A 57671-nucleotide genomic window follows, 5' to 3' on the forward strand; every position below is an offset into this window, starting at 1 on the left:
GCCACCTGGCCGAAGTCGGCTTGAGCGTGGACCGCAAGGCCCAGCGCCTGACCCTGATCGATATCGACGAAGTCGACCAGGGGCAGTACGACGGACGCAGCGACTACTTCGCAGTCTCCTCGGCTGGCATGTTCATCCGCCGTGAAGTTTTTGAACACCTGGGCGGATTCGACCCGGCAATCCCAGGCCGCGGCGACGACGTTGACCTCTGCTGGCGCAACCGCTTGGCCGGACACCGCGTTGTTGTGGTTCCGAGCGCCAAGATGTACCACCAGGTCGAGGTAGTCGACTCGCTGGCCGGTCCTCGCGAAGCCAAGCGCGCTGAAGTCTTCCAGCGCTTGAAGTTCGCATCCCCGCTGGCTTTGCCATTTTTGTGGATCGGGTTGCTGCTCGGCGGCATCGGCCACTTCCTTGTAGCTCTATTGGCCAAGGACCCAGGCCATGGGTTCAGCCATTTGGGCTCGGTACTTCGTGGCCTGTTCACCCCGGGCAAGCTGGCCGCTTCACGCCGCAATGTTGCTCAAATCCGTGAAATTCCCCGCCGCCAGGTTCGAAAGCTCATGGCCACCGGCGCGCAGGTGCGCGAATACCGGCGCAATGTGACCACCGGTCGCGGCGACGGCGAAGTCTATGGCGACGGCAGCGGTGCCGACGCGATGGTTGAACCCAGCGGTGACAACTTCTCAGATTTCGTACGGATCGCCCGCCCTCCACGCACCACCGCGGTGCTTTCGCTGATTCTGGCGCTGTTGTTCTCCGGGGCAGCCTCGATGATCGCTTGGCGCAGCCTGCTCGGGTCCAGCGCATTATCCGGCGGTGCCCTGCGCCCGTTCTCGAACACCAACCAGGAAATCGGCGCTAACGCCCTGTCCTGGTGGCAGAACACCACCACCGGTTTGAGCGCACCACCAGATAACTCGGACCTCTTGTTCTGGCTGTTCTCGCTGCTGACTTTCGACCATGCCAACGAAGCATCGGTCTACCTCTTCTTCGCCGCGATGCCGCTGGCAGCCTTGAGCGCCTGGTGGGGCATTGGCGCGGTGAGCCGCTCCCGCGCCGTACGTTTCTTTGCCGCCTTGATCTGGGCACTGCTGCCTTCATTGGTCTCGTCGCTGGCTTCGGGACGTGTCGGCTCGGTATTGATCCATATCCTGCTGCCGCTGTTCTTCCTGGCGATCATTCGCGCCATGAATGCCCATGTGGCTATTGACGGTGCCAAGCCCAAGACCGCCAAGCAGCAGTCCGTCTCCGCGTGGACTGCTTCGGCAAGCGCCGCACTGCTGCTCTGGGTGATTTCCGCTGGCTCCGTCTCCTTCTTCCTGACCGCCAGCATCCTGATCTACGTCTTGGCCATCTTCTCGGTGCGCCGGGCACGAAGCCTATGGTGGATCCCGCTGCCTGCCCTGGTATGGAACCTTCCACTGCTGTTCGCCGGTCTGGGAGATCTGCGACTGCTGTTCACCGAGCCCGGTGCCGCGCAGGCGTTCTCGCCAGCTGCTCCATGGCAGATGCTGCTGGGCTTCCCTGAATACTTCAACGCGAACGCGTCGTTGGTGGGCTGGGACTTCTTGCCTACTGGACCATGGGCCCTGGTTGCCGCGCTGCTAGTTGGCGCGCCGATTATCGGCCTGGCCGTTTTTGGAACCCTGAGTTCTTCGTTCAGCCACAATGCGAGCATGCGCCGCAACTCCCGCCGCCTGCTGTGGGGTGCTGTACTTTCGTTGGCTGCCGGTTGGGCTGTCGGGTTTGTCCCGTACACCCTGGACTCGCATACGGGCGTGAGCGCCTACACCGGTCCGTTCGTTTCCTTCGCAATGTTCGCGATGCTGGCCGCGGCCGCCAACGCTTTGGCTGCCTTGCGCCATGAAGACCAGTTGCGTTCGGTGCGCAAGCAGGCAGCTCGTCCAGTTATGGGCCTGATGGCTGTTTTCAGCGTGCTCACCATTCTCGCTTCGGGCTCTTTCTTGCTTGGTGCCCAGCTGAATCCAGCAGCTGAATCCGAGACGCTTAGCGCCATGAACTCTGCCCAGCAGGTGCGTAGCTCCCAGCCTCGCACGTTGCCGGCCACGGCTGCTGATGCCGGCCGCTCTGAATTCCAGAAGCGCACCTTGGTGCTCAGTCCACGATCCTCCGGTGAAATCGACAGCCACTTGGTTGTCGGCTCAGGCGAAACCCTGGACGGAATCAGCCGCTACTCGCTAGTCAAGCAGCTGAGCGGATCGCTGCTGGATCCTGAACGCAATGAAGCATCAGCCACTGCGCAGGTCCAGAGCAAGGCAGTGGCCATGCTGCTTTCCGGATCCGCGTTGGATTCACGCGAGTCCTTGCGTGATTTGGGCGTGGGCTACATCGTGCTCAACGAGACTGGCGAATCCGTCCCAGCGACCGTTCGCACCTTGGATGCGGCAACGGGCCTGGCCTCGGTCGGCCAGACCGACAGCGGCTGGCTCTGGCGTGTGGACTACGAATCCACCGAAGACTCGCAGAGCGCAGGCTTTGCCCGCATTGTCTCGGAAAATGGCGACGTGACCATCTTGCCGACCCAGCGCGGCAAGATCACTAACATTGAGATCCCGGCCGCTGATTCGCAGCGCACCTTGGTTCTGGCTACCGCGTCAGATCCGCAGCTGCGCGCCAGCCTCAATGGCGAATCCTTGCGTTCGGTCGCTTACCCGCAAGACTCGGAAACACGTTGGGCCCAGGCCTATGAGCTTCCTGCCGAAGGTGGAAAGCTGGCTTTGACCCATAAGGATTCCATGGCCATTCCTGTTCTGGTGCTCAGCGCGATAGTGCTGCTGATTACCGTTCTCTTGGCCATCCCAGTACCAAGTTCGCGACGTTTCGCCAACTACCGGAATACCGAGTACCGCTTCCGTGAACCACGCGGCGAAACTGAAGAAGTCGCTGATGGATCACAGGTTCTGGCCGCAGCTGAAGTACAAAGCCCAGCAACCGGAACCATGCCGCAAAGCCGCCGAGAGGCACGCGAACGCGCCAGCGAGATTCGTGAGAACTTGACCCCGAAGCTCAGCGACCGTATTTCGGACGCTGAAGCCGAGCAGGAGAAAAAGTAGTGAGCGACGAGAAGAACGTGAACTCAGCGGATTCTGCTGACCAGCCCGCTGAACAGACTCCGGTTCCTCAACCAGCAGCCGCGCAGCCCGAACCCAAGGACTCCGCTCCGGTTTCGGCTGCGCTCTCACGCGCTGAGGAAAAGGCAGCCAAGGCGAAGGCCAAGGTCGATGCCAAACTGGATAAGATCCGTGCCAAGGAAGCTCAAGCCCGGGCCAAGGCAGAAGCTAAGAACTCAGCGAAAGCTGCAAAATCCGAGGCCAAGGCCTCCAAGCAGCAAGAAGCCAAGGATCAGCCCAAGCCTGTAGCGCAACCGGCAGCCAAAGACGCTTCTAGCCCTGCAGCGGATTCCAGCTCCGCAGCAAAACCTGACGCCAAAAAGACTGAAGACCAAAGTGCGCCAAAGCCAGAGGCGGCTGGCTCGGTGACTGCGAAGTCCTCGGAAGCACAGGAAAAAACTGCAGCGGGGCTCCCAGCCGCCGCTAGCAAAGATGACGCGGTCGCCAAGCCGGTAGCCAAGAGCGCTGAGCCTGCCAAGGACCCCGATAGCGCGAAGGCGAAGAGCCTGCCCGAATCCGCGATTGGCAAAGCCCCGGAACAGGCTGCAGATGATCCGGTGACGAAACCGGTTGCCGGTGATTCAGCGGGCTCTGCAACGAAGCCGTCCGATGCCAAGGATTCCTCGGCACGGCACAGCACCGTTGCGCCGGTTGCCGCTACGGCTGCTCCGAGCGCCGCTATGAGCTCTGCGGAGGCAGAGACCGAACCGAAGCCGTCTGCAGAATCCAAGTCGGAGGACGCCCCAAAGGCAGCCGAGGCCGAGGATCCCAAGGCCGCGAAGCGGCGCCAAAAGCTGGAGAAGGTCCGCGCCCGCAACGCGGCCAAGGAAGAAGCAGCCAAAACCAGCGCCGTCGCTGCGCCAGCAGCCGCTGCTGAACCAAGTGCTGCAGAACCTGCCGATGGGAAGGTCTCCCAGCGTCGTCTCAAGCTAGACAAAGCTCGCGCCGCCGCGTCCAAGGACGCAGCTTCTGCCACCACCCGCAAGAAGACCGGCGCGGTTCTGCTCAGCTTGGCTGCAGTACTCGCTGCCGGCGCTGTTGTGGGCGCAGGATCGATCTTTGCTCCGGCGCCGGCTGAAAAGTCGCTGCCAGCTGCGGTGACCAACCTGCCTGCAGGTGACTCCAGCAGCGTGTGCTCGGCAACCCCGAAATTGCTCAGGGGCGTGGAAGGCACGGACGCGCAGTTCGCTCCGGGAGCCAAGGAAATTTCCAGCAACCTGCGCAGCGTTGTCGTATCGGATCTCGCTAAGCGTATTCCAGGTTCTTCCTTGTCCAAGCTTGATGGCAGTGACGTGCACGAGCTGACGGAACGAATCGATGACGCCGAAGCTGCTGAAGCTCGGGGCGCCGATGATGAAGGCCTGACCGGATTCATCAGCAAGATTTCAACGCTCAAGGACATTGATGATGCACAGGTCTATTCCTTGCAGCCACTGGGCGAACTAGCTTCCAAGGGCAGCACCTTGCGCAGCTACCAGGCCAAGGACGGCGATTTGGCCGGCTTGGCAGCAGGAACGTGCCAGGCTCCGGCCTCGAATTGGCGTTTCACTGGCCTGCAGACCAGCACTGGGTCCACGAGCGTCATGCATTTGTCGAACCCAACTCACACCACCGCCCAGGTATCCCTGCGGCTTCGTGGTCCAGAAGGCTTGATTGATACTTCGACGTTGCAGAACATCGTGCTGGCAGCGGGGGAAAGCCGGGCTATCGTGTTGGGCGGCTATGCCCAGGACCTGAATTCCATTTCAGCTGAAGTCACTAGCATTGGTGGAAAGATCACCGCTTCAGTTCAGCAGGCTGCATTGCGCGGGTTGACTCCTTCTGGTGTTGAACTGGTAGGCGCTAACGCGTCAGCTTCCAACAGCCAGGTGATTCCTGGGGTGTGGATTGAGAGCAAAGAGAATCTTTCGAAACTGAGCAAGGACAACAAGTCCTTGGTGCCGCAGCTGCATGTCTCCGCAACCGGCGCCTCAGGTGCCGGGTTCAAGGTGAAGGTCTTGGGCGAAGACGGAGAAGTTGCCGCCAGCTTCGAGGATAACCTCGCCGTTGAATCGGACGCCACGAAGAGCATTGACCTGTCGCAGCTAGCCGGCGGTTACTACACGGTGGTTGTTGAATCGGATGCTCCGGTCACCGCAGCGGTGAAGATGGTTCGCGGTTCCGATCCGAAGGATTCCTCCGATACTGCGTGGGCCGCAAGCTCCAACGTGCTGTCCGGGACTCAGGCCATGCCGCTGTCTGCTAACGGCACCGGCAAATTCGCCATCGCCGCCGTGGCATCAGACTCCGAGGTGGAAGCCGTGGTGGTCAACAAGGACGGCAAGCTTGAAAAGCCGAAGAACCTTCAGATTGACGCCGGGCAGAGCATCGTCTTTGATCCGAAGTCCGTCTCTGAAGATGCCCAAGCGGTCATCTTCTCAACGGATGCCAACGCATATCTGGCACAGCTGGTTCTCGGTTCCGAGCGTTCCATTGCCTGGGCGGCCATGCCACAGGCGAATGCCGGACGCGACGGCATGGTGGTGAACATCGGCGGCTAAATTACCGCTATTAAGGAATTGGACTTTTGGTAACCCCATTTGCGTGGCTTGCTCAGCGAGTTGCGTTGGAACGAAAATCGCTCAAGGCCGCTTCGCTTTCGGCAATGATCGCAGCAATTCTGATCATTGTCGGAGGCGGTGTCGTTAGAGTGACCGGTTCCGGCCTAGGCTGTCCAGACTGGCCGACCTGCACTGGTGCTTCCATCGCGCCAACGGCAGAAATGGGAATCCACGCGACCATTGAGTTCGTTAATCGGTTGCTCACCTTTGTCCTTTGCGCGGCCGTTGGCTGGGTCATTATTGCCGCCCGCCTGCAACGCGAAGCAGTTCCCCAGATCACCCGCTGGGCGTGGTTCCAGTTCTGGCTGGTCGTGCTCAATGCGGTGATCGGCGGGGTAACTGTCTGGGTGAAACTGAACCCGTATGTTGTTGCCGCGCACTTCCTCGCCGCTACGTTGCTGCTCACCGCTGCGGCAGCGACCTGGGACAAGGTCCAGAATCTGGGAAGGACCGAGCCGCAGTTCAGCACGGAATCGGTTAGGAAACTGGGAAGCGCGCTGGTGGTTCTCAGTGCTGTCCTGGTAATTCTCGGTACCGGTGTGACCGGTTCAGGCCCGCACGCGGGTGATTCGGCCGAGGTCCCGCGAATGGGCTTTGACTGGTTGCTGATCACCGTGGTGCACGCATCGGTGGCTTTCGGGGCCTTGAGCGTTGCCTCGGTGTTGTGGAACCGTGCACGACGAGATCAGATCACTGAGGTGGAGCGCAAAGCCAAGCTCTACGTTTACGTATTTGCCGCACAGGGCCTGATCGGCGTGATCCAGTCGGTGACCAGCCTTCCAGAGTTGCTGGTGGTCGCGCACTTGGTTGGCTCAGCGTTAGTTTGGATCGGCGCTGTGCGTGTGGGCATCGCGACTCATGCGCCGTGCCGTGAAGTTCAAAGCCCAGCCAGATAGCAATGCCTTGAATCAGAAGTCCGGATCCTCGGGAAAATACGACGGGTCCACTTCTGAGATGGGTTTCATCCATAGCTGCGCTACCTCGTGCACCACGCACTGGTGGACCAGATCCAAGAGCTCACCGGTGTTCTCTGCAATCTGCTCAATGGGCAACCGGTAGATGATGATGCGTGCCGGGCTGCGAGCACCAGCAGGTACCGAAGAAGCAAGCGGAACCCGTTCGCCGAGTGCCGAGGCCTGATCCAGCAGTTTGTCACTGGGGACTGGATCAATCAGGAATTCGATCTTTTCGATCTTGCCGGGCCAGCGCTGCGCCAGTCTTTGCGCGCTGGCCATCACGGCATCATCGAATCGCTCCGGCCGAGAACGGTACGCAGGAAGATGCATCGGAATCAGCGGCCCCCGCCGTCCCCTCCCATGGCGATTACGCCGCGGGCCGCTGGGACGATCAGGCAACTTGGAGTTCATTAACTCAGCCTAACCCTTGCGACACTGTGCTGATGGTCATCAGCCCGCAAAAGGCACAAGATCCCAAGGAAGTGCGGGCCAGCCGAGTAGAATGGCAGACGTGGAAGGTCTTCGTCTTTGTTCTCGCCCAGCTTGCCGTGAAACGGCTCGTGCAACTCTTACCTACGTATACGCTGATTCAACAGCAGTTCTTGGGCCCTTGGCGACTTACCCGGAGCCGCACTGCTATGACCTGTGTGCCCGTCATGCCAATCGCTTGACCGTTCCCAGCGGATGGAACCTGATCCGCGGTGCCATCCCGGAGGTACTGGAACCAGAAGATGAGTTGAACGCGTTGGTCAATGCCGTCCGCGACCGTGAACCGAAGGTTCGCGAACCTCGCCACGCATCAGAATCGCCGACAGATTCGGTCCGCGCCCGCGATAATCGGACCCAGCGATTCGACTCGCGAGTACGCCTGGCGGTCCTGCCTGCCGGCGACGACGAAACCTAGGCAGTCTTCGCCAACGAATTTTTGAACCTGCAACTGCGCTTCTGCCAGGTCCTTCGCTCCTTTTTGTGTCCTAGCTGAAATCCAATTTTGGTGTGGTAATCCGTCAGAAGACTCGACTCGCTGGATATGCTAAAGGCGCATGGGCCGTATGCGGCCTGAAAAGTAACCCCAAAACAGCACACCATCGCGCGAATTGCAGGAGGACTCCTCATGGCTGAGGCGGCGAAGAACCCTACTGGAGGGCAAGGACCTACGGGCCAGCCGGCAGCGGCTGCCACTGGCAATGCGCCGCGCTCACAGGCCAGCCTGAGCCAAAAAGCTGAAGAGCTTGCTGCGCGTTTGGAAGAGCATAAGAACCAGGCCCAGGCGAATGCCGCAGCCGAACGGGAAGCCGCGCGTAAAGAGGCGATCCGCCGAGCGATGTCCGGCAAGACCGAAGCCGAAGCCCAAGCAGCCGCCGCGAGCAAAACGTCTCCAGCTGCTGCCAAGCCTGCTGAAGCCACCAAACCAGCGGCCGCCGCTGCTAAACCAGCGGCCGCCGCTGCTAAACCAGCGGCCGCCGCTGCTAAACCTGCTGCTGCCAAAACCCCGGCCGCTAAAGCGCCGGCCGTCAAGCAACCGGTCAAACCAGCAGCTGCTAAGCCCGCGGCTGCAAAGCCTGCGGCTGCAAAGCCTGCTGCGGCAGCCAAACCAGCCACGGCAAAACCAGCGGCAGCCAAGCCAGGAACCGCCAAGCCAGCTGCTGCCGCGAAACCTGCTGCGAAGGCTTCCGCTGCGAAGCCAACGGCTAAAGAGCCTGTAGAAGACGTCATCCGTGCGATCAAGCTACCGCACGAAATTGAAGCTGAGAAGCAAGCCCAAAGCAAAGGCAAGGAAGCTGGCGCCAAGAGCGCTCAACCAGCAGCGAAGGCTGACACCACAAGCACTGCTGAACAAAGCGTTCCGCCGGTGTCTGTGGCACCGAAGACCGGATCGCTGCCAACGACCAAGGCGGCCGTGGCCCAGGCCCGAAATCGTGTGTTCGGCAGCTATGAACCAGAGCCAGAACGTTCCGAAGCTGCGGTAAAGCGCCGGGTCGCACGCGAGCGTGCCTTGAATTCCAAGCCGGCCCTGGGCCGTACCGCTCAGGTGATCGTAGCTTTGGTCTTCCCGTTGCTGACCCTGATTGCCGCGATTCGGTTGATTGCTACGCCAGCGTTCTTGGCGCTGTCCTATGGCCGTCCTGGTTTCCCAAGCGACTCCTTCGGCTTCACCGATCCTGAACGCCTGACCTACGGCAGCTACGGGGTGGACTACCTGAACAACTTCGCCGGTCCGGAGTACTTGTCGGGTCTGAAGCTCCCGACCGGTTCGAGCATGTTTACCGACGGGGAAGTCCAGCACATGGTGGACGTCAAGAATCTGATCGGATTCGCCTACATCCTCGGCGTTGTTCTTGCCATCATCTTGGTCATCGGAGTTTGGTACCTTGCCAAGCGATATGCCGGTGGCGTGCGCCGGGCACTATTCGCCGGGGCAATCCTGACCTTGGCGGGGATAGCTGCGCTCGTGGTCTTAGCCATCATGGGCTGGGACGCCTTCTTCACCCAGTTCCACGCATTGTTCTTCTCCGAAGGCACATGGACCTTCAGCGTCAGCGACACTTTGATCCGGTTGTACCCAGAGCAGTTCTGGCTCGATAGCGCCATCGGTATCGCAGTGCTCGTACTGGCTGCCATCATCGCCGTGCTGATCAGTTGCTGGCCTACTGGCCGCCGCCGCGAAGCTGCCAGGCTACGCCAGGAAGCCCGCGCCTTCGGCATCGGGAACTAGGGCATAACAAAGCACAAAGCACTGGGGAGCAGTTCAATGAACTGCTCCCCAGTGCTTTTGCGTTGAGTACTACTTGCGGTAAAACGCCTCGATGCGATCCTCGAATTGATCAAGAACGCTCTGGCGCTTGAGCTTCAGCGAGTTGGTCAGATGCCCGGAAGCTTCGGTGAATTCATCTTCCAAGACAACGAACTTGCGGATGGACTCGGCCTTGGAGACGGTCAGGTTAGCGGTATCGACGTAGCTTTGGATCTCGGCGATAACAGCCGGGTTGATGGCCGCTTCAGCCAGAGTCATGGTTCCAAGCCCGTTGGCCTTGGCCCACAGCACCAGCTCTTCGCGATCCAAGGTCACGATGGCGGAAATGAATGGCCGCTGTTCGCCAACCAGCACGCACTGGGCGGCAATGCGTCCGGCACGGACCATTTCTTCCAGGGGACCGGGGGAGACGTTCTTCCCGCCTGCGGTGACAATCAGTTCCTTCTTGCGCCCGGTGACCTGCAAGAAGCCCCCGTCATCCAGGACACCGGTGTCACCGGTCTTGAAGTAGCCATCTTGATCGAAGACGGCCGCGGTGGCTTCCGGGCTGTTGTGGTAGCTGGCAAAAACTCCGATGCCCTTGACCAGGATTTCTCCATCTTCAGCGATCTTGATGGAGGTGCCGGGGAGGGGGCGGCCCACGGTGCCCACACGATTGCGTGATGCCTGGTTCACGGTGGCCGGCGCGGTGGTCTCGGTCAGTCCGTAGCCTTCGAGCAAGTCAATGCCTGCACCGCGGAAGAAGTGCGCCAAATCCTGGCTCAAGGCGCTGGCTCCAGAGATCGCGTAAGCGCATTGGCCGCCGAAAACCGAGCGCAGCTTCGGATAGAGCACCTTGTTGAATAAGGCATGGCGAGCACGCAGGCCCAAAGGCATCCGCGCTTTGATCCCGCGCGAACGAGCGTCGCGGATCTTGGACACCTCGATGGCGGTCTGTTCTGCCTTGAGGAATAGCTCAGCCTTGCCACCGCGTTCGGCTGTGGCCAAGGCGGTGGTGCGGATCTTTTCAAAGACGCGCGGCACAGCCAGCAGGAAGCCAGGCTTGACCGCTGCCAGATCCTCGACCAGGTTGGCCATGGAGCTGGAATGCGCAATTACCGAACCGCCGTGGATGCAGGTCTGCTGGACGGCACGGGCCAAGACGTGGGCCAGCGGCAAGAACATCAACGTGCGGCGCTCTTCGCCCAGGACTTCGAGCATGTGCTCGGCCAGGTTGTGTGCCACCATGGCGAAGTTCGAGTGGGTCATGTTGCAGCCCTTGGGACGGCCAGTGGTCCCTGAGGTGTAAACCATCGTGGCCACGTCTTCCAGGGCCATGGAAGCGCGACGGGACTCGATGAGCTGCTCATCGACCTGCGAGGCTGGAACCATCAGCTGATGCAGGCCGGCGGAGGGGATCAGCGACTTGTCGGCAGTATCTGAACCTTCAAAGATATGGGTGCGGACCGATTCGCCGAGCTGGGCTGCTGCCTGGCGGACATTCGCGCGCAGCTCATGGTTCTCAGCGAACACCACACGGGCACCGGAATCGCGCAGGATCCATTCGATTTGGAATGCGCTGGAGGTTTCATAGATGGGCACGGTCACGCCGCCGGCGAACCAGATCGCTTCTTCTGCCAGAGCCCACTCATAGCGGGTGCGTGAAATAATCGCGACCTTGTCCCCGGGCTGCAAGCCGTCATTGATCAGCGTCATTGCAAGTCGCTTGACATCGGTGAGGAAAGCGCAGGCGCTTAGCTCGTGCCAAACACCGTCGCGCTGCACGCTGAACAGCGGGCGCTGCGCACCGCGTGCCACGCGGTCAAGGAGCAGGTTCGTCGTGTTGACCTCTGGTGCTAAAGCGGTGAGAAGTTCGACGGTGACTTCTTGCATGGAAGAGTTGTCCTTTGAAAATCGGTGATCAGCTAAGTGGCCTATTTCATGTAAATAGGTGGCTAAGCCGCAGGTGGCCTAGCCCCAGCTAGGCAGCCACACGTGCAAGCGCCAATAGTCATCCGCGATCATTTCTCCACTCCAGATTGGCCAGAAGAAGGCCGACGTGACTAGTAATAACGCCATAAATATGGTCACTATGATGACGCGTGAGCGGTACACGGCACCGGAATGGGGGTCGCGCGGAATGAACCTGCCAATCATATACGTCAACGCGAGCACCATGAACGGAACCAGTGGCAGAGTGTAGAAGAAGAACATCGTGCGTTCTGGGTACATGAGCCATGGCAGGAAGCCTGCAGCTACCGAAGAAAGGATTGCTCCGGCGCGCCAGTCGCGGGCACCAATCCACCACAAGATCAGCAAGAACATGCTGATGGTGCAGGCCCACCACATCAAGGGGTTAGGCAAGTCCGTGATGACCTCGGTGCAACGCTGCAGTTCGCAGCCGTTGACGCCCTTGTCGTAGCCTTCGAAATAGAACAGCACCGGACGCCCGGCAAAGGGCCACGTCCATGGCGAGGACTGCCAACCGTGCTCGGAGTTCAACCCGGTATGGAATTCATATCCGGCTTGGTGATAGTTCCACAAGGAGCGCAGCGGCCCGGGCAGCCAGCTGATGCCTTCGCCTGGATTTTCCTGAGCCCAATTACGGTAGCGTCCGCCCTGGGTGATGAGCCATCCGGTCCAAGTGGACAAGTAGGTCAGCAGGACCAGCGGCATCATGGTGATAAATGAGTACAGGCCGTCACGGGTGAAGGCCGCAGACTGCCATTTGTGGATGCCTGCGGTGCGCCGAGCGGCAAAGTCCCACAGCACCGCCATGAGGCAGAAAACAGCGACAAAGGACAACGCCGACCACTTGATGCCAACCGCTCCACCAAGCATGATGGCTGCGACCAGACGCCACGGGCGCCACCAGAGCATCGGACCGTGGATTAGCAAGAATTCATCGGGGCGGTTGCCTTCAGGAACTGCAAGCTTCCGCGCTAGTGCGGTTCTGCCTTGGGCCCGGTCTTTGAGCAATGCATAGAACGCGGCAATGACGAAGAACATCAAGAAGATGTCCAGCAGTGCCGTGCGTGACATGACGATGGAATGGCCATCGACGGCCATGAGCAGGCCTGCGATCGCGGCAAGGATGTGGGAACCGAAGAGCAAACGCGCGCACAGGGTCACGAGCAGAACCGACAGGGTGCCAAGAAGCGCCGTGGAAAAACGCCAGCCGAAGCCATTGAAATCGCCGAAGAGCAGCATGCCCACGCCGATCATCCACTTGCCCAGTGGCGGATGGACCACAAAGGATGACTCGTCCTGCAACTGCGGGTCACCGGCAATGAATTGCTCGTCGCTCTCGTCAGCCCACTCACGCTCATAGCCGCTTTGCAGCATCGCAAAGGCATCTTTGACGTAATAGGTTTCGTCGAAGATCAGCAAGTGCGGGTGGGCCAAATTGATGAAACGCAGGAGTCCGGCGATAAGGGTGACGAGCAGCGGGACGATCCATATCAGCGGGCCGCGAGGAGCAACCACGGGTAGGAGCCGTTGTTTCAAGCTCTCAAAAGTGAAGGCCTGTCGCGCCGAGCGTACATGGCCGGTGTCCGGAGTGTTCAATACCGAGGTGCCCATCACCAAATCATGCTACCGGTGGATAGTCCAGAAAGTAGGATTTTCCTGCGTCGCGTAGGCTTAAGAATGTGCAGAACTCAGATAATGAGGGCGTAATCGTCCTGGGCGCCACCCCGATAGGCAATTTGTCCGACGCTTCGCCTCGGTTGCGGGAGATCATGGCCACCGCCGATATCATCGCCGCGGAGGACACCAGAAACTTCCACCACCTGGCTCATGCCTTGGGCATTAAGATCAATGCCAAGGTGATGAGCCTGCATGAGCACAACGAGGCTCATAAGCTCACCGAGGTGCTTGAGCTGGCTACCGAGGGTGCCACGGTTCTGGTGGTTTCCGACGCTGGAATGCCAGCGGTTTCGGATCCCGGATACCCATTGGTGGCTGCTGCCATGAGCGCAGGCATCCGAGTCACTGCAGTACCTGGCCCCTCCGCGGTGCTGACCGCGCTGGCCCTGTCCGGTTTGCCAACTGGCCGTTTCACTTTTGAAGGTTTCTTGCCGCGCAAGACCGGGGAGCGCCGGAAGCGTCTTGATTCCTTGCTCAACGAAGATCGCACCATGGTGTTCTTCGAAGCCCCGCACAGGCTCAATGATTTCCTGGACGCCGCGATTGAGGCTTTCGGTCCGGAACGCGAGGCGGCCGTGGCCCGCGAGCTGACCAAGAAATTCGAGGAAGTGCGCCGTGATTCGCTGAGCGGACTGCGTGCGTGGGCTGAAGACGGCGTGCGCGGTGAAATCGTGGTGGTGGTCCACGGTGCGCCAGAAGCCGATGCCGCTTCCATTGAGGATTTGTTACCCAAGGTTGCGTCGTTGGTTGATGAAGGCGTGCGGATGAAGCAAGCAGTGGCTGACGTCGCCGAAAAATTCGGAGCCAAGAAACGTGAGCTTTACGAGGCTGTTCTCGCCTCACGTCACGAAGCGGAAAAATAGCCGCGTTCGCATAGGCTAAATGCACAATGAATGCTCGCTTTCATCGTGCAGACGGCAATTTACATTCGTGGCCTGCCGGGAATAGCGTAGACATCAAAGACGATCAGTTTTCATTACTTATTATCAGGAGACGCACGTATGTCGATTACGGCCCAGCGCGAAGCAGAGTTGCTTGCCAAGGTACCAACCGGCCTTTTGATTAATGGCGAATGGCGAGATGCCTCGGATGGCGGCACCTTCGACGTGCTTGATCCGGCGACCGGAGAAAAGCTGCTGACCCTGGCCAGCGCGACCAGCGAAGACGCCATGGCGGCCCTGGATGCCGCTGACGCAGTTCAGGCCGAATGGGCGCTGACCGCGCCACGCGAACGCGCCGAGATCCTGCGCCGCGCCTTTGACCTGGTGACCGCGCGCAAAGACGACTTCGCGCTGCTGATGAGCCTTGAAATGGGCAAGCCGCTGGCCGAGGCTTACGGCGAAGTGACCTACGGTGCTGAATTCCTGCGCTGGTTCTCCGAAGAGACCGTGCGCCACTACGGCCGCTACGTCACCACCCCAGAGGGCAAGAACAAGGTGCTGGTGCACCACAAGCCAGTTGGCCCATGCCTGCTGATTACCCCGTGGAACTTCCCACTGGCCATGGCCACCCGCAAGGTCGGCCCGGCCATTGCCGCCGGTTGCACCATGGTGCTCAAGCCTGCCAAGCTGACCCCGCTGACCTCGCAGCTGTTTGCGGCCACCATGATGGAAGCCGGCCTGCCAGCTGGCGTGCTGAACGTGGTCTCCGGTTCTTCGGCTTCGAAGATCTCCGGCCCGCTGATGGCCGATGACCGCCTGCGCAAGGTTTCCTTCACCGGCTCCACCCCAGTGGGCAAGCAGCTCATGAAGGATGCCGCGGACAAGGTTCTGCGTACCTCGATGGAACTGGGCGGCAACGCACCATTCCTCGTGTTCGAGGATGCTGACCTGGATGCAGCTGTTGAAGGCGCCATGGCTGCCAAGATGCGCAACATGGGCGAGGCCTGCACTGCAGCGAACCGCTTCCTGGTCCACGAGGACGTAGCCGAAGAATTCACCGCGAAGTTCGCATCGGCCATGAAGGCCCTGAAGCCAGGACGCGGTACCGACCCGGATACCACCGTTGGCCCATTGGTCGAGGAAAAGGCCCGCGACGAAGTCCACGCACTGGTCGAGGCCGCTGTCGCAGCCGGCGCAACTGCCGTCACCGGTGGTGCGCCAGTAGACGGACCAGGCTACTTCTACCAGCCAACCGTGCTGGCCAACGTGGCCAACGACGCGACGATCCTGACCCAGGAAATCTTCGGCCCAGTGGCACCGGTGACCACCTTCAAGAACGAGGCCGAAGCCATCAAGCTGGCTAACGCCAGCGAATACGGCCTGGCGTCCTACATCTACTCGCAGGACTTCAACCGCATGTTCCGCGTTTCGGAGCAGATCGAATTCGGTCTGGTCGGCTTCAACGCTGGCGTCATCTCCAACGCCGCGGCACCATTCGGTGGCGTGAAGCAGTCGGGTCTGGGCCGTGAAGGCGGCGCAGAAGGCCTGGCAGAGTACACCACGGTGCAGTACATCGGCATCGCCGATCCATACGCAGCCAAGAAGTAAATTCTTCAGCTACAGCCAAGGCCCACCCGGAACGTTCCGGGTGGGCCTTGGCTTTTTAAATTCAACTGCTAGGCATTGATTCGCGGACGCTTGCCTGGGCGGGCAGGGCGCACCGAATTAGGGAACAGGAACGCTGAGCAGCGCTGGATGAAGCTCAGTTCGCTGCGCAAGTTTTCTTGAACCGCACGCAAGGCATCAAGCAAGATCGTGCTGTCTTCGGCACCCAGATGCCTGTTGGCGTAGAAGCTCTCTTGAACCACGGTTTTCAACGTCTGCAGTTCATCGGCCACCTGCGGATGATTTTCGCTCAATCGCGTAGTGTAGTCGCCAGCTGACTCGTGATGGCCTGCTGGTTCCCGATAATCCGCGCCAATGGCCTGCAGCTCGGCCAATAGCGCGCGGGCAGCCGAATCCCCGCCCCTGCGCACCCGCTCCAGCCGTTCTTGGCGTTGCCGATGGCGGATCCACGGAGAAACGCTCAACGCGAAGCAAGCGGCCACGAGCAGAACCGGAACCAGCCAGGCAACGAACGAATCTTGAGCTTCATTGCCAACGGCATCAGCCTGGGCCGTTGGCGTGGCACTGGCTGAAGCGCTCGGGACGCTGCGTTCGGTGGGGACCTCGGGCGCAGTACTTTCTTGCGGGGTAGAGGTAGGCGTTGGTTCCGGAGCATAGCTTGGTGAGTAGCCACGCCCCGGGGTCGGTTCGAAGGAAACCCATCCCATGCCGTTCAGGTACAGTTCCGGCCACGCATGGGACTGCTTTCCACTGACCGAGTAGCCGGTGAGCTCTGTGCCGTCTTCAATGCTCCGGTCCAGCATGCCCCGGGACATGTCGTCGTTGAAGTTGATGCTCTCTCCGGTAGCTTCACCTGGCGCGTAGCCCACTACGATGCGCGAGGGGATGCCTGCCTTGCGCGCAAGCAGCGCCATGGCGGAGGCAAAATGCACACAGTATCCTTGGCGCCGGGACAAGAAGGCTTCGACGACACGGGAATTGGCGCCGTCATAGCCTTCGCGCAGGGGCGTGCGTTCGGAGTAGACGAAGTCGCCGGAACGGAAGAAATGCTGCAGCGCTATGGCGGCATCGATATCATTGGCAGGAATCCCGCCCTGGCCGAAGACTTCGTTCAAAGTTTGCTGCAATAGCGGTTCCAGCCCATTATCTGGATCTTGGGGAAGCTTCAGATATTCGGGCAGCTGCGCAGCTGCACTGATTCCCAACTGGCCGATGTTGCGGACCATTTCGGTATTGATGAATAAGTCCGCATAGGTCACGGAAATATCGTTGGTGGATGCCCGGGCCTCGGAGGAGAGACCGGCGACGGAAGTCTCATAAGTCCAATTCCAGTCCCCAGCGATGCCCTGCACGAAGTGGGCTCGGTTGGGCAGGGGGAGCACGGAAGTGCTGATTCCACCGGGCCAGTTCATTTGAAGCAGTTCATTGGTGCTGTTGAGCTCGTTGAAATTCTTCGGAACTGCTGTGGTGCCGTTAAGCGTGGATGTCAGCATGTCTTCGCTTGGTTCCCAGCGGTCAGCGGAGAGGTCCTTGATGACCTGGGTGCGCAGATACGGCGCCTTTTCTGCGGTCGTGTAGTAGGTCAAAATAGGGACGCCGCTGTTTGAACGCAGGTCTCGCCCCAGATTGATCAACGGGTCGACATTGCTTGCCAGCAAGTCTCCCGACGGCCGTTGCCCTTCGGAGAACATACCATTGCGGAACCCTGGCATCCAGGAGCTGGCGGCCAAGAGGACACTGATGCAAGCCATGGCGGTTATACCTAGAATTCCCAACGTCCTGGGCTTGGGCAGGGGCACTCTGGCATGCTTGGCGGATACCGGGGCGAAGAGATAGGGAATGAGAGCGATATACCCGAGCATGCCCAGCAAAATCAGCGCCAGATAACCAATTCCGGCTCCTTCTTGCTTGAACAGCGAGGCGATAATCGGTGCCAGCGTTATGGGAATGATGCTCAGCATGGCCAGCCGGCGCGAACCGGCCAGCAGCTCGACGGCCAAGCTGATGGCCAGCGTGAAGCACAGGACGCTGAAGGCTACGGGCAGGGAAGTGGCCACAGGCGGAACTTGAGTGGCCAGCTGCATGCCAGCTTCGCTCAACATCGCCCAGACCCACTGGGTAAATGGCAAGTTCCCCAGGTTCAGTGTGCGGGCTTCGCTGAACGCGACGGCAAGCAGTGCCACGATCGCCGCCGCGGGAAAAGCAGCCCAGCGCAAGCGGGGGATTGCGCGCAATACAGCGGCCGATAAGTGCAAGGCAAGAATCGGGACGACCAGGGCCGGGAACCAACGAGCACCTTCGACAACGCCGCTCAGCGAGGCCGAGCCGGCCAGCACTGCGACAGCAAGGCAGCACGCGGCGGCAATCGGAACGAGCAACCACCGCAGTGCCCGCTTGTACCCTGGCTCCGGAGTGGGAGCTGGAGGGTTTGCAATTTGCGCGAGGCGCGCGGCAAGGTCAGCGCTCATCGTTCCACATCGAATCTATGGACATGTTGCCGGGAAGGATGTGTATTTTCCATCCGGTGCGTGCCAATTCCTGGTGCACGCGCAGATAACGTTCTGGGTTGCTGACCAATAGGAACAGCTCACCGTGGCGCACGGTGCGGGCGAGGGTAGCCAGCCATGCTGCCTGAGCCGTGTCGAGTTCACCGAGGATCATGATGACAGGTTCGTCGCGGTAGCCCAGCAATTCCTTGTGCAAGGAACTGCCGAAGATTTCTGCTCCATTGGCGGGCATTGCATCATTGACCAAGGCCAATTCCGACGTTGCAGCATGGAAGTCTTCAAAAGAATCCAGTGCGCCCAGCTCGGAGATGCTCTGCTGGTCGCGTTCAGCCAAGGGCATTCCGTCCAGATTGCGGAAGGCGAGCTGGTAGCCGCTGTTGGCGTAGCGCAGGCCAATGCTGCTGGCCAATGACAATGCGTTCTCGAAGCGGCGACTGCTGGTCAGCGCTTCTGCGCGAGCCTGCGGCAAGGAGAGCTTCAGATCCGATCCGCTGTGGATCCAGCGGTCCAAGGAAGTATCCAAAGCCAGAAGGGCTTGGGCTGTGGCGACGTGGTTTTCTTGGCGAACCATGAGCTTGCCGTGGCGGGCGCTGGCTTTCCAATGGACCTGGCGGATGGAGTCTCCTTGCTGGTAGTCGCGGGTGGCGACATCGTAGTAATCGGCGGTGGTGCTCCGGGAGAATTTGGCATCGCCGGTCAGCGTGCGTTCGCCCAGCGAGGCCAGCCGATCCAGGGCATGCAGTTGCGAACGTACAGGAACTTCCAAATCGTCCCCGGTGCGCACCATTCCCCGGATAAGTCCCAGCGGGTCGCCGACTATTTGCTGGGCAGGCCCCAATAGATGGATTCCGCGCGTGCGGAACACCAACTCGTATTCAACGGATCCAGGAGCTTGGAAGCGCGGGCCGGGGCCAAAATCTTCTGGCAGTTGCTCTTGGATGGTTGCTGGTTCGGCACAGGTTAAACGGAACCTGCTGACCTCGCCAACGCTGGGAACCACAGAGAGCAGTTCGCGGTGCAAATTCGTTCGTCCACGCAAGTTGAAGGCCAAGGCCCAGCTGGCCAACGCCAACGTCAGCAGCGCCAGGCCCAGCGCCATCATTTCGTGCCGTCCCAACAGGTAGGACACGAATACCAGCAGTCCGCCAGCCGCTGCCGTGCACCAGCCACGCACAGTGAACAGGTCAAGATGCCACCGCCGCAGGGCCGGCGGTGTTGTCTCGGTCCGCGTCCACGACAGGGCATCGCGCGAATCGTAGCGGGGAATCTTTTCCATGGCTGTTGTGCTAGTTCACGGGGGTGCTGGCAACCAGCTCTTGAATCACAGCACTGGTATCCATACCGTCGGCAACCGCTCTTCGGGTCAGAATCAGGCGGTGGTTGAGCACCATTTGGGCTACGCTGCGAACGTCTTCGGGCAATACGTGGTCGCGTCCTTGGATTGCGGCACGGGCCTTGGCGGCGCGGACCCACTGGATCAGAGCGCGCGGGGAGGCGCCCAAGGCTACTTGCGGATGCTCGCGGGTGGCCCGGCCCAGATCCACGACGTAGGAGCCCAAGCGTTCGGTGACAATGACCGTTTTGACCTGCTCAATCATGTGCCGTAGCTCCGCTAGCTCCACCACGGCCCGCAGTGCTTCCAAGGGGTCGAATTGGTGCCGGCCGGCAAGCATCGAGATTTCCGCGTCGCGTTGCGGATACCCCAGCGACAGCCGTGCCATGAATCGGTCACGTTGGGCTTCAGGCAAAGCGAAAGTGCCTTCAGAATCAACGGGATTCTGGGTTGCCACCACCATGAAGGGCTGCTCTAGCCGGTGGGTGATTGAATCTACGGTGACTTGTTGTTCTTCCATGCATTCAAGCAGTGCCGACTGTGTTTTAGCGTTTGCCCGGTTGATCTCATCGGCAATGACAATATTGGCGAAGATCGGCCCCGGGTGGAAGGTGAATTCGTGTGTCTGCGGGGAGTACACCGAAACGCCGGTGACATCGCTGGGCAGAAGATCCGGGGTGAACTGAATGCGATGAACTGAACCATTGACACTGCGCGCCATTGATTTGGCCAGCATGGTCTTGCCGACTCCTGGGACGTCTTCGATCAAGAGATGGCCCTGTGCCAGCAATACGGTCAATGCGCTGGTTACGGCCTCTGGCTTGCCAGTGATGACGCTTTGGACCGCATCGAATATCCGCTGGCAATTCGACTGGAATGCTGAATCGAGCGACGGCACTGTTTGGTTCGCACTCATGCGCGGCTCCTTCTGAAGAATGAATCACCTGCGAGATCATTCGCAGTTACTGCATTCGATTGCGTCTTGCATCACATCATATGGGGTTCTTTTATCCAGCAACAGACTCTTATTGCCGGGGAGTGAGCGCCGGATTATTGCCAATGCACGAGGTGGTGCCACAATTAACCGCAGGGTTGACCTCAGTACTGATGCGCAAAGGATTACCGTGTCCAAGAAGAAACATACCGATCTCACGCTGGTTCCAGCAGCTTACCGCCCTGTGGACGAAGCGCCGCAGGCTCAGCAGGGGGAGCGGGCGCGCGCTGCAGACAGCGAAGAAGGTGGAAGCAAGCGCAATTTGCACTACCCGGAAGCGCCCGAGGCGCTGCCAGTTCCCGTGGTCGATAACCACACGCACTTGGACTTCCTTGACGGAACCGTGAAGGTATCGGCCTCCGAGGCGCTAGCTGCGGCAGCTGCCGTCGGTGTTAAAGGGCTGATCCAAGTTGGCTGCGATGTGCAGTCATCTGAATATGCTGTTCAGGTCGCCAACGAGCATGCGAATATTCTGGCAGCCGTAGCCATTCATCCCAACGATGCGGCCCGCCTTGCTGAGCGTGCGCAGCTGGACCAGGCGATCGGGCGGATCGAAGAGCTGGCCTCGGATCCGCGGGTGCGTGCCATCGGGGAGACGGGGTTGGACTACTACCGGACCGGTGAAGAGGGACGTGGGGCGCAGGAGCATTCCTTCCGCGAGCACTTGCGCATAGCCGTAGAACAAGGCAAGGCTCTGCAAATCCATGATCGCGATGCCCATGACGACGTCGTTCGGGTGCTGCAGGATGCGCAGTTGCCGAAGAAAGTGGTCTTCCACTGCTTCTCAGGCGATGCGCAGCTGGCACGCATCTGCAACGACAATGGCTGGTACATGTCGTTCTCGGGAACGGTGACGTTCAAGAATTCCCATGATCTTCGCGAAGCTCTGGAACTGGCTGATCCGAAATTGCTTTTGGTGGAAACCGATGCCCCGTTCTTGACGCCGCACCCATTCCGCGGACGCCCTAACGCGAGCTACATGATTCCCTACACCACTAGGTTCTTGGCGGAAACCAAGGGGATTGAACTGGCCGAATTCTGCACCCAGATTGATGCCAATACCCGCGAAGTGTACGGAGGATTCTAGACCGGGACGGTGTGGGTCTCGTTACAGGACACTTGCAAGAATTATAACAATTCGGTTACGGTGGATGAGATGTCCGAAGATGTTCCTGCCAGAAAATGGCATGGTGCGTCCAAGGCAGCCTGATCCTCTCGCCTCGATGCAAACGGAAACACGGCGCAATTTTGATTGAAGAACAGGCAGCGAAAGCTGCCGGGCTCAACCAATGAACCGGAAAGACCATCCGGCGTCGGGCCTACAAACGATGGGGATCTTACTACCGTGACTCACTTGCTCAAGAAAACATGGGTGAAATACCTGGCTCAGGCGCTCGCCGTAGCCGTGGTTATCGCCGGTGCAGTGTTCTACATCTCCGGCCAGATGTCGGTCGTCGTTTCCGTTGACGGGCAGCGCGAAGAAATCACCACCCGTGCAGCTACCGTTGGCGCACTGCTCGAACAGCAGGACATCAACTTGGCCAAGCGCGACGAGATCTCCGCCGCACTGGATTCCGATCTTGCCGATGAGCAGCTGGTGGATATCAAGCGCAACAAGTCCATCGACGTAACCGTCGATGGCACCGAGCGCGTCGTGCACACGACCGGCATGACCGTTGCCGACGTTGTTGCACAGCTCGATATTGACAAGGATTCCGAGATTTCCCTCGATGGAGACATGGAGCTTGCTGCCTTGAGCGACGAACTGGAAGTCGTCACTCCCAAGGACATGACCCTGATTGTCAAGGACAAGAAGAAAAAGATCGCATCGACCGCATTGACCGTCAAGGAACTGCTCGCAGAGCAGAAGATCGAAGTCGACGGCAACGATGAAATCAACGTAAAGATCAAGGGCGAAACCGATAAGAACGCCAAGGACAGCGTCAAGCTGGCTGCCGACGCGACCGTCGAGGTCATCGACGTAACCGTCAAGACCTGGGATGAAACCCGCGACATCGACTTCGAGACCAAGAAGGTCAAGGACAGCTCGCTGGACAAGGGCGAGACCAAGGTCAAGACCGAAGGCGAAAAGGGCGAGCGTGATCTGACCCTGCGCCAGGAATCCCGCAATGGCAAGAAGGGCGAGGAAGAAGTCCTCAAGTCCAAGATCACCAAGAAACCGGTTGCTGAAGTCATCAAGGTTGGTACCAAGGAAGAAGAGAAGGAAACTACTTCCAAGAAGACTCCAACCCCGAGCAACATTTCCTCAACCTGGGCTGCACTGGCTAAGTGCGAGTCCGGTGGCAATTGGTCGATCAACACCGGCAACGGCTACTACGGCGGCCTGCAGTTCTCCGCATCTTCGTGGCGCGCAGCAGGTGGCGCCCAGTACGCACCGCTGCCGCACCAGGCAAGCCCTGCAGAGCAGATTGCGACCGCTGAAAAGCTGCGTGCCAACGGCGGATGGGGCCACTGGCCACACTGCTCGGCCAAGCTGGGTCTGCGCTAAACACAAAAGCTGAATAACAACGCGACGCGTCCACCATCACGGTGGATGCGTCGCGTTGTTATGTTTGGATCAATCTAGCTGAACTAGAATTGGATTTGTGATGTCTAAGGAATCTTTGCCGCTGCTTGGGGCCACCGAAATCCGTCGTCTGGCTGAAGAGCTGGGAATCCGCCCTACCAAGACGCTGGGGCAGAACTTTGTGATCGATGGGAACACCATCCGCCGCATCGTCGCCGCCGCCAAAGTCGACCCATCTGAAACGGTGCTGGAGGTGGGCCCGGGACTAGGATCCCTGACCTTGGGCATCATGGATGCCGCCGCCAAAGTCGTGGCCGTGGAAATCGACCCACCGCTGGCCAAACGCCTTCCGCAGACCATGGCCGAGTTCCGCCCTGGCCGTGAAGATGACCTGACAGTGATCCTTTCCGATGCCATGAAGGTCACCGAACTTCCCGGAGAGCCGACCTCTCTGGTTGCAAACCTTCCATATAACGTAGCTGTGCCCGTCGTGCTGCACCTGCTGGAGCACTTCCCATCCATCCGCAATGGCCTGGTCATGGTGCAGGATGAAGTGGCCGACCGGATGGCAGCCACCCCGGGCAATAAGATCTACGGTGTCCCATCGGTCAAGGGCGCCTGGTACGGAACCATGCGCAAAGCCGGCGTCATCGGCATGAACGTCTTCTGGCCCGCTCCAAAGATCCATTCCGGCCTGGTGGGATTCACCCGCGACAAGGATCGCAGCGATGCCCCGGATCGCAGGGAAGTCTTTGCCATTATCGACGCGGCCTTCGCACAGCGTCGCAAGACCCTGCGCGCGGCCCTCTCCGGCTGGGCCGGTTCCGGTGCTCGTGCTGAGCAGATCCTGGTTGCCGCCGGCATCGATCCGAAGGAACGCGGGGAGAAGCTGGATATCGAGCAGTACATTGACATTGCCCGAGCTGCACAGGCTGTTCCGGCGCAAGCCCCGTCGAGCGAGGCATAAGCATGTCCAAGCAGCATGTAATTGCCACCGCACCGGGCAAGATCAACTGCTATTTCAAGGTAGGCCCTCCGCGTGAGGATGGCTACCATGAAGTCGCCAGCCTCTACGTGGCGGTTTCCCTGACCGAACAGATCGAGGCGACCCTGCGCACCGATGGGGAACTGCTGCTGAGCTTGGAGCCTGATTCTCCGGTGGTCTCGGAACCGGAGAACTTTCCGCTGGGGTCCAATAACCTGGTGCATCAAGCAGCAGAACTGCTGCGGGAGCATACCGGCTGTACCCTCGGAGCGGACCTGCACATCACCAAGCGGGTGCCGATTGCCGGTGGCATGGGTGGCGGCTCCGCTGATGCAGCAGCCACCCTGGTGGCGTGCAATGAGCTGTGGGGAACCGGGCTGGACCGCGAGGAACTGGGCCGCTTGGGCGCACGCCTAGGGGCTGACGTACCCTTTGCCTTGATGGGTGGAGCGGCCATCGGCCTGGGCATCGGGGACAAACTGGCCCCGCTGCTGACCCGGGGAAAGACCCATTGGGTGCTGATCCCAGCCAGCTACGGCCTGTCGACTCCGCGAGTCTACGGCATGCTTGATCGCCTGCGTTCAGGCACCGAAGTTGAAGTCCCCCAAGAAATCGACCCAGCGGTTATCGAAGCGCTGATGGCTTCGGATGCACCAGCGTTATCCCAGGTGCTCGCCAACGACCTGACCCAGGCTTCCTTGGCACTGGCTCCAGAACTGGGCACCATGCGCGATATGGCGGAAGGTGCCGGCGCCCTGCGTGCCATGGTTTCCGGCTCAGGGCCAACTCTGGCGCTGCTGGTCAAGGATGGAGAACATGCCCAAGAGGTCATGGCCCAGCTCGGTGACGAGGTAGGCGTTGCCACCATTCCGGTCACTGCTCCAGCTGCCGGTGCGCACATCATCTTGTCTGAATGACATGTCTGGAAATCCCTGCCTGCATCGATGCAGGCAGGGATTTCTTTTGCTGATTTGCCCCTGGGGTCTTGTTGCGCCTCCAGCCTGGCCCTAGGCTGAATCCCAAGACACTTATTGATTGCCATTCATTTTTGATTCTGGGGCGGAACACAACATGCTCAACGGACGAGTCTCGCACTGGTGGGAAGAAATCGGACTGCCAGCGCCACGCGAGCAGTTGCGCGGCCATAGCACCGCTGATGTCGCGATCGTCGGTGCAGGATTCACCGGATTGTGGACCGCTTACTATTTGGCCAAGGCCAATCCGAAGCTGGATATCACCATCCTCGAAGCCCGGCACGTGGGCTATGGCGCCTCGGGGCGCAATGGGGGATGGCTTACCAATACCATCACCGCTGGCCGCGACCGCTACCTGGCTTCCCATGGCCGGCAAGCGGTCAACGACTTCCAGCTGGCCATGAACCAGACCGTGGCCGAGGTCATTGCCGTTTGTTCAGCCGAAGGCATCGATGCGGAGCTGAAGCAAGGCGGGGAACTGGAAGTTGCCTACACTGCTGCCCAGGAACAACGCCTGCGGGACGATGCGATGACCGACGCGCGATGGGAGCATTCGGATACCGTCCTGCTGGAAGCCGGTGCAACGCAGGCAAAGATCAACGTCGCCAATGCCCGGGCTGGGCTGTTCCATCCGCATGCGGCCAGGATCCACCCGGCTAAACTGGTGCGCGGACTGGCCGAAGTCGTGGAACGGCTCGGAGTGAAAATCCATGAGGACACGCGCGCTACCGCACTGCAGCCGCACCACGTCGACTTCGAAGCCGGTACCCTCAAGGCCCAGTCCGTCATCCGGGCCACCGAAGGATTCACCGCCGGATTGGCCGGGCACAAGCGCTTGTGGCTGCCGATGAATTCGTCCTTGATCGCTACCGAACCACTGCCTTCATCCATTTGGGATGAACTGAACTGGAAGCATGGCGAGGTGCTGGGGGACTACGCCCATGTTTACATGTATGCGCAGCGTACTGCCGATGATCGGATTGCCATTGGCGGACGGGGCGTGCCGTACAAGTATGGTTCGCGCACGGATACCGATGGCGTGACGCCGCAAAAAACGGTACAGGGGCTGCAAGAAATATTGCACCGGATGTTCCCGCAAACCCGGGGAGCAAGGATCGAGCATGCATGGTCCGGGGTCCTTGGCGTGCCACGGGACTGGGCGGCTACCGTCGGGCTGGATCCGGACACCGGCCTGGGCTGGGCCGGAGGGTATGTCGGAACCGGGGTTGGCGCGGCGAACCTGGCCGGACGCACCCTGCGCGACTTGATCCTCGGGGCCGAGACTGAATTGACCAATTTGCCATGGGTAAACCATCGGGTGCGCAAATGGGAGCCCGAACCCTTGCGCTGGCTGGCAACCAAAGGACTCTATGCCGCCTACGGCGCTGCCGACCGAAGCGAACTCAAGGGCAGGACAAGCACCTCTGCACTAGCGGTGCTTGCCGATAGGATCACCGGAAAACCTTGAAGGGTTCCAGCGGCGGGCATAGACGGTGGCCATGGGACGGAAAACGCGTGGATTCTATCTATGGGCTGCAGCACTAGTTCTTATTATTTCTGGTGTCTTGATGATCACGCTGATGCAGGTCGGAATTCTGGGATGGTTGCTGCAAGGCGCGGGGATCATTCTCTCGGCTTTCGCCATCGGCGCCCGCAGCAGGCCCCAGACTCATGCCTGAGGGAGGCAAAATGCTCCTGAACGACGGCAAGTTATCCGTACAGGGCCGGAACTACCTCGTGCGCGAAGCGCGAATAGAGGATCTTGAACAGGTCATTGCCTTGATGGAACAGGATGAAATACGCCGTGCAGAGCATTCTGGGGCAGCCGGCGGGCCGGAACACTATCTGGAGGCATTCGGTGAAATTGATGCTGACCCCGCGCATGCGCTGATTGTGCTGGAAGGCGAGGGCGGAAAAATTGTTGGCACGATGCAGCTGACCACCTTGCCGAGTCTTGCGCGCCGAGCGGCGAAACGGATGCAGATCGAGGCAGTTCGAGTGGCCAGCGAGTCGCGCCGAAGCGGACTGGGCACGCAAATGATCCGCTGGGCTATCTGCGACGCGGAACACAAGGGCATTTCACTCATCCAGCTGACAAGCGATGCGCAGCGTCAGGACGCGCACCGCTTCTACCAGAGGTTGGGATTCATCCCGTCGCATGTGGGCTTCAAAATGCGCCTTGCTACACGCCCGTGACCTCGTAGCTGCGCTGTAATCCGGAAGTCCTGCGGCCCCACGTGCTTGCCGTGGCCCGCTGCTGGTGGGCTTCAAACGCAGCGCCGTCTGCAAATTCCTCGTTCACCAGCCAAACCCAGGGATCCTGTGATTGCGTGACTGTGAAAGAAATACAGCCGGGTTCAGCCTTGGTCAGCCGAATATGCTCCGGCAGTAATTTCTTCACCAGCTCGACTTCGGCCGCATCCTTGCACAGCAGCTTCCCCTCCAAAATCACGGTTCCCATGCTGGAAAGTCTGCCATGATCCCGGCGTGCAGCGGACAAGTTACCTAAAGAAAAGCCGATGGCTCGGAAATAAATTTCCGAGCCATCGGCGCGAGCCACAGATCAGGTGCTATCCGAGCAGCTCGGATAGTTCCAGCCAGCGTTCTTCCAACTGGTCAATCTGCGATTGGTATTCGTTGATCTCAGCGGTGAACTTGCCCAGGCCCTCATAATCGCTTTGGTCATGAGCTGCCATCTTGGCATGGACCTTGGCGATCTTCTCCTCCAGCTGTCCTACCTTGCGCTCGTTGGCGTTCAGTTCCTTCTGCGCGGCACGCAGCTCGGCGCCCGAGGGGCCGGCAGGCTTAGCCGGGGCTGCGGAGGAAGCCTGCGAAGGATTGGAACCGCCGGTAGAGCCCTCGGCGCTGCGAAGCTTCAAGTACTCATCCACGCCGCCTGGCACATGGCGGAAGTGGCCGTTCAAGATGGCGTACTGCTGGTCGGTGACGCGTTCAAGCAGGTAACGGTCGTGGGAAACGACAATCAAGGTGCCCGGCCAGGAGTCCAACAGGTCTTCCAAGGCGGCCAGCATGTCGGTATCGACATCGTTGGTCGGCTCATCGAGGATCATCACATTCGGCTCGTCCATCAGGATCATCAGCAGCTGCAGGCGGCGGCGCTGGCCACCGGAGAGCTCGGCGACCTTGGTGGACAGGTGTGCCGAGGAGAAGCCCAGACGCTCCAGCAGCTGTGCTGGCGTCAGGTCCTTGCCATCGACGTTGAAGGTGGTGCGGTAGCGAGCCAGGACTTCGCGGACCTTGTCCTGGCCGATCTGCTCCAATTCGCGGAACTGCTGGTCCAGCACGGCAAGCTTCACGGTCTGGCCGCGCTTGATCTTGCCGCCGGTCGGTTCCACGGTGCCGGCGATCAGGCCCAGCAAGGTGGATTTGCCGGCGCCGTTGGCACCGAGCAGGCCGGTGCGTTCGCCCGGGCCGATACGCCAGGTAAACGGCTTGAGCACCTGCTTGGCACCGAAGGACACCTCGGTATCCAGCAGGTCGATGACGTCCTTGCCCAGGCGGCTGGTGGCCATCTTCTGCAATTCCAGCGGGTTGCGGGCCGGTGGAACATCGGCAATCAGCTGGTTAGCGGCCTCGATGCGGAATTTCGGTTTGGAAGTACGGGCCGGGGCGCCGCGGCGCAGCCAGGCCAGTTCCTTCTTCATCATGTTCTGGCGCTTGTTTTCGGTAACCGCGGCGATGCGGTCGCGTTCCACGCGCTGCAGCACGTACGCGGCGTAGCCGCCTTCGAAAGGCTCGACCAAGCGGTCGTGGACTTCCCAGGTCGTGGTGCAGACCGCGTCCAGGAACCAGCGGTCGTGGGTGACTACCATCAAGCCGCCGGAGCTCTTGGACCAGCGCTTGTCGATGTGCTCGGCGAGCCAGGAGATGCCCTCGACATCCAAATGGTTGGTCGGCTCGTCCAGGATGATGACATCCCAGTCCTGCACCAGCAAAGCGGCCAGTGCCACGCGGCGGCGCTGTCCGCCGGAGAGGGTTCCGATTTTCGCTTCCCAGTCCAGATCGGCGACCAGCCCGGAGATGATGTCGCGGATGCGGGCTTCGCCGGCCCACTGGTGATCATCCATCTCTCCGACCACGCTGAAGTGCACCGTTGCTTCGGGGTCCAGGGTGTCTGACTGGTCAAGCACACCCACGCGCAGGCCATTGCGCTTGGTCACACGCCCGGAGTTCGGTTCAATCTTGTCACTGAGCATGCCAAGCAGCGAGGACTTGCCTTCGCCATTGCGGCCCACCAAGCCGATGCGGTCGCCATCGGAAATTCCGATGGTTACCGAGTCGAAAACGACGTGGGTGGGATATTCCAGATGTAGGGCTTCGCCCCCGAGTAAATGTGCCACGATTTCTATTTTACGTTCCGGGGGCAAATCGAGATCGCGGCAGGGCACATGGGGTCCGCGCGGGGCCAGTGAGCGGCAGGAGAATAAAACAGAGAATAAAAGTGAGTTTAGCTACGGTGTTTTGCGATTTCGCACATCGGGCTGATCATGGCAGAATAATTAGCGTGCTTGTTGGGTATGACCTGCACAAGCCATTTTCCGCCCTGGTGTAATGGCAACACGCCAGCCTTTGGAGCTGTGCATTCTAGGTTCGAATCCTAGGGGCGGAACCAATCAAGAAGCGTCACGCATGTGGCGCTTTTATTTTTTGACCAGTTCAGCGCATCCCGGAGCTCGCGATAGACTTGCTTTGAGGTTTTACTTTTCTGCCCAAAACCTTGAATCCAATTTGCAGGAGAATGCACTTGAGTGATCAGGTCAACGCACCAGTAGCTGTCATCGTCCTAGCCGCCGGGGCTGGTACCCGCATGAAGTCGGCGAAGCCGAAAATCATGCATGAAATCGCAGGTCGGTCCATGATTGGCCATGCGCTTCATGCGGCTTCAGCTTTGCAGCCGCAAAACCTGGTTGCGGTTGTCCGCCACCAGCGCGACCTGGTTGCAGAACACATTCTGAGCCAGTTCCCTTCCATCACCATTGCCGACCAGGATGAAATTCCAGGCACCGGCCGTGCAGTCCAGCAGGGCTTGGAAGTTGTGGACCCGGCACTTGAAGGCACCGTTGTGGTGACCTACGGCGATGTGCCATTGCTCACCAGTGAAGTCCTCCAGGACCTGGTCGCCACGCACGAGTCCAACGGCAATTCGGTCACCGTGCTGACCACCGAATTGGATGACCCCAATGGCTACGGCCGCATCCTGCGCGATGACAAGGGCGAGGTTGCAGGGATCCGCGAGCAGAAGGACGCTTCGGCTGACGAGCTGCTCATCAAGGAAATCAACTCTGGCATCTACGCTTTCGATGCCAAGATCCTGCGTTCGGCGCTGACCGAGGTCACCACCGAGAACGCGCAGGGCGAAATGTACCTGACCGACGTGTTGGCAATTGCCCGCGAACGCGGTGGCCGTGTGGCTTCCTCGCAGATCGCGGACCGCTGGCAGATCGAAGGGGCCAACGACCGCGTGCAGGTTTCCAACCTGGCTCGCATCTACAACGAGCGCAAGACCGAATTCTGGATGCGCCAGGGCGTGACCATCGTTGATCCGGCCACCACTTGGATTGACGCTGATGTGATGATCGGCCAGGACGCCACCATCAAGCCAGGTACCCAGCTGCACGGCGAGACCATCATCGGCGCTAACGCGACCGTCGGCCCGGACACCACCTTGACTAACGTCGTGGTCGGCCAGCGCGCCACCGTCAAGCGCACCGACGCCACCGACTCGCGCATTGCAGAGGGCGCTTCGGTAGGTCCGTTCGCCTACCTGCGTCCGGGCACCGACCTCGGTGTAGATGGCAAGATCGGTGCCTTCTACGAAACCAAGAATGTCACGATTGGCCGTGGCTCCAAGCTCTCGCACCTCGGCTACGCCGGAGATGCTGAAATCGGTGAATTCACCAACATCGGCTGCGGCAACATCACCGCAAACTACGATGGCGAAAAGAAGCACCGCACCAAGATCGGCTCGCATGTGCGCACCAGCTCTAACACCGTATTCGTTGCTCCGGTTGAAATCGGAGACGGCGCATACACCGGAGCCGGAGCCATCGTCCGCAAGAACGTCCCGGCCGGTGCCCTAGCACTGTCTGTGGCACCGCAGCGCAACTCCGAGGGCTGGACGCTTGAAAAGCGCCCGGGCACTTCCTCGGCTGACGCAGCGTTCAAGTCCTCACTGAACTCTTCGGCCTCCGAGTAATTCAGCTACAGACTTCATTTCCTCGACAACAACCTCATACGTGATAGCGAAGCGAGCGAGAAAGCAAACCCCATGAGTGAAATCAGCCATAACGTCGACAAGAAGCTGGTGCTGGCCACCGGCCGTGCGCACCCCGAGCTGGCCGCCGAGGTCGCCAAGGCACTTGATACCGAACTGCTGCCGCTGAACGCGTACGACTTCGCCAATGGCGAGATCTACGTCCGTTCAGATGAATCGGTTCGCGGCAAGGAAGTCTTCTTGCTGCAGTCCTACCCGGCACCGCTGAACAACTGGCTGATGGAACAGCTGATCATGATTGACTCGATGAAGCGCGCTTCGGCTCGCCGCATCACCGTCGTGGCGCCATTCTACCCTTATGCACGCCAGGACAAGAAGGGCCGCGGCCGCGAGCCGATCTCGGCCCGCCTGGTCGCGGACCTGTTCAAAACCGCTGGTGCTGACCGCGTGATCTCTTGCGATCTGCACACCGCGCAGATCCAGGGCTTCTTCGATGGTCCAGTGGATCATCTGTTCGGCTTCCCGCTGCTGGCTGACTACATCAAGTCCAAGGTAGACGTCAATGAAGTCACCGTGGTTTCCCCTGATACCGGCCGCGTGCGCGTCGCCGAGCAGTGGGCAGACCGTTTGGGCGGCACCCCGCTGGCGTTCGTCCACAAGTCCCGCGATCTGACCGTGCCTAACCAGGCCGAGTCCAAGACCGTGGTGGGCCAGGTCGAGGGCCGCACCGCGATCCTGATCGATGACATGATCGACACCGGTGGAACCATCGCAGGTGCTGTGCGCGTGCTGAAGGAAGCCGGCGCCAAGGATGTCATCATCGCCGCGACCCACGCAGTGTTCTCGGATCCAGCCGCGCAGCGCCTGGCCGAGTGCGGTGCCAAGGAAGTTGTTGTCACCAACACCCTGCCGATCCCGGAAGAGAAGCGCTTCGAGAACCTGACCGTGCTGTCGATCGCTCCAACGATCGCTCGCGCCATCTCCGAGGTATTCCACGAAGGTTCGGTTACGAACCTGTTTGACGGCCGCGCCTAGCAGCCCTCGTTTCGCAACGCCTCTGGCCGGCACCCGCATGGGTGCCGGCCAGAGGCGTTTAGACAAACATCCAAGGAGCCTTTTAGTGAGAACGCTCTGTGGTTCAGTCGATCAGCCTTTGAAAATCATATGGTCGACATGACTGTAAACGTATTGTTGTGCAACTGGTTCGCCGGGACTTCCTCAACGGTAAACGGAGTGTGATTCAGCAAACCGTTACGAGCCACCAGTGCGGTCTCACGGTCATTCCTGATAGTGAAAGTCGCAGATGAAACTCCTAATACGACACCGCAGCCTCGGTAGCGGATACCTGCGCCGACAACATGGTCGCCCGCTTCCACAATGCCTTTGCAAGGAGTACCCCACGTGGCGGGATGTTCAACGCCGTCCACGAGAACGAATGGATTAGCAAAAGCACGAAGGAATATCGAGGAAAGCCAGTACGGCGCCACAGTGACTTTTAGGGAAGGGGTCATATTCATAGCCTATTTGTTTCCGAAAGCCTCAGTAAAACCGTCCATAGTCCTCAGCACTGCGCCGAGCCGCCCGTAAGAGTAACGCTATCCGTGACGTTATCCGGCGACAAGTTCGATTCGATCAACCCCTGTCGCGGTCGTCCGCATTTCCTATGAGAGCCAGCCTCTAACCAACCGGTTTTCCATGGGAAGATGGTTCCAGGGCCTCCCTGCAGATCGGCGTTCAACCGTGGACCCATTCAGTCGTCGGCTTCGATCGGGGCGAGTGGGAAACTTGCCACGTGAATTCGCGCGTTGAATTCGTGCTTGACGGCTGCGGTCTCACCGACTTGATTGGTCCGGATGCCCTATCTGGGTACGTGAGCATATTTGATGCGAGCGACATTAAACTTGCTGCTGAAGTGCTTATGGGAAGGACCCGGCTGACGGACTATTTTCCGTCGGAAGGTCGGATTCCGCTTCTATTTTGTTCCTGTGGCGATCCCGGTGAAGGGGCAATGACCGTGCGTTTGTCAATTACGAAGGACACGGTGACCTGGGACCAATGGGCTTGGGAACATGACAGTTTTCCGATCGAATGGCTCCCGCATCTACCTGCTTACCATTTTCCGTTTGATGGATACGAGGCAGCACTAGATGAAGCTGGGCAAATGGCCCTGGAGATAATGGGCACGGCCAGCAGCATCATCCGGATTGCTAGCCCCGGGCAGGGCATCATGCATTGGCTGGATAAACGGAAACGGGGCGAACTAGCTTGCCAACTCGACCTCTTGGACATTGAAATCATCCAACCGGCACCAGACCTGCAAGTCACCGACTTACGCCAGCTCATCAACGAGGTTCAAGCACTCCGAACTGCATTGGGCGCGTCCCTGAGTAATCGTCGCTATGAACCGACACGAGAACAGAGCCAACAAGTGGTTTCCTCAACAGCCAAAATTCTCGATTCGACCGAAGCCTTCCGGCTTCCTGGGCAGACGCAGGAAAGCCTGGAATGGCTGCGGGACAGATTTCAGAGCGGCGCATAATCCGTTGATCCAACGGTCCTGACTTTTGCATTCAGTTCTGTATGGAAGCCCGTAAGAGGAACCTCAACTGGGACGGTGCAAGGTAGATGCAGAGCGCCGCCCAATTGCTGATGCGACTCGGTCTCGGACTTTAGTCGAGTTTCCCAAAGGGGCCGGCGGCGTCGAGCGGAATCCGCTCTGGCTTCCTGGACATGATCAAGAACGCTATGCCAAAGAAAAATACAGCTATGGCAAGCCCAAGTAGAGCTGTGTCGCTTGATGTCGCAGGGCAGCCCGCAGAACTGTCATCAATCTCAGGACAGCTCCGCCATCGAAAAATGTCAAGCTGTGTGGAGTCACTAAGCTGCCTGCAACGCAACACCCGCCTCTTCTGACGGCAGGTTAATCCCCACGACCCCCGCAGGCGCAGGCGTCACCGGACGGTAATGAAAACGTGCCGGATGCAACCGGTAATAATCCTCCAATGCCTGCTGCCGCACCTGCCAAACATGCTCCCAAGACCCGTCGTGGACCTGCGCCGGAGAGAACAAAGCAATCCCCGAATGCTTGTGCTGCCCGTTGTACCACGGCACGTACCCATCCAAATAGGCTCGCGCATCGGCAAGCGCGGAGAATACTTTTGGATAATCGGGACGATACTTCATCGTCCTGAATCCGGACTCACTGAACGGGTTGTCATTCGATACGTAGGGCCGGTTATGGCTCAGCTCAACACCTTTGGCCTCCAACGCGTCTTTCAAGGCATTGGACTTCATGGCCGGCCCAGAATCGGCATGTACTACATGGGGCACGCCGTAGGTTTTGAAAGCGTCTTGGAACATCTCCACGGCCAGATGATCCGCTTCGCGCTCCTCCACCCGGTACCCGACGATCTGCCGGGAGAAAATATCGATGATCGAATAGGCCTTGAACACGCGGTTCTTATACGGCGAATACAAGTCGGTAATGTCCCACGACCAGATCTGCCCAGGACCGGTGGCTTTCAACACAGGCTTTTGTCCTCGTGTTGTGCGGTTTTGTTTTCGGGTGGGCACCTTCGGGCGGAGCATCTGCTCTTCGAGCGCTGCGGCAATACGCCACCATGCGCGCCGCGAGGCGAGCATGAGTCCTTCATCCCAGGCTGTGGCAAAGGAATGGTCCACCGAGTTCCCCTCGGCCCACCCGGCAAGAATACGCTCTTCGATGCGCTCACAGTCCCCGGGGCTGATCCTGGTGGAATAGGCGCGATCCGCCTGGTGGATCGGGTTCGTTGCCCTGGGCCTCGGACTGCTCCGGTAGTGCCAGGTCGAACGGGAAAGACCGGTGACTTTGAGGGCTTGGCGTTGCGAACCGTTAAGGCTCGTTAGGGCTCGGATCAGTTCGTTTTCCGTGGCGATGAATTCTTGCGCTCGTCCGTCGTTGACGTGGCGGGCTCTTGCTCGTTCAACGCGTGCAAGAGCCCGATAGCTTTTCCCAGGGCCTCGTTAGTTCCTTCGAGCTGGCGGACGCGTTCACGCAGCGCCTTGAGCTCGTCCTCGTGTTCTGCTTGTTCCTTGGCACGGGCTTGCTCGAAGGCTGAGCGTTGGCTCGGGGTAGTGTTCATCTGTCCATGATCTCGTGGAACGAGGTTGCGGTCGAGGTCCCCTTCGAAGACGAGCTGGTTCCAGCGGTAGAACGTGGCCCTGGAGAAGGGCTGTTGCTGCAGCCATGCAGTCCGGGTGCCGTGGGGCTGCAGGTTGTATTGGTGGACGTAGTCCCTGATTTCTTCGCGGGTGACGCCGACGGTGCTCATGGTGGTTCCTTCTGGTCAGTGGTGGGTCGTGGTTGACTCACTTACAGCCTGACCGAGAGGGATGGCTGCAAGAACATCACGAAACTACCTGCTGCTCCTGCGAAAGTCAGCAGGAGTCCTATTGTGGCTCTTCAGGAATAAGAGTGTAACCACCTGAAACCAACACCCCGATTCCCGGGCATGTCGCCGAGCACGAAAAAGTCGAGGTCTTCCAGAAGAATGGAAGTTACTACACTAGCCATTTTCGAAAGACCTCGACGTTGCTCAATCCTACCTTCACCGCACCAGACCTCACCACTTTCACCAATCTTGACGGCTTGGGACTGACCGCAATCGGGCAACACCTGAGCGCAGCGAAAGCCGAAATCCTCTGCCACGTCACCAACCCGATCCCTTGGTGCCAAACCTGCGGAGCAGCAGGCATTCCACGCGATACCGTCACTCGCCGCCTCGCCCACGAACCATTGGGCTGGCGTCCCACTGTCCTAGTCATCAAACACCGCCGCTACCGTTGCGCCAATTGCCAACGAGTCTGGCGTGAAGAGCTGTCCCAAGCAGTAGCGCCACGCCAGAAAATCAGCAGGACCGGGCTACGCTGGGCGCTGGTTGGACTGGTCTGCCACCACTTGTCAGTCTCCCGAATTGCCGAAGGCCTCGGCGTCACCTGGAATACCGCCAATGAGGCTGTGCTGGCTGAAGGTCAACGCTTACTGATTGATGATCCAACCCGCTTCGACGGGGTCAAAGTGCTGGGAGTCGATGAACATGTTTGGCGGCATACCCGAACCGGCGACAAATACGTCACCGTGATTGTGGACCTCACCGCGGTGCGTGACGGCACCGGTACCGCACGACTGATCGACATGGTCCCTGGAAGATCCAAAGCTGTATTCAAAACCTGGCTGGCTGATCAAGAAGAACAATGGAAACAGGGCATTGAAGTCGTCGCAATGGACGGTTTCACCGGCTTCAAAACAGCTGCCGTCGAGGAGCTACCCCACGCGGTGGAGGTGTTGGATCCATTCCATGTAGTCAAACTAGGTTCCGAGGCGCTGGACCAGACCCGGCAACGGATTCAACGTGAGCAACATGGGCGTCGAGGACGCAAGGATGACCCGCTTTACAAGTGCAGGCGAACGCTGACCACGGGACTATCCTTGGCTACGGAAAAGCAGAAGACCAAGCTTGAAGACCTGTTCAAGGAGCCGGAGTATGAGCCGGTTCAATTGGTCTGGAGCGTGTATCAGAAGATGGTGGATGCCTACCGGCAACCGAAGCCCGAGGTCGGACGGTGGGCCTTGGAGCAACTGATCAACGAAGTTGGCACGAAGGTACCGAAAGGGTTGCCGGAGCTGAAAAAGCTCGGCGGCACCCTGCGCAGGAGGAAGACGGACATTCTCGCGTACTTTGATCATATTGGTAGTTCGAATGGTCCTACCGAGGCTTTGAATGGCAGGTTGGAGCATCTGCGAGGTATCGCGTTGGGGTTCAAGAATCTGGCGCACTATATCGCCCGGTCGTTGTTGGAGACCGGTGGGTTTAGACGGCGTTTACACCCTCAATCCTGAAGAGCCCCTATTGTCAGGCAAACGGCCTTACTCGAAGCTTTCATACTTCATTCAAACACAGCACAACGTTTACCTTCTTCATCGCACCCTATGGGGAACCCTCTACGGGACAGTAAAACATGCCATAAAAATTCAGCGATTAAGTATCCTGCAAATCCACCCTGCAAACAATTGTCGCCCGGATTCTCCGACCGAAAATTCTAATAATCGGCTCCGTCGAAAGCAATCAGTGTAATATCAGCCGGAAAACAGCTGCACCCTCCCGAACTGCTTCAAGCAGTAGGCGACGTGATTGACTAATTGATATGTACCCCATATACGCGTTACCTACTTCTGGCCATTCGAAGCGCGAGTTGAAGCAACGTAGCAGACCCCGCAACAACAAAAATCGAAGCTATACCTATCAAAAGTATTTCCAGATTCGGAAAAGTCGCCAAACCAACTGGTACCGACGATGCATCCAACGATGCTCCGCTCAACAACACAACAAATAGAAAAGCCGTCAATGACGCAGCAAGCAAAAACATCACGAAGTGCTCGAGCACTTGCTTACTCCGAATGTTTCTCCACCGAACTGCTGCCGATCGGGTAGCAACAACCCAATCTGAAGCCTGGCGTTTGAGATCAGACTGGGTAGCGGTTGCAAGAATCAAAATCCCACTGCCAGCCGCGGCAGCGCAAGACACGACAGATGGCCCAATAATGCCAGAGGCAATCTCTTTCCCCAGCTCCGTTGTTCCAAGAAGATAATTGCTTCGCACCACTAGATCCACCATGAAAGCAATAGCGACGGCAATTAGGGACAGAGCTACGGATTTAGTCAGAAGCATCGGTAACCGACTAGAAATAACGCGTACCAAACGGGGAAGCCTACGTCCCATATCCGTTCTACTTTCGGAAGAGAACTGTCCCTCTACGCGAGCTGACAGCGAAGCACCAACAAGAGCGGCTAGACCAGTGACAACCAGGGGCACTACGCTATCCCACCGCGTAAAATCAGCATTCTGTAAATGCGCCCTTTGACCTAAGGTCGCAACTAAAACTAAAACAGCTAGAACGAGATAGATATCTTCTGAAAGATGCCACCTGAAACGATGCCAGTACGATAAGGACTGCCCGACTAGTAGATTATTGTTTATTCGTCGTTTTGGATACTGGATGATGATCAACGCGATTAACGATCCCAACACGAGGAACTGGCTCCAGCTTGCCACTTGAGCACCCGAAGTAGACACGGCGTCGCGAGCTGTAATTCCGGCACCCAAAGTGGTGTATTCAAGAGCAACCCACCCTAAAGAATCGACAACCTGAGCCTCGGAATCTGAATCCGTACCGAACGCGTATTTAGGAACAAACGCTTGCACACTTTGTGGTGACGAACCAGCTACAGGGTAAGCACTAAGACCCAAACCCGCGATAGATGCCGCGACGGCATCAATCTTCTCTGAATCTTGTTCCATCTCTCCGGTCAATCCACCTACTCGAACACGTATTGCGTTCACAGGGTCTTTGATCCCGAGGGTGTGGGCTCCGTTGAGAGTAGTCAGCGCACTTGATGCCTGCGCAGCCAGACCCAAGCCGTGCAAAGTCGGTTCCAGTGCCTCTTGAGTGTTCCCTTCCTCGTCCAAGACATTTACTTTCGAGGAATCATAAGCGCCTAGGGGCAACGTACCCGCGCCAATGATTTTGTGCGGTTCAAAATGTCCGGTGACTATTGGAGCTGCTGCAGCTTTTCCTTTGGGCATTCCTGAAAACCCCCACGGCAGCATCCCGTCTTCGTCTTGATCTATCGGGCCAGTGGATCTATATGTTTGACTGTCGCCTAAAGAACGCCCGGTGGCAGAGCCTGCGTTGCCGAGCTTCACTTGCTCATTCATCCTTGATGTCGCATATGTAAATCCTTGTGGCTGTACCCCTATAGATGTGAGGCGCTTGTCAGGCCCACTATCTGAACTTGGACTCCATTGCAGTGGACCGATTGTTGAAGCCTCGTATTTTCCGGCGTAGCTATTAAGTGCGATTTCATCTGTGCCTGGCCATGGAAGACTCAGCTGGGAACCCGCAAAAGGCTGGAATGCGGTCGAAAGGTTCAGGGACTCCGTTCCAACGTTCTGAAAATCAGCCGTTCCCATAGTTCTCAGAATGTCCTCAGCATCTCCGCTGGTACTGCCCATAAGCTTCTCAACCTTTGTATCCAAAGTGGCCGGCGGGTAGGCGTCACTATTTTGGACGATTGGCACAGCCAGGCTTTCCATGCCATATATGCCAAACCTGAGTGCTGGATTTGAGGCGTAGTCAACACCAATTTTGGATAGATCCTGGCGTACCGGGTCGTTGGCGTCCAGCTCGGCTAAGTCCCGAGCAGTGGCTACACCCGTATTATCAAGTGTGGAAACTGCTGATTCGAATGCAACCAGGCGGTCGAGAAATCCACTATTTTCCGCGCCAAGTAGCATTTTTTCTTTGACCGGGTCTACAGCGAAGAGCGTAGTTGAAACATCTGGCAACTGGTTGAGAGCAATCCTGAGATTACCGTCGCCCACGCTGACATATGGAATGTCTCGATTCCCAACGACCATGAAGTTTTCGCCAAAGGGCATGATTGGGCCACCCTCGTATTCTGAGGAGTCGAGCACCATGGTATCTGTGTTGACCGTCGCAAGTCTGTCAGTTAGTCCATCGTTGATGACTACCTTCTGTGTCAATCTCAACGCTAATTTTGAGTTCTGATCAAAAATGTCCAAGGGAATTGTTAACGTGGGCACTTCCGATGCACCAGAGTACCGGGCGATAAAACCGATGGGCGCTGCGACGTCCACGTTCTCTAGCTTGTCGATGGACTGCAAGAGTTTGCTGGGAATCGGGTCGCCTGAAACGTTGGCGAAGTTCGAGTCAAGCAGTGTGCGGCCTTCTTCATCTGTCAGCTCTTGGTTAGATGCTGAAGCAGGCAACACGAGGATGTCGTAGGCACCGCGCCACGTTTCGGCAATTTTTTCTTGGGCATTCCCTTGGACAACCATTTGCGAGAGGAACATAGCAGTGATGGCTGCGATAGCGATGATACTTGCGGCGAGTTTGGGTGTATCCCGCATCAGTCGTAGGAATGACTTCATGGATTCGCAATGTCAGACATAGTGAGAGTGTGGTCTAGCTCGATTATATGTTCGGCGCGGGCAATGACTTCTTGGTCATGCGAAGCGATGACCAAGGTTGCACCATTGTGGCATTTCCGCAGCAACAGATCCATGACGAGCTCTGTAGAGTGCAGGTCCAAGGCCGACGTTGGTTCGTCGAGAATGAAGGCAGAACGACTCTGGTAGATCAAGGCTCTGATAATGGCTGCACGCTGACGCTCTCCGCCAGAGATATTCATTGGTCGCGATTTCAGAACATGGGTGATGGCAAGCGCTTCGGCCAGCTCGCAGACCATTGGACGCAACGTCTTTATCTGGCCACGGCTACATCCCAAAACTATGTTCTCTTGGACGGTCAGTGAACTGATCATTCCGTATTCTTGATCAACCCATCCAACATTTTCCTGACGAAGACTCTCGCGCTTGGACTTGCTGAACGAGTAATAGTCTTGCTCGTCCCAGTAGACATTGCCACTTTCAGGAGCCTGGAAGCCAGCCATGGTGTGAAGGAGCGTAGTTTTTCCTGTTCCGCTTCGTCCCCGCAACACGGTGAATGCACCAGTTGAGAATTCGTACGAGATAGGTTTTTCCGCCATCGTGCCGAACTCTAGCTTCACGTCGGAAAGCGTTATGTTCAATTCTGGGCTCCTTCTAAAAACCCGAAGGGAAGGTTGGAACAACTTCGCCATGCCTTAATGAACATATAAAATTTCCTGGCCAAACCTTGGCTCCAAATGTGATAGTCATAACAGTAGCGTTTAAAATACCTTACGACATGCCTATTTGGCAGGCAACAAGTCATCCGTTGGAACAGCCCAGATGCGAGCTTTCAATTTGATGTTTAACAGTTGCACGCACTTTTCCCGTTCCTAGCTGACACGACTGTTCCATATAAGAGTCGATTGATCGGTTCAAAGCTCGTCTTCGACTTGGCCATGATGAAATTCAATAGGTATGAGCGAGAGTTTCTACCGCCCGTAAGAGGAACGCTATGCGAGAATCCTCTAGGTCAGTCCAGTTGAATTTTGCAGATCTTGCCGGTTGGCCCGCCATTAACGGTGAATTCGAGAGTGAGAACCCGTGCCGTTTTTGGAGGTGCGGGAAGATATACCCAAGTGGATTCCCAGCCGGACATGCCCCCAGCAACCTGTCCAGCGCTCAACCGATATGTGGTGCCTACGTCATCCGAGATAACCGCTCCAACTACTCCAAGAACGAGCTGTCCGGGCATTGAGGGCGGGTCTCCTGCAGCTTCGACTCCAGAGAGTTCTCGAAGCGCACCCCATTGGTTTAGTTGTTCTTCGAAGCGAGCGTCGCGTTGCCGAGTTTCGTCGCTACGTATTCCCTGAAGATAGAGCCTAAGTCCTTCTTTCCCCAGCCATTCGTCAGAAACGATGGGAACATCTGCAATCGATTCGATACCAGCAAATCGGACGCCCACACCTATATTGGTTGCTACGACGAGATCCGCTGGCGCTGAAATAACTGTCATCATGCGACTAGCCTAGCGTCGACCAGAAACTTCTCCACTAAAGCTGATTCAGCGATCCCATAGGTCGAACGCTCTACGGGACGGCACACAGAGAGCAAGATGAACAGCTGGATCTTGAGTGCCCACGGCTGAGTAACTACCGCGATGGTGCCTTTTAAAACTCGGTTTTGGATCGCTCTGCCGTCATATTGACCTCCAGTTTGCGAATTCCTGGCTTGCTTGGCCAAGCTGCCAAACTCCGGTCCGCTCTGAATATTCAGTCCAGACCACGATTTAGGATATTTCCTGCGCCTTCAGTATTGACTCAGAATCAGCATGAACGTGTCAGAACAACGTATTGGGCTACTCCAATCGGGAGTATTCGAATCCATCCGCCGGAGGTGGTCTACCCCAGGATTAAAGTTTGTGAAATAATCGCCGCATGCATGAGAGCGAGCTGCAGACGAAACAAGAAATGATGATCCTCGAGGCTTTAGTTCAAGCGATCGATCGGCGTGAGGAGGTTTTCGACGCGATAGGAAGTTCTGAGAACCTGGACGAAGCTAATCTTCGTGTTGGTTGGGTCCCCGGAAAGTAGTCCAGTGACTATGTGAGTACTCGTGTCCGACAATGGACACAGGAGGAATCACAGAAACAATGGCACGCAGACACACACCAGACCAGGTCATCGCTAAAGTCCGCCAAGGACAAAAGATGCTCAACGACGGACACCCGATGATCGAGGTCATCAAGGAACTTCAGATCACTGAAGCTACTTGGTACCGCTGGATCAACCAGTACGGGTCCGAGAAAAACGCTGAAGCCAGCAAACGTACCAAGGAGCTAGAGAGGGAAAACGCGCGCCTCAAGAAGCTGCTCGCTGATCAGATGCTCGCCAACGACATCCTTACTGAGGTTGCCAAGGGAAAATTCTAAGCCCCGAACCACGCCGCCGTGCTGTACGGATGGCGATGGAAAAATTCGGGGCATCCGAACGCTTCGCTTGCCACGTTCTGGGCCAGAACCGCTCTGCACTACGTAAGAAAAAAACACCGATGAGCTTTGACGAAGCGCAGCTACGAGCCGACTTGAGGGCTGTCGCGTCTAAGCATCCAACGTGGGGCTGGCGCAAAGCCCGCTGGCACTTGCTGGCCACCGAACGATGGAAAGACACTGTCTTGAACAGCAAGCGCATCCGACGATTATGGCGAGAAGAAGGCTTGGTCTGTAAGCCCAAGCGTCGAAAGAAGCGGCGCACCGGCCCAGACGCTGGGGAACAGAAGCGGTTGACCGCCGAGTACCCGATGCATGTACTGAGCTTTGATTTCCAGTCGGATGTCACCTCTTGTGGCCGTCATATCCGGTTCTTCAATGTCATTGATGAGTACACGCGGACCGCTTTGGCGATCATTCCCCGCAGGTCTTTTAAAGCTGCTGATGTGGTGGCTGTTTTGGAGGACATCATTGCTGAAATTGGGATCCAGCCAACGTTTGTGCGGTGTGATAACGGGCCTGAGTTCACTGCTGGCGCGCTGGTGGATTGGTGTAACACTGTGGGGGTGTCCACTGCGTTTATCGATCCGGGCTCACCTTGGCAGAACGGTTTTATCGAGTCGTTCAATGCGCAGTTCCGGCGTGAACAGCTTTCCGGGGAAATTATGGACACTATGGTGGAAGCGAAGTATTTGGCTGATGAATGGAAGGACATTTACAATCATGAGCGTCCCCATGGGTCTTTGGATGGGTTGACGCCGTCCCGGTTTTGGGATGAGTGGGTTAGAGAGAATCAGTTAGCTATCGCATAGCTGCTGGACTGCTTAAAGGGACCCAACCAGTGTCTCTCAGCTGTTGGGAGTGGGAGAAAACTGTGGTCGAGTGGTTCTCGATATGCAGGCCAGAAGGTTCACCCGAGACCAGCGTCAAATTTTAGCTTCGCACTTAGAGGAACTCAGATCAAAGTTATCTCGTGCACAATGAATGGATCATAAACGCCGGAGGCTGCTCTACTCAGCATAGGCGGATAGTGAAAATATGCTTCAGTGGTTGGCTTGGTTCCCGGAAAGTTCATATCTCTTGGACCAAAATGAGTGGGCCTTGCAAAAGAAATATCAGTTGAACCGCCAGCCTGACTTGCACTGACCTTCATTCCTTTGCTGTCCTATAAACGAACGTCTTACGGGACGGGCTCAAACAGCTATAAAGAGAGACCCGTTCTGGAGGAAGCGAACGTTCCGGCAGTGAAGACTGTGTTTCGTCAAGTTTAAGTAGGCCATTAAAGCGCTAAAAAGTAGGCCATCTCAGCGCAGAAATAGACCATAACAGCGCTAACGCCACCGCGGCAGGCCAAAAACCCCGTAAACACAACGATCCATGGCCTGCCACGGCAATAGTGCACGACTTAGAACGGTGGCTCGGCACCGTCCCACTCATCCAGTAACTGCTCCAGGGGCTTCACTTCCGGAACCTGGGCACCTTGCACCCAGTCAACAGCCAGCACCCCGTCTTGGGACCAGCCCGCAGCAGGGTCAAGAAAATCCTGTGGCCATGGAGCTGGCCGGCCGGACTCATCCCACCAGCCAGTTCCTTCCCCGCTGGCCAGCAACGCCAAATCCTCCTCCAAAGTGAGCCCTTCAGGATGCCACCGCCCCGGTATCTGCACGCCCATCACCTGCCCTTCCTCAACGTGTTCTCCGCTATGTTCCTCAACTGGTTCATCATGATCTACGCTCATTTCATCAACGCGTGCTTCACCCGGTACGACTGCCCACGGAACTGCAACAGCCTCCCGTGATGAACAATCCGGTCAATGACCGCGGCAGCCATATTGTCATCGCCAAAGACGGTACCCCAACGTTTGAACTCCAAATTTGTTGTCAACACCAGACTGCGTTTCTCATACCCGTCAGCAATGACCTGGAAAAGCAGCCTGGCCCCGTCACTATCGATCGGAAGATACCCAAATTCGTCAATGACAAGGAGCTGATTCTTCGCGATGGAGCCGAGCTCCTTATCCAACCGCCCCTCATCTTTCGCCCGGCGCAGCGTCATCACCAGCGACGCAGTCGTGAAGAACCTCGCCGGAATACCCCGCAGGCACGCAGCGGCAGCCAACGCAGTGGCCAAATGCGTTTTGCCGGTACCCACGTCGCCGAACAGCACCAAATCCTGGGCATGGTCCAAGAAATCCAAATCACTCAACGCTTCCCGCCCATAATCAGTCGGGAAGGTCACCGAGGTCCAGTCATAGCCCACCAACGATTTCAACGCCGGCAACTTCGCAGCCTTCAACAACCGTTGATGACGCGACGCCGTGCGGGACTCATGCTCGGCTTGGAGCAGCTCATAAAGGAATTCACGCTGCTTCGGGGTGCCTTTATGCGCCCACTCAGAGATCACCGAAGCGGTCATCGAAGCCGCCCGTCCAGCCTGCACCAACTCTTCAACGCTCACCGGATTCATGCCAACACCGATTCTTCCTGGGCTGCGAAGAGCCGATCATAAACAGACAGGTCAACATCCCCAGTTTCCGGTTCGGTACCTTCGGCCAACCTCCTGGCGAGCATGCTTAACGTTTCATGGCCAGGATCATCACCTTGCTCAATGATCTGCCCTGCTGCCTGTATTGCGGTTTCAAACCCGGCAGTCTCGCTGGCCTTGTCCAGCGCGGTCAGTAGCCGGCGCCGGTCCTCGGTGTGCGCGGTATCCATCCAGTCACGCACGGGGTCAGAAACCACCGCCCGCACTGGGGAGTTAGCCCACGCTCCCGGACGGTGAGCCAGCAACGCGAGCACCCCGGATGGTTCCATGATTATTTCCGGGTGATCCCCGAAAATTCGGGGAAACCTTCTCAACACCGAGGCTTGTTCGTCGAGGATCTCCACGACGTCGTGACGGATCCCGACCGTCAACGACCTCCTAGCGAACACCGGGCCAGCGGCATACGTATTGGATCCCACTTTCAGGTGGCCGTATTTATCGGCCTTACGGCTCTCGTAACGCACCGGATCAAAACCTACCCCCGGTAACGCCAAACCAGCCTGAACATCTTGGGCGAAGAGGTCCTTGATCAGAATCTTGCGCCGCCAATGCGGCTTGTCTCCGAGCCGGTCACAACGTTCGAGCAGTACTTTATTGAGCCCTTCCAAGCTCGCTGCAACAGGCAGTGGAACCATCAGATTGCGGCGCAAGAAACCGACCGCATTTTCAACATTGCCCTTCTCATTACCGGAATATGGATTGCAATACTTCGCCTCGGACCGGTAATGCGCTTTGAACGCAGCAAATAATTTCGTTTCCAGCACCTTGGTTTTGACCCTGCGCCCCACTCCGGTGGCGTTATCAAAGATCATCCGATGCGGCACCGAACCGATGTGTTCGAAGACGGTCCGCAACCCGTGGCACACGCATTCAGCAGTCTGCCCGCCGTAAGCCTGCGCGAAGCGCATATTCGAATACGGGAAGGTAACTACGAAAAGGTGCACGACTTTTTGTTCGCCATTCAAGATGACCTCAGCTTCGCCGAAGTCCACTTGAATGGTGCCCGGAGCCCAATCCAGCTCGAGGAATCCGTCGTTGTCGCTTTGGCGTTCCTGCTTATATCGTTTGATGAATCGCTGCACCGGTGAATACGTGCCTTGATAGTTTTCTTCATCCACGAGCCGGTCAAAGACGCGTTGGGCGGTATGGCGTTGCTTGCGTGGCCGGCCTCTGTCGCCTTCGAGCCAGGTACTGATAGTCTCCTCGAAGCCTGTGATGACTGAGCCCGCGGGACGTTGACCCGTTCTGGGTGGGGCCGGTGAATAGTTAGTGATGCTCAAGTATTTGGCGACAGTGGCTCGGCTGAGGTTCAGCTGAACGGCGATTTTTCGCCCGGAGATACCCTCTGAGTCTAATTTCCTGATAGTTTCTTGCACGGACATGGGTTCCGTCATTTCCTTCCAGACCTTCCGGCGCCGTACATAGGCAAAAATGGGGCGCCGTAAGGAACTTATCTGGCCAGACGGGCCCATGTCCTTTGCTGTCTTCTTCGTGACAGGAACGACAAGCAAAGGGCGGGAACCGTCTGGGTGTGGTGATCAACGTGGTGGCCACGGTCGAGGCTGCGAAGGATTCTTGGCAGACCCGGTGGCGTAGGTGGCCTACTTTTACCGCTTTAATGGCTCAAATGTGGCCGCTTTAATGGCCTATTTCTTCAGCCGTGATGGCTTACTTAAAGTTGATCACACACAGAAGACATACGGTGGAGGGTTACACCGACGCACAACCATTCGACCATGCCAGCGGTGCCAAGACCAGCAGGCCCGAGCTCGACAAGGCCCTCGCCCCGACCATCCGCGCCGGCGACCAGCTGGTCATCACCCGAATGGACAGGCTCGGACGCTCGGTGCTCCACCTGGTGATCCTCGGTGCGGCCCTAAGCGAGCGTGATGTGGGATTACGTGTCCTCGAGTAGGGCATCGACACCAGAACCGCAGAAGGACTTGCAAGATTCGGAATGCTCTCCGTCGACTGACAGTACTGTTTGCGATGATCCGCGATGGTTCCCTTTATGACGCTCCGGAGCAGAAAATTGCTTGACTTTTAACATAGGGGCACCCCCCGGCGTCTCGTACAACAAAGCGAACGGCTCCGAGTCCAACACTTCGAGACTCGCATAGCGTTGTATCCAAGAAACCCGCCGATCAATCTTCAAACCTCGAATCGTAACAAATACCGGATAACAATTCACTCTTAAATCCATATGGCAATGATTAAGTTCCCTAGGTAAAGCAAATTTTTCCGCATTTTCAGAACGTCGGGAGAAGTTAATCGAAAACATGAATTATTCTGTGCATTGGGCGCACAACCAGTGCCAACCCATCGTCTCCTTGCACGAAAGGTGCATTCATGAAAAAGCGTTTAGCCATTGCCGGCCTGGCGTTGTCAGGATTGCTGCTCGTAACTTCCGCGATCCCAGTTTCCGCCGCAACTGAATCCAAAGCCATCCAGGAGCTCGCCGCTATGAGCCCCGGCTTGCCCATCTCCGAGCTCAAGTCATCTCTCACGACATATGCCAAGGAAAATGGCTTGACCCTGAGCCAAGCTACCAATAAGGCACTTGCTGAAAATCGTCAATCGGTTGCGGCTGCCGCCCCTGTTGCGAGTAAGAGCTCATCGCTAACCCAGGGCGCTGCGCCAGCAAATGCCGGCGGGGGTAGGATCTACAACTTGGGGTCCGCAAAACAAGGCGGCGACGTATTCGTGATGCCTGCCGGTTATGGCATTATCAATCATGGCCACACCGGTATTTTTATTTCGAAGACAGTCCTCGTCGAAGCCCCCGGAAGAAACAAGAAGAGCAGGTCAACAAGCTCCCTCAATTACAAAGTGAGCAAAGGCGCGGTCAAACAGCAGGTAAACCACATTGCGTCAGTGAAGACCAACGCTGCCAACCGCGCAAAGGGATTGACAGGCAAGAACTACAACATGAATTTTGCTGTCAATAAATCTGCCAGTGGCAGAGACATGAACTGTTCACAGCTCGTATGGGCGGCGTTCAAATTAGTAAACAAAAGCATTGACTTAGATGGAAACGGAGGGCTCGGAGTCTATCCGTACGACATCAAGAAATCGAGCCGGACGACAACATACAAAACCTTCTAACCCAACACCACCAATAATGTAGTGGGTCGGCTGACAAGAAATCTGCCGCCGACCCACTGCAGCTGATCGGAAGAAACGCAACATGACTCGAACCCGCCCCGTGGCAATCACATTGGGAACCCTGCTTGCCCTGGCTTTGTCTGGCTGCACAGGGGGTGTAGAAACGCGTGCCCCTGCGGAATCCAATCTGCAGGATCTGGGGCAAACCAAGTATGCGGTATACCTCAGCCCGCCAAGCACTGACTTGGACGCGGAGAAAGGGTCCCAAGGAAAAGTCCTGCTCTTTGAGCAAGATGGCTCCTACCAGCTGGTTGAGACAGATGGTATGGACAACGGGCTGTTCGCTTGGAACGAGAAGGCGTTGTTCTTCAGCGACATGAACAATGACTACAAGATCGATGATTCTGGACTCGAAATTTCTCCGAGCCCCAAAACGGACAGTCAGAATGGAATGTTTTCAACCGATAACGGTTCATCGATTGGAGTCTACAACGACGGCTTCATAGAAAATGGATACGCGAGTCAGGTTGTGATCTCCTCAGACGGAAAATCGACGTTGCATGAAGCCGAGGGCAACTACTTCATCACTTCCCAATGCGGTGACATGATCTATGGCGCCAGCCGCACGACAGGACGATACACTCCTCCTGGGGAGCTTGAAAAAGAACCCATGATGTTCGCCCAATTGACTGGGACCAAGAACGGGTCCGAGCACGTTCTTGGTTCAAGTAACTTAGCCACTGAAGGCGCAGTGGTTCCCGATGCACCCTGTGTAGACGGAAGTGTATATTACCTTTCCGATGCCAGCTCCCAATCGATAGGTGATCAGCCCAAGCCTGTTTTATCGGCCTGGGACACACGCACCGGTAAGTACACAGAAGTGCCTCTCACAAATGTTTCGAACGATGAACCCCTCATGCGTGATGATGGAACAGGTCTACCGCAACTGGGCTCGGCTTCCATCCGCAAGGGTGCCATTGAATGGTACGGGGCAGGAAATGCAATATTTACCACTGATCTGAAAACAGGCGAAACGACCCATAAGTTCAATGTGGAGGGGCACACCAGTCAAGCATCCTCATCCCAAGCAGTCTTCACTCCCTCTGAGGTTGTCCAGTTGGTGGACAACAACGACGGTTCCGACTACCGCATCATTGCCTATGACCGTGACACCGGACGCGAAGTTTCTCGAACAGTCCTTCCGGGCCTAGTTGACGAGTTCAGCAATGACCTCATCCTCCGAGGATTCGCGGTGCGCCCGTAACTTTGTTCCAGGCAGCCAAGTTGAATCCGGGTCGCCGCAGAAAACGGAAAAAATCGTACGCTAAGGGCGAGTGGAGCCAGATAGCAATTGGACTTCAGCTTGCCGACGGAATCAAGTCAAAGGCTGTCCCGTAGCAGGACCAGGTAGAGCCCTCTGTTTGGCTGCGCAATCAGTGGCGTCGTCCCGCAAGGGGTCTGACCGCATAATTGAATTGCAGTGTTCCGATAGCCGGTCCTTATGCGGGACCTCTGTCTCTGTGACTCATTCATTTTTTGAAACTCTGAGGTTTCAAATATTTGATATTCCCGTATACCCCGCCCGATAAAATGCCCGGTGAGGGTGCCTTATACGGACACCGAAAACGATCGTTTACGCGACAAGAAAACCGCCGATTCATGGCTCTTCAGGATTGAGAGTGTAACCAAGGCCTAAACCCGCCAGTCTCCAGCAACGACCGTGCGATATAGTGCGTCAGATTCTTGAACCCCAACGCGATACCCCGCAAATGCTCTAACCGGCCATTGAGCGCTTCAGTAGGCCCATTTGAACTGCCGACGTGGTCAAAATACGCGAGGATGTCCGTCTTCCTCCGCCGCAGGGTGCCACCGAGCTTCTTCAGCTCCGGCAACCCCTTCGGGACCTTTGAGCCAACCCCGTTGATCAGTTGCTCCAACGCCCACCGCCCGATCTCTGGTTTCGGTTGCCGGTAGGCATCCACCATCTTTTGATACACGCTCCAGACCAGTTGAACCGGCTCATACTCCGGCGCCGTAAAAAGGTCCTCAAGCTTGGCTTTCTGCTTGTCAGTGGCTAAGGACAGCCCCGTGGTCAAGGTCCGACGGCACTTATACAGCGGGTCATCCTTGCGTCCCCGCCGGCCATGCTGTTCGCGCTGGACCCGCTGCCGGGTTTGATCCAGGGCCTCGGAACCCAATTTGACGACATGGAACGGATCCAAGACCTCCACCGCGTGGGGAAGCTCTTCGGCAGCTGCGGTTTTGAAGCCGGTGAACCCGTCCATCGCGACCACGTCAATGCCCTGCTTCCACTGGTCGTCTTGTCCGGCCAGCCAGGTCTTGAATACGGCTTTGGACCTTCCTGGAACCATATCCAGCAGGCGTGCGGTGCCGGTGCCATCGCGCACGGCGGTGAGATCCACGATGACGGTGACGTATTTGTCGCCGGTGCGGGTATGCCTCCATACGTGTTCGTCTACGCCTAAGACCTTGACGCCGGAAAACCGTGCAGGGTCATCGATCAGCAGGCGTTGGCCTTCAGCCAGCACTGCGTCGTTGGCGGTATTCCAAGTGACGCCGAGGCCTTCGGCGATCCGTGAGACGGAGAGGTGTTGGCAGACCAAACCGTTCAAGGCCCAGGCCAGGCCGGTCCTGCTGATTTTCTGGCGTTCCGGTGCAGCTCTGGACAGATCTTCACGCCACACCCGTTGGCAGTGGCCGCAGCGGTAGCGTCGGTGTTTGATGACCAGGACGGTCGGACGCCAACCGAAGGGTTGGTGGGCAAGTCTGCGGGTGACGGTATCCCTCGGTGTTCCTTCGCCCCCGCAGGTGCGGCACCACGGGTTCGGGGTGGTGACGTGGCAGAGGATCTCGGCTTTCGCTGCGCCCAGGTACTGCCCAATTGCGGTGAGTCCTAAGCCATCAAGTCCGGTGAAAGTGGTGAGGTCTGGTTCGGTGAAGGTAGAATTGAGCAACGTCGAGGTCTTTCAAGAATGTTTGTGTGGAAACTTCCATTCTTCTGGAAGACCTCGACTTTTTCGCGTTTTGGCGACATGCCCGGGATCCCGGGTGTTGGTTTTAGGTGGCTACACTCTCAATCCTGAAGAGCCTCTTTAGTGGACGCAACAATGAATTTGCCTTAGGCGTGACGGCCAAGGTGACGAGTTCCAAGATCCCTCAATGGCTGAATAAGAACGCTTCGCAGAAAACGTGGAAGACTTTTGCCTACAGGATTGCTAGAGAAGCGAATAGGTAGGCCAAGAAGCAGCCTAAGATCGCATATTTAGCGCCTCATGAGGTGGCGGGATTGCCAAAGCAGACTCGCCGCCTCTGCTTATAAGAATAAGGGTTTGTTAAATGTCGGCGATTCGCTGCCACGTCGAGTAGATTGATCTTGACTCCTGTTCTAAACAGGGTTGTACGACCATACCAACAATGGGTATACGGACCACTAGCAGAGGCTGCGATGCGCGAAACTGAACTAAAAATTTCCAGAATAATTATCAATTCATTATTATTCTCAATTTTAATCCCATTGCTAGTTGTCATCGCTTCTCTGCTTGACCCCCAGTACAATTCAATCTCCCAAGCATTTTTGGGATATTTAGCATTCTATGCACCTTTCTCACTCCTTGGATCCGTTGCCTTGTCTGTAGTTTCTGTCTTGGTCTTCATTTTAGGGATGAAGCGGTGGAGGGCTTCCCGCAGCGTTCTTGCATCTTTTGTAGCTGTATCCACAGTTGGCCTACTTACAGCGCTTGCAGTTGGACAATTTCAGGAGTTGGATATTTTAAGCGTTGTCATTGCAGGGACTTGCCTAGGTTCGTTAGTCGGCCCTATCGGATCTTTGGCGTACAAAGATTCCCATCTAATGTGACGTTACGTCTGAGTTCCATGTGACATCGTGGGCCTCCTCGTTGTTACACGGTAGTTCAGACGTGAGTTAAGGGGGCAGGCAAAATAGTGGAAAACAGGATCAGCCGTTTCTAAACGGTCGTTTTTTGATTCAGTGTCTTTATGCGCTTGAAAAATTTCGTATTCATCGTTTTCTGCAAAGGGTTTTCGGCATCCGTTGTCTGCGCGGCAGCCACGTAACCGCGAATCAGCTCGTGGTCTTATCCATCCTTTACACTCGTCTCCCTACGCCAACGAAAACTGCCCGGGTTAAGGTGCCGAACTAGGTCCTTTGATGGCTCTTCGAGTTTAAGCGTGGTGCAGGATGCTCAGCACGGCCGTAGCCCCGCCGTGTATAACAATATCCTGACCCGGTAATGACCATGATTCCGATAACCCCGACCGATCCGTTTCAAGTTCTTCGCCGTCAGGTTCGCCGCCTCGCTCCGAGCATTCGTCAACCGCGTACGAATGAACACCAGCAACTCGCGCCTCCACGCAGTCAGCGTCCGGAACAACGACTTCGCTTCCACCATTTTCGTTGCCTTCACCGATTTCTCCAGCACCGCCCACCTCGATTGAAAATCATGGATATCCCTGGTTTTCAACAGCTCCCGCACGTGTTCCTTAATCCCATAAATCACGCCCAGCTCAGGATCTGCTTCAAGGATCAACTTCAGCCGCTCAACTTGCCTAATCGACAAGTTCTCCAAATTGCAGGTCAACAGTTTCCGATACTTGTAGGCCGGATCAGCGGCCCTTCCTCGGCGCTGGAGCACCTCGTGGGAGCGACGCCGGCGCACCTGAGTAATCATGAGATTCGCCCGCTGAATGACATGAAAATGGTCCACGCTGATCTTTGCTTTCGGCAGGTTCTCCCGCACCGCTTTGCGGAACTCAGCAGACATGTCAATGGCCACGTACTGTACTCGTTGACGCCAGTACCGTGGCCGGGACTTCAACCACTTCTTCACCGCTGCACAGCGTCGTCCGTCCACAATATCTAGAATTTTTCCGGTATCCAGGTCGGTGAAGACAATAGACCACGGCTCAATACGGACCACTTTCCCGGTGCGGCCGCGTGCGTAGCGGACCTTACGAAAACGGTGCTCATCAATACCGAGACGGCGGATGAACATGCGGTCCACGTTGCCTACAAGCTCACCGACCATGTTCACTCTTGCCATCACGGTTGGCCAGGAAACTTGGTACGCAGAAGCGACCCTGGACACGGCTCGCAGTTCGCAGCTCATCTCGTCCACGAGCTTTTGAGAGAGCCTGGTAGTGATTCTGGCCCTCAACGGTAGCTGTTCGGTGGTTTGCACGAACGAGCGGCGTTCGCAGGCGGTCTCTTGGCAGGCCATCCGGCGTTTGCGCACCAGGACCTTAATGTCGTTGCCACCGGTTGGGAGGTCTTTGACCCGGTGCACTGGTCTGGCGTGGATGCGGGTGGTGATCACCCCACAAGTTGGACAGGCTGCCTCTGTGGCTTTGGGCTCGATAAGGACTTGTCGTCCGGCTGGTTCTTGGGTTGCGTCGATGACGCGGTAGTCAGTGAGGTTGAGAAGAATCGACGCAGCGTCGTTTCCACCGGTATCCTTAAACACGGCTCGTAGTTCCTTGCTGATGGTTTGTCTAGACAACATCCATTTTCGCAGAGGACTGCGGGCCTTACTTATTTTTCGGGCTCACCACGCTAAAACTTGAAGAGCCCCTTTGATAGAGATTCGTGAGGAGATGGGCCGGTAATTATTGCGCCCATCTCTTTATTTTTTCTATGAAATCAGCAACGATTAGGTGTCTTCTGCTCTCGGTTTCAATGGCCACGGAGCTTTGAGAATAGGGCCGAAGCTATATATCAATTGACCTAGCTAAGCGCGAAAGCTGAGAGTGCTGATCTAAGGAAAGATGTTAGCGGCGGTCTGGGAAATCGCCTTCGTAGTCATTCCAAGTGCCTGCCAGCTCCTGCATCGCCCAAAGCTGGTTCTCCACGGGAGCTTCTTTACCCGCAAAGTCCATCACGATGTAGTTGATAACGAACCCGTCCTTTACGGTAGCCCCATATTCCTCGGCACGCTTTTTGCTCTCAAATCGAAAATAGTCTGCCTCGGCGGTGCTATACGCCTCAACGCAATCGACCGGGGGTGCGCATGCCGTTTTTGTGATGTCTTCCGGCTGTGTCGTGGCATCCTCAACTCCTTCATTCTCGGAGTTTACGAACGTGTGCAGAGTCAGGTCGCGTTGCGGGTCCAATATGGAACATCCAGCCAATATCGGCATGGTAAGGAGAAGTGCGGCGGAAACGACACTGCTTAAGCGTGAATTCATTCTTCTACTTTCTCAGCTTTCGCTGGGTAAAAGAGCTTACTTAGGGATGATTTTATCCAACCAGACAGCAAGATGTTTCGTGGCTTTTCTACGAGATGCAGGGATGGCGAAACCGCTACCGGTTAATGGCCAACTAAAGTTATCCATCACAGCTGGTTCTTTTTCGCTTTTCCTAATGCTCTATAGACGGTGCTACGGCTGACGCCAAGAACCTCACCAATTTGAGTCACTGTCATATCTCGTTGTTCATAGAGTCTTTTGGCAGTGCGCAACTTGTCGGGGGAGAGGGATGCTGGACGGCCTCCAGTGCGGCCGCGGGCACGAGCTGCTTGTAGCCCGGCGTTGGTGCGTTCGCGAATGAGATCGCGTTCGAACTCAGCGAGGGACGCGAAGATGTTGAACACGAGCCGTCCACCGGAGGAACTGGTATCGATGCTCTCCTGAAGGGATTTGAATTCGATGCCTCGTTGCTGCAACGCGTCCATATGGTTGATCAGGTGCCGGATGGAGCGTCCGAGACGGTCCAGGCGCCAGACCACCAGAGTGTCGCCGGGTCGAATCTGGTCCAGGAGCTTATCGAGCTCAGGGCGTGACTCGAGCGCGCCGGATGCGGTGTCGGTGAAGATCCGATAGCAGCCAGCTGCACTGAGTGCATCAAGTTGAAGTTGTGCGTCTTGATCCGTGGTGGAGACTCTGGCGTATCCGAGGAGGTGTCCCATGAACCTAAATGTATCAATACTCGTGGAATGGTCACTGTTTCGACGCATAGTTTGTGGCACTGGGTTTTGCGACTAAATGACCTTGAAAATCTGTTGAGTTCTCAACTGTCGAGGATTTTTAGCCAAGCTGTCAGATCAGCGTGTCATAAACGACCATTTATGATGGACCAAGGACCAGGAGATGACAGCATGGAATTTGGAATACGCCAGGTTGCTGTCGGCGGGCTGGAACGCGCTGAGCTGATGCAACACCTGGCCCAATCCGGAGTGCAGCTCAATGGCTTTGCCAAACAGCTGCTGGAGCACCAAATCTTCGATGAGCTGGTGCCAGCCCATAATCTAACCCTGACCAGCCGCAACCTGCAGCAACTGGGTCTGGACGCCGGAGCTACATTGCCGCAGATTTTTGAGCGTGCGGTCAGTGTCGGATTGAAGTTGTGCCCTGCTTATGCCGGGCCATATCTGCGCCTGGACTTCTTGGATCAAGCCGCTTCCGACGATTCGGTGCTCAGTGCTGGGAAGAAGCCGGACGGATCGTTGACCATCGCTTCTGCTTCAGTGGGAGACGAAGATTTTCCTCGTGGGTTCTATCTGCGGGTTGTGGATGAGGTGGCGTGGTTGCGCGGTTATCGCTGCGATGACACCAACGGCTTTGCGTTAGCCGATACCTTTGTTTTCCGGTGCCGTTGAATTGTAATCAGGGTTTAGTGGCGTTCGCTACAGGGTTTCTCGTTGGGGATTTCAGCTGGTAGAATTGTGGACTGTGCCCAGGCGAGGGAAACACCAGCAATGGTGGGACCGTTATCGACAAGGCCGGAAAAGTTTTCTCATCTCCTAGATGTTGATTGCTTCCCGAGTCCACGCAAGGGCCTAAACGAAGCAATTATTTCCTAAGGAGAATTATCATGGCATCTGTCAACCTTGACGCCGTTGTACGTAGCGATTTCGGCAAGGGCGCTGCTCGCCAGGCTCGCCGCGACGGCCAGATCCCAGCAGTTGTCTACGGTGCAGGCTCCGAGCCACAGCACGTCCTGCTTCCAGCACGCGAAACCACCTTGGCCGTTCGCGACCGCGGTGTTGAGCTGGTTCTGAACATCGAGGGCAAGACCGTAAAGACCACCATCAAGGACATCCAGATTCACGCGCTGAACCGCACCGTGGATCACATGGACCTGATCATCGCTGCCTAATTCCAGCGAACTAGGTTTTAGCTGAGCATCATGAGTGATGGCACTTGGCTCGTAGCCGGACTCGGGAACCCCGGGGCCGGCTACGCTGGCAATAGGCACAATATTGGGCAGATGGTGCTCGATGAGCTGGCCCAACGGGTCGGCTCCAAATTCAAGACCCACGCCTCACGGTCGCAGATCGTAGAGGGGCGCATGGGTGTTGGCGGACCGCGCATCGTGCTGGCCAAGCCGACGGTCTTCATGAACCTTTCGGGCGGGCCAGTGGCCAACGCGGCGAAATTCTTCGGCATTGGTGTCGATCGCCTGATTGTGGTGCATGACGAGATCGATATTCCCTTCGACACCATCAAGCTCAAGCGAGGTGGCGGCGAAGGCGGACATAATGGCCTGCGCGATATCTCCAAGGCCATGGGGTCCAAGGACTATCTGCGCGTCCGTGCCGGCGTTGGGCGTCCACCCGGCCGCATGGATACCGCCAAATGGGTTTTGCAGGACTTTTCCAAAGCTGAAAAAGCGGATCTTCCGTTTCTGATCGACAATTGCGCGGATGCCGTGGAATTGCTGATGACCTCAGGTTTGGAAGCGGCCCAGGCTAAATTCCATACCAGCTGACTGTTCCCACCACGGGGCTGCATTGAAGCAAAGTGAGGGCTGTTGTGAACTGAGCGAGTTCGCAACGGTCCTCAACTTTTTTAAATTAGGAAAGCTATGGAGCGAGGCGTTCCTTACTAAGGCCTAACTTAGATGTGCTTCGAGGCCCAGAGTGGAATAATTACCCAATGTACCCCTTGCCTAATAGGGCTGTGGCCTTTGATTGCCATAGCTGGACAGGCATCCATGATAATTATTCGGAGGCCCACGTGCACACGATGACCGGTCACCAAGAAGCCCTTGAAGCGCTGACTGCTAAAGAAGTTGCGCGCATCAAGGCCGACTTTGAGATTCTGGACCACCAAGTCAACGGAGTTGACGTTGTGTACCTGGACTCCGGTGCCACCAGCCAGAAGCCGCGCTGCGTCTACGAAGCGGAGCAGCACTACTACGAGAACGCCAACGCCGCTGTTCACCGTGGGGCGCATTCATTGGCCGTTGAAGCCACCGAGATCTATGAAGAAGCCCGCGAGAAGGTAGCCAAGTTCATCGGTGCACGTACCAATGAACTTGTCTGGACCGCGAATGCCACCGAAGCGCTGAACCTGATCAGCTACTCGATGTCCAACGCCTCGCTGGGTCGCGGGGGAGAAGCCGCAGCGCGCTTCCGCTTAGGGCCAGGCGACGAGATCC

Annotated in this window: 46 protein-coding genes, 1 tRNA gene and 1 pseudogene (2 of these 48 only partly in view); 27 read left to right on the forward strand and 21 right to left on the reverse strand. The window is 57.4% G+C overall.

Annotated elements, in window-relative coordinates:
- The 3 genes from AARI_RS04405 to AARI_RS04415 all read left to right on the forward strand — a co-directional run.
- On the forward strand, positions 1–3074 hold the 3' portion of the coding sequence (locus tag AARI_RS04405; RefSeq protein ID WP_257997971.1) for a glycosyltransferase family 2 protein. 385 nt of this gene lie to the left of the window's left edge; the window shows 3074 of its 3459 coding nt (coding positions 386–3459); the start codon falls outside the window, past its left edge; its stop codon occupies positions 3072–3074.
- A complete protein-coding gene (locus tag AARI_RS04410) occupies positions 3074–5671 on the forward strand; it encodes a DUF5719 family protein (RefSeq protein WP_013348143.1) in 2598 nt (865 codons plus the stop codon). Before AARI_RS04405 ends, AARI_RS04410 begins: the two co-directional genes overlap by 1 nt.
- 65 nt (positions 5672–5736) lie before the next feature.
- On the forward strand, positions 5737–6627 hold the full coding sequence (locus AARI_RS04415; RefSeq protein WP_162094118.1) for a COX15/CtaA family protein: 891 nt from the start codon (positions 5737–5739) through the stop codon (positions 6625–6627).
- 12 nt (positions 6628–6639) lie between these two features.
- Here AARI_RS04415 and AARI_RS04420 read toward each other — a convergent pair whose 3' ends face one another.
- Positions 6640–7098, reverse strand: coding sequence for a metallopeptidase family protein (locus AARI_RS04420; protein WP_013348145.1), 459 nt, complete (start codon positions 7096–7098; stop codon positions 6640–6642).
- Between the two features lie 91 nt (positions 7099–7189).
- On the opposite strand from AARI_RS04420, the gene AARI_RS19130 reads away from it, so the two are divergent.
- Both AARI_RS19130 and AARI_RS18455 read left to right on the forward strand, forming a co-directional pair.
- Positions 7190–7591 carry a DUF3499 domain-containing protein gene (locus AARI_RS19130; RefSeq protein ID WP_081461091.1) on the forward strand — a complete coding sequence of 134 codons (402 nt, stop codon included), beginning with the start codon at positions 7190–7192 and terminating at the stop codon, positions 7589–7591.
- A gap of 210 nt (positions 7592–7801) precedes the next feature.
- Positions 7802–9403, forward strand: a complete 1602-nt coding sequence (locus AARI_RS18455; protein ID WP_013348148.1) for a TIGR01906 family membrane protein — start codon at positions 7802–7804, stop codon at positions 9401–9403.
- 69 nt (positions 9404–9472) lie between these two features.
- On the opposite strand, the gene AARI_RS04440 is transcribed toward AARI_RS18455, so the two are convergent.
- Together AARI_RS04440 and AARI_RS04445 are read right to left on the reverse strand one after the other, a co-directional pair.
- Complete coding sequence (locus tag AARI_RS04440; protein ID WP_013348149.1) at positions 9473–11314, reverse strand: AMP-dependent synthetase/ligase; 1842 nt, start codon at positions 11312–11314, stop codon at positions 9473–9475.
- 78 nt (positions 11315–11392) lie between these two features.
- Complete coding sequence (locus AARI_RS04445) at positions 11393–13003, reverse strand: dolichyl-phosphate-mannose--protein mannosyltransferase (RefSeq protein WP_013348150.1); 1611 nt, start codon at positions 13001–13003, stop codon at positions 11393–11395.
- 68 nt (positions 13004–13071) lie between these two features.
- Here AARI_RS04445 and rsmI point away from each other — a divergent pair, with 68 nt between their 5' ends.
- Positions 13072–13932: a 16S rRNA (cytidine(1402)-2'-O)-methyltransferase gene (rsmI, locus tag AARI_RS04450; protein ID WP_013348151.1), complete on the forward strand. Its 861-nt coding sequence runs from the start codon at positions 13072–13074 to the stop codon at positions 13930–13932.
- 138 nt (positions 13933–14070) lie between these two features.
- Complete coding sequence (locus tag AARI_RS04455; protein ID WP_013348152.1) at positions 14071–15558, forward strand: NAD-dependent succinate-semialdehyde dehydrogenase; 1488 nt, start codon at positions 14071–14073, stop codon at positions 15556–15558.
- A gap of 68 nt (positions 15559–15626) precedes the next feature.
- Here AARI_RS04455 and AARI_RS04460 read toward each other — a convergent pair whose 3' ends face one another.
- Genes AARI_RS04460 through AARI_RS04470 form a run of 3 tightly spaced genes read right to left on the reverse strand, consistent with a single transcriptional unit; the run spans position 15627 to position 20332 of the window.
- Entirely contained in the window at positions 15627–18044 is a 2418-nt protein-coding gene (locus AARI_RS04460; RefSeq protein ID WP_013348153.1) for a transglutaminase TgpA family protein, read from the reverse strand.
- Complete coding sequence (locus AARI_RS04465) at positions 18034–19359, reverse strand: DUF58 domain-containing protein (protein WP_013348154.1); 1326 nt, start codon at positions 19357–19359, stop codon at positions 18034–18036. Before AARI_RS04465 ends, AARI_RS04460 begins: the two co-directional genes overlap by 11 nt.
- A gap of 10 nt (positions 19360–19369) precedes the next feature.
- Complete coding sequence (locus AARI_RS04470) at positions 19370–20332, reverse strand: AAA family ATPase (RefSeq protein WP_013348155.1); 963 nt, start codon at positions 20330–20332, stop codon at positions 19370–19372.
- 208 nt (positions 20333–20540) lie between these two features.
- On the opposite strand from AARI_RS04470, the gene AARI_RS04475 reads away from it, so the two are divergent.
- The 6 genes from AARI_RS04475 to AARI_RS04505 all read left to right on the forward strand — a co-directional run bounded on the left by AARI_RS04475 (position 20541) and on the right by AARI_RS04505 (position 27092).
- A complete protein-coding gene (locus tag AARI_RS04475) occupies positions 20541–21497 on the forward strand; it encodes a TatD family hydrolase (RefSeq protein ID WP_013348156.1) in 957 nt (318 codons plus the stop codon).
- Between the two features lie 285 nt (positions 21498–21782).
- Positions 21783–22919: a resuscitation-promoting factor gene (locus tag AARI_RS20260; RefSeq protein WP_269446607.1), complete on the forward strand. Its 1137-nt coding sequence runs from the start codon at positions 21783–21785 to the stop codon at positions 22917–22919.
- 100 nt (positions 22920–23019) lie between these two features.
- The gene (gene rsmA, locus AARI_RS04485) at positions 23020–23904 is read left to right on the forward strand and encodes a 16S rRNA (adenine(1518)-N(6)/adenine(1519)-N(6))-dimethyltransferase RsmA (RefSeq protein WP_041648488.1); all 885 of its coding nucleotides are present in this window, start codon (positions 23020–23022) and stop codon (positions 23902–23904) included.
- A 2-nt stretch (positions 23905–23906) separates the two neighbouring features.
- The gene (locus AARI_RS04490) at positions 23907–24839 is read left to right on the forward strand and encodes a 4-(cytidine 5'-diphospho)-2-C-methyl-D-erythritol kinase (protein ID WP_013348159.1); all 933 of its coding nucleotides are present in this window, start codon (positions 23907–23909) and stop codon (positions 24837–24839) included.
- A 154-nt stretch (positions 24840–24993) separates the two neighbouring features.
- Complete coding sequence (locus AARI_RS04495) at positions 24994–26364, forward strand: NAD(P)/FAD-dependent oxidoreductase (RefSeq protein ID WP_013348160.1); 1371 nt, start codon at positions 24994–24996, stop codon at positions 26362–26364.
- Between the two features lie 221 nt (positions 26365–26585).
- Entirely contained in the window at positions 26586–27092 is a 507-nt protein-coding gene (locus AARI_RS04505; RefSeq protein WP_049862712.1) for a GNAT family N-acetyltransferase, read from the forward strand.
- Here AARI_RS04505 and AARI_RS04510 read toward each other — a convergent pair.
- Both AARI_RS04510 and AARI_RS04515 read right to left on the reverse strand, forming a co-directional pair.
- Positions 27079–27456 (reverse strand): putative quinol monooxygenase, encoded by a 378-nt coding sequence (locus AARI_RS04510; RefSeq protein ID WP_231849442.1) that lies wholly within the window; start codon positions 27454–27456, stop codon positions 27079–27081. The genes AARI_RS04505 and AARI_RS04510 overlap by 14 nt on opposite strands.
- A gap of 10 nt (positions 27457–27466) precedes the next feature.
- Complete coding sequence (locus AARI_RS04515; protein WP_013348164.1) at positions 27467–29257, reverse strand: ABC-F family ATP-binding cassette domain-containing protein; 1791 nt, start codon at positions 29255–29257, stop codon at positions 27467–27469.
- A 197-nt stretch (positions 29258–29454) separates the two neighbouring features.
- Between AARI_RS04515 and AARI_RS04520 the strand changes: the two genes are divergently transcribed.
- The 3 genes from AARI_RS04520 (at position 29455) to AARI_RS04530 (ending at position 32166) form a co-directional block, all read left to right on the forward strand.
- A tRNA-Gln gene (locus AARI_RS04520) sits at positions 29455–29529 on the forward strand.
- Positions 29530–29661: 132 nt separating this feature from the next.
- On the forward strand, positions 29662–31113 hold the full coding sequence (gene glmU / locus AARI_RS04525) for a bifunctional UDP-N-acetylglucosamine diphosphorylase/glucosamine-1-phosphate N-acetyltransferase GlmU (RefSeq protein ID WP_013348165.1): 1452 nt from the start codon (positions 29662–29664) through the stop codon (positions 31111–31113).
- Between the two features lie 72 nt (positions 31114–31185).
- Positions 31186–32166 (forward strand): ribose-phosphate diphosphokinase, encoded by a 981-nt coding sequence (locus AARI_RS04530; RefSeq protein ID WP_013348166.1) that lies wholly within the window; start codon positions 31186–31188, stop codon positions 32164–32166.
- Positions 32167–32291: 125 nt separating this feature from the next.
- Here AARI_RS04530 and AARI_RS19580 read toward each other — a convergent pair whose 3' ends face one another.
- Positions 32292–32642 carry a hypothetical protein gene (locus AARI_RS19580; RefSeq protein ID WP_157867087.1) on the reverse strand — a complete coding sequence of 117 codons (351 nt, stop codon included), beginning with the start codon at positions 32640–32642 and terminating at the stop codon, positions 32292–32294.
- 281 nt (positions 32643–32923) lie between these two features.
- On the opposite strand from AARI_RS19580, the gene AARI_RS04535 reads away from it, so the two are divergent.
- A complete protein-coding gene (locus tag AARI_RS04535; protein ID WP_013348167.1) occupies positions 32924–33670 on the forward strand; it encodes a hypothetical protein in 747 nt (248 codons plus the stop codon).
- Between the two features lie 338 nt (positions 33671–34008).
- Here the strand turns inward: AARI_RS04535 and AARI_RS04540 are convergent, their stop codons facing one another.
- Both AARI_RS04540 and AARI_RS04545 read right to left on the reverse strand, forming a co-directional pair.
- Positions 34009–34812 carry a DDE-type integrase/transposase/recombinase gene (locus AARI_RS04540; protein ID WP_157867086.1) on the reverse strand — a complete coding sequence of 268 codons (804 nt, stop codon included), beginning with the start codon at positions 34810–34812 and terminating at the stop codon, positions 34009–34011.
- Positions 34813–35024: 212 nt separating this feature from the next.
- Positions 35025–35441 (reverse strand): hypothetical protein, encoded by a 417-nt coding sequence (locus AARI_RS04545; protein ID WP_013348132.1) that lies wholly within the window; start codon positions 35439–35441, stop codon positions 35025–35027.
- A gap of 260 nt (positions 35442–35701) precedes the next feature.
- On the opposite strand from AARI_RS04545, the gene AARI_RS04550 reads away from it, so the two are divergent.
- Positions 35702–37009, forward strand: coding sequence for an ISL3-like element ISAar19 family transposase (locus tag AARI_RS04550; RefSeq protein WP_013347368.1), 1308 nt, complete (start codon positions 35702–35704; stop codon positions 37007–37009).
- A 323-nt stretch (positions 37010–37332) separates the two neighbouring features.
- Here the strand turns inward: AARI_RS04550 and AARI_RS04555 are convergent, their stop codons facing one another.
- The 3 genes from AARI_RS04555 to AARI_RS04565 all read right to left on the reverse strand — a co-directional run bounded on the left by AARI_RS04555 (position 37333) and on the right by AARI_RS04565 (position 41638).
- A complete protein-coding gene (locus tag AARI_RS04555) occupies positions 37333–40122 on the reverse strand; it encodes a hypothetical protein (protein ID WP_013348168.1) in 2790 nt (929 codons plus the stop codon).
- Positions 40119–40781 carry an ABC transporter ATP-binding protein gene (locus AARI_RS04560; protein WP_157867088.1) on the reverse strand — a complete coding sequence of 221 codons (663 nt, stop codon included), beginning with the start codon at positions 40779–40781 and terminating at the stop codon, positions 40119–40121. Before AARI_RS04560 ends, AARI_RS04555 begins: the two co-directional genes overlap by 4 nt.
- A 371-nt stretch (positions 40782–41152) precedes the next feature.
- Positions 41153–41638, reverse strand: a complete 486-nt coding sequence (locus AARI_RS04565) for a hypothetical protein (protein WP_013348170.1) — start codon at positions 41636–41638, stop codon at positions 41153–41155.
- Positions 41639–42271: 633 nt separating this feature from the next.
- Here AARI_RS04565 and AARI_RS04580 point away from each other — a divergent pair.
- Positions 42272–43419, forward strand: a protein-coding gene (locus AARI_RS04580; RefSeq protein WP_157867089.1) for an IS3-like element ISAar3 family transposase whose coding sequence is annotated in 2 segments (ribosomal slippage) — positions 42272–42545 and positions 42545–43419 — 1149 coding nt in all. Because the reading frame shifts where the segments join, the coding sequence is not laid out codon by codon here.
- Between the two features lie 593 nt (positions 43420–44012).
- Here the strand turns inward: AARI_RS04580 and AARI_RS04585 are convergent.
- From AARI_RS04585 to istA, 3 genes are read right to left on the reverse strand one after another with little or no spacing between them, the layout of a single operon-like run.
- On the reverse strand, positions 44013–44345 hold the full coding sequence (locus tag AARI_RS04585) for a hypothetical protein (protein WP_013348173.1): 333 nt from the start codon (positions 44343–44345) through the stop codon (positions 44013–44015).
- Entirely contained in the window at positions 44342–45073 is a 732-nt protein-coding gene (gene istB, locus AARI_RS04590) for an IS21-like element ISAar7 family helper ATPase IstB (RefSeq protein ID WP_013348174.1), read from the reverse strand. Before istB ends, AARI_RS04585 begins: the two co-directional genes overlap by 4 nt.
- On the reverse strand, positions 45070–46533 hold the full coding sequence (gene istA, locus AARI_RS04595) for an IS21-like element ISAar7 family transposase (protein ID WP_013348175.1): 1464 nt from the start codon (positions 46531–46533) through the stop codon (positions 45070–45072). The genes istB and istA overlap by 4 nt, the downstream gene beginning before the upstream one ends.
- A gap of 320 nt (positions 46534–46853) precedes the next feature.
- On the opposite strand from istA, the gene AARI_RS04600 reads away from it, so the two are divergent.
- The 3 genes from AARI_RS04600 (at position 46854) to AARI_RS04610 (ending at position 49520) form a co-directional block, all read left to right on the forward strand.
- The gene (locus AARI_RS04600) at positions 46854–47066 is read left to right on the forward strand and encodes a recombinase family protein (RefSeq protein ID WP_049862564.1); all 213 of its coding nucleotides are present in this window, start codon (positions 46854–46856) and stop codon (positions 47064–47066) included.
- A 434-nt stretch (positions 47067–47500) separates the two neighbouring features.
- Positions 47501–48256, forward strand: a complete 756-nt coding sequence (locus tag AARI_RS18465) for a hypothetical protein (RefSeq protein ID WP_013348176.1) — start codon at positions 47501–47503, stop codon at positions 48254–48256.
- Positions 48257–48338: 82 nt separating this feature from the next.
- Positions 48339–49520 (forward strand): hypothetical protein, encoded by a 1182-nt coding sequence (locus AARI_RS04610; RefSeq protein WP_013348177.1) that lies wholly within the window; start codon positions 48339–48341, stop codon positions 49518–49520.
- Positions 49521–49923: 403 nt separating this feature from the next.
- On the opposite strand, the gene AARI_RS04615 is transcribed toward AARI_RS04610, so the two are convergent.
- The gene (locus AARI_RS04615) at positions 49924–51231 is read right to left on the reverse strand and encodes an ISL3-like element ISAar20 family transposase (RefSeq protein ID WP_013348178.1); all 1308 of its coding nucleotides are present in this window, start codon (positions 51229–51231) and stop codon (positions 49924–49926) included.
- A 491-nt stretch (positions 51232–51722) separates the two neighbouring features.
- Here AARI_RS04615 and AARI_RS19585 point away from each other — a divergent pair, with 491 nt between their 5' ends.
- The gene (locus tag AARI_RS19585; protein ID WP_157867091.1) at positions 51723–52133 is read left to right on the forward strand and encodes a hypothetical protein; all 411 of its coding nucleotides are present in this window, start codon (positions 51723–51725) and stop codon (positions 52131–52133) included.
- A 346-nt stretch (positions 52134–52479) separates the two neighbouring features.
- Here the strand turns inward: AARI_RS19585 and AARI_RS04620 are convergent, their stop codons facing one another.
- The 3 genes from AARI_RS04620 to AARI_RS04630 form a co-directional block, all read right to left on the reverse strand.
- Positions 52480–53757, reverse strand: coding sequence for an ISL3-like element ISAar13 family transposase (locus AARI_RS04620; protein WP_013348179.1), 1278 nt, complete (start codon positions 53755–53757; stop codon positions 52480–52482).
- Between the two features lie 304 nt (positions 53758–54061).
- Positions 54062–54478 (reverse strand): hypothetical protein, encoded by a 417-nt coding sequence (locus AARI_RS04625; protein WP_013348180.1) that lies wholly within the window; start codon positions 54476–54478, stop codon positions 54062–54064.
- A gap of 146 nt (positions 54479–54624) precedes the next feature.
- Entirely contained in the window at positions 54625–55197 is a 573-nt protein-coding gene (locus AARI_RS04630; RefSeq protein WP_013348181.1) for a recombinase family protein, read from the reverse strand.
- Between the two features lie 189 nt (positions 55198–55386).
- Between AARI_RS04630 and AARI_RS04635 the strand changes: the two genes are divergently transcribed.
- The 4 genes and pseudogenes from AARI_RS04635 to AARI_RS04650 all read left to right on the forward strand — a co-directional run.
- Complete coding sequence (locus tag AARI_RS04635) at positions 55387–55887, forward strand: hypothetical protein (protein ID WP_041648497.1); 501 nt, start codon at positions 55387–55389, stop codon at positions 55885–55887.
- A gap of 215 nt (positions 55888–56102) precedes the next feature.
- A pseudogene (locus tag AARI_RS04640) lies at positions 56103–56375 on the forward strand (50S ribosomal protein L25); the annotation flags it as partial.
- 42 nt (positions 56376–56417) lie between these two features.
- Positions 56418–56999, forward strand: a complete 582-nt coding sequence (gene pth / locus AARI_RS04645; RefSeq protein WP_013348184.1) for an aminoacyl-tRNA hydrolase — start codon at positions 56418–56420, stop codon at positions 56997–56999.
- Positions 57000–57256: 257 nt separating this feature from the next.
- Positions 57257–57671, forward strand: partial view of a SufS family cysteine desulfurase gene (locus AARI_RS04650; RefSeq protein ID WP_013348185.1) — the 5' portion only. Its footprint extends 878 nt past the window's final position; 415 of the gene's 1293 nt are visible here — the first part of the coding sequence; the start codon lies at positions 57257–57259; the stop codon falls past the right edge of the window.

It is taken from the genome of Glutamicibacter arilaitensis Re117, assembly GCF_000197735.1.
GTDB lineage: Bacteria > Actinomycetota > Actinomycetes > Actinomycetales > Micrococcaceae > Glutamicibacter > Glutamicibacter arilaitensis.

Excerpts from the sequence above, each read along its gene's own strand:
- AARI_RS04610 (WP_013348177.1), top strand. The coding sequence starts at position 48,339 with ATGACTCGAACCCGCCCCGTGGCAATCACATTGGGAACCCTGCTTGCC.
- AARI_RS04625 (WP_013348180.1), bottom strand. The coding sequence starts at position 54,478 with ATGAATTCACGCTTAAGCAGTGTCGTTTCCGCCGCACTTCTCCTTACC.
- pth (WP_013348184.1), top strand. The coding sequence starts at position 56,418 with ATGAGTGATGGCACTTGGCTCGTAGCCGGACTCGGGAACCCCGGGGCC.
- AARI_RS04530 (WP_013348166.1), top strand. The coding sequence starts at position 31,186 with ATGAGTGAAATCAGCCATAACGTCGACAAGAAGCTGGTGCTGGCCACC.
- AARI_RS18455 (WP_013348148.1), top strand. The coding sequence starts at position 7,802 with ATGGCTGAGGCGGCGAAGAACCCTACTGGAGGGCAAGGACCTACGGGC.
- AARI_RS04545 (WP_013348132.1), bottom strand. The coding sequence starts at position 35,441 with ATGAGCACCGTCGGCGTCACCCGCGAAGAAATCAGGGACTACGTCCAC.
- AARI_RS04630 (WP_013348181.1), bottom strand. The coding sequence starts at position 55,197 with ATGGGACACCTCCTCGGATACGCCAGAGTCTCCACCACGGATCAAGAC.
- AARI_RS04505 (WP_049862712.1), top strand. The coding sequence starts at position 26,586 with ATGCTCCTGAACGACGGCAAGTTATCCGTACAGGGCCGGAACTACCTC.
- AARI_RS04455 (WP_013348152.1), top strand. The coding sequence starts at position 14,071 with ATGTCGATTACGGCCCAGCGCGAAGCAGAGTTGCTTGCCAAGGTACCA.
- rsmA (WP_041648488.1), top strand. The coding sequence starts at position 23,020 with ATGTCTAAGGAATCTTTGCCGCTGCTTGGGGCCACCGAAATCCGTCGT.
- istB (WP_013348174.1), bottom strand. The coding sequence starts at position 45,073 with ATGAATCCGGTGAGCGTTGAAGAGTTGGTGCAGGCTGGACGGGCGGCT.
- AARI_RS19585 (WP_157867091.1), top strand. The coding sequence starts at position 51,723 with ATGCGCGAAACTGAACTAAAAATTTCCAGAATAATTATCAATTCATTA.
- AARI_RS04420 (WP_013348145.1), bottom strand. The coding sequence starts at position 7,098 with ATGAACTCCAAGTTGCCTGATCGTCCCAGCGGCCCGCGGCGTAATCGC.
- AARI_RS04445 (WP_013348150.1), bottom strand. The coding sequence starts at position 13,003 with ATGGGCACCTCGGTATTGAACACTCCGGACACCGGCCATGTACGCTCG.
- AARI_RS04440 (WP_013348149.1), bottom strand. The coding sequence starts at position 11,314 with ATGCAAGAAGTCACCGTCGAACTTCTCACCGCTTTAGCACCAGAGGTC.
- AARI_RS04635 (WP_041648497.1), top strand. The coding sequence starts at position 55,387 with ATGGAATTTGGAATACGCCAGGTTGCTGTCGGCGGGCTGGAACGCGCT.
- AARI_RS04470 (WP_013348155.1), bottom strand. The coding sequence starts at position 20,332 with ATGAGTGCGAACCAAACAGTGCCGTCGCTCGATTCAGCATTCCAGTCG.
- AARI_RS04585 (WP_013348173.1), bottom strand. The coding sequence starts at position 44,345 with ATGAGCGTAGATCATGATGAACCAGTTGAGGAACATAGCGGAGAACAC.
- AARI_RS18465 (WP_013348176.1), top strand. The coding sequence starts at position 47,501 with ATGAAAAAGCGTTTAGCCATTGCCGGCCTGGCGTTGTCAGGATTGCTG.
- AARI_RS04495 (WP_013348160.1), top strand. The coding sequence starts at position 24,994 with ATGCTCAACGGACGAGTCTCGCACTGGTGGGAAGAAATCGGACTGCCA.
- istA (WP_013348175.1), bottom strand. The coding sequence starts at position 46,533 with ATGTCCGTGCAAGAAACTATCAGGAAATTAGACTCAGAGGGTATCTCC.
- AARI_RS04565 (WP_013348170.1), bottom strand. The coding sequence starts at position 41,638 with ATGATGACAGTTATTTCAGCGCCAGCGGATCTCGTCGTAGCAACCAAT.
- AARI_RS19130 (WP_081461091.1), top strand. The coding sequence starts at position 7,190 with ATGGCAGACGTGGAAGGTCTTCGTCTTTGTTCTCGCCCAGCTTGCCGT.
- AARI_RS04460 (WP_013348153.1), bottom strand. The coding sequence starts at position 18,044 with ATGAGCGCTGACCTTGCCGCGCGCCTCGCGCAAATTGCAAACCCTCCA.
- AARI_RS04490 (WP_013348159.1), top strand. The coding sequence starts at position 23,907 with ATGTCCAAGCAGCATGTAATTGCCACCGCACCGGGCAAGATCAACTGC.
- AARI_RS19580 (WP_157867087.1), bottom strand. The coding sequence starts at position 32,642 with ATGACCCCTTCCCTAAAAGTCACTGTGGCGCCGTACTGGCTTTCCTCG.
- AARI_RS04555 (WP_013348168.1), bottom strand. The coding sequence starts at position 40,122 with ATGAAGTCATTCCTACGACTGATGCGGGATACACCCAAACTCGCCGCA.
- AARI_RS04465 (WP_013348154.1), bottom strand. The coding sequence starts at position 19,359 with ATGGAAAAGATTCCCCGCTACGATTCGCGCGATGCCCTGTCGTGGACG.